General features: G+C 39.8%; 55 protein-coding genes. 31 read left to right on the forward strand and 24 right to left on the reverse strand.

The genetic code is table 11. From position 1 onward, the window contains the following. The first annotated feature begins 238 nt into the window (after positions 1–238). The 5 genes from ACQRBH_RS08650 (at position 239) to ACQRBH_RS08670 (ending at position 5,590) form a co-directional block, all read left to right on the forward strand. Positions 239–775 carry a DUF5697 family protein gene (locus ACQRBH_RS08650; RefSeq protein WP_347375436.1) on the forward strand — a complete coding sequence of 179 codons (537 nt, stop codon included), beginning with the start codon at positions 239–241 and terminating at the stop codon, positions 773–775. Then, a complete protein-coding gene (locus ACQRBH_RS08655) occupies positions 772–1,443 on the forward strand; it encodes a DUF6100 family protein (RefSeq protein WP_427761378.1) in 672 nt (223 codons plus the stop codon). Before ACQRBH_RS08650 ends, ACQRBH_RS08655 begins: the two co-directional genes overlap by 4 nt. Before the next feature lie 139 nt (positions 1,444–1,582). Next, a complete protein-coding gene (locus ACQRBH_RS08660; RefSeq protein WP_427761379.1) occupies positions 1,583–2,689 on the forward strand; it encodes a hypothetical protein in 1,107 nt (368 codons plus the stop codon). Next, positions 2,679–4,646 (forward strand): VirD4-like conjugal transfer protein, CD1115 family, encoded by a 1,968-nt coding sequence (locus ACQRBH_RS08665; RefSeq protein ID WP_427761380.1) that lies wholly within the window; start codon positions 2,679–2,681, stop codon positions 4,644–4,646. The genes ACQRBH_RS08660 and ACQRBH_RS08665 overlap by 11 nt, the downstream gene beginning before the upstream one ends. A 17-nt stretch (positions 4,647–4,663) precedes the next feature. Continuing rightward, positions 4,664–5,590 carry a S1 RNA-binding domain-containing protein gene (locus ACQRBH_RS08670; protein ID WP_235251025.1) on the forward strand — a complete coding sequence of 309 codons (927 nt, stop codon included), beginning with the start codon at positions 4,664–4,666 and terminating at the stop codon, positions 5,588–5,590. A 59-nt stretch (positions 5,591–5,649) separates the two neighbouring features. Here the strand turns inward: ACQRBH_RS08670 and ACQRBH_RS08675 are convergent, their stop codons facing one another. From ACQRBH_RS08675 to ACQRBH_RS08720, 10 genes are all read right to left on the reverse strand, one after another. Beyond that, positions 5,650–8,565: an SIR2 family protein gene (locus tag ACQRBH_RS08675; protein ID WP_427761381.1), complete on the reverse strand. Its 2,916-nt coding sequence runs from the start codon at positions 8,563–8,565 to the stop codon at positions 5,650–5,652. Between the two features lie 368 nt (positions 8,566–8,933). Continuing rightward, positions 8,934–11,795 (reverse strand): FtsX-like permease family protein, encoded by a 2,862-nt coding sequence (locus tag ACQRBH_RS08680; RefSeq protein ID WP_427761382.1) that lies wholly within the window; start codon positions 11,793–11,795, stop codon positions 8,934–8,936. Then, positions 11,785–12,519 (reverse strand): ABC transporter ATP-binding protein, encoded by a 735-nt coding sequence (locus ACQRBH_RS08685; RefSeq protein WP_235250880.1) that lies wholly within the window; start codon positions 12,517–12,519, stop codon positions 11,785–11,787. Before ACQRBH_RS08685 ends, ACQRBH_RS08680 begins: the two co-directional genes overlap by 11 nt. A gap of 75 nt (positions 12,520–12,594) precedes the next feature. Beyond that, on the reverse strand, positions 12,595–13,512 hold the full coding sequence (locus ACQRBH_RS08690) for a HAMP domain-containing sensor histidine kinase (RefSeq protein ID WP_347375431.1): 918 nt from the start codon (positions 13,510–13,512) through the stop codon (positions 12,595–12,597). A gap of 1 nt (position 13,513) precedes the next feature. Beyond that, complete coding sequence (locus ACQRBH_RS08695) at positions 13,514–14,179, reverse strand: response regulator transcription factor (protein ID WP_235250878.1); 666 nt, start codon at positions 14,177–14,179, stop codon at positions 13,514–13,516. Between the two features lie 120 nt (positions 14,180–14,299). After that, positions 14,300–15,226 (reverse strand): DNA ligase, encoded by a 927-nt coding sequence (locus ACQRBH_RS08700; RefSeq protein WP_235250876.1) that lies wholly within the window; start codon positions 15,224–15,226, stop codon positions 14,300–14,302. Continuing rightward, positions 15,226–16,026, reverse strand: a complete 801-nt coding sequence (locus ACQRBH_RS08705; protein ID WP_347375430.1) for a Ku protein — start codon at positions 16,024–16,026, stop codon at positions 15,226–15,228. The genes ACQRBH_RS08700 and ACQRBH_RS08705 overlap by 1 nt, the downstream gene beginning before the upstream one ends. A 49-nt stretch (positions 16,027–16,075) precedes the next feature. Then, a complete protein-coding gene (locus ACQRBH_RS08710) occupies positions 16,076–16,870 on the reverse strand; it encodes a hypothetical protein (RefSeq protein ID WP_347375429.1) in 795 nt (264 codons plus the stop codon). Continuing rightward, entirely contained in the window at positions 16,867–17,595 is a 729-nt protein-coding gene (locus tag ACQRBH_RS08715; protein WP_235250091.1) for a hypothetical protein, read from the reverse strand. Before ACQRBH_RS08715 ends, ACQRBH_RS08710 begins: the two co-directional genes overlap by 4 nt. Positions 17,596–17,750: 155 nt before the next feature. Continuing rightward, positions 17,751–18,071, reverse strand: coding sequence for a helix-turn-helix domain-containing protein (locus tag ACQRBH_RS08720; RefSeq protein WP_235250093.1), 321 nt, complete (start codon positions 18,069–18,071; stop codon positions 17,751–17,753). A gap of 476 nt (positions 18,072–18,547) precedes the next feature. Between ACQRBH_RS08720 and ACQRBH_RS08725 the strand changes: the two genes are divergently transcribed. The 13 genes from ACQRBH_RS08725 (at position 18,548) to ACQRBH_RS08785 (ending at position 32,670) form a co-directional block, all read left to right on the forward strand. Next, positions 18,548–18,928, forward strand: coding sequence for a fimbrial protein (locus ACQRBH_RS08725; protein ID WP_330578517.1), 381 nt, complete (start codon positions 18,548–18,550; stop codon positions 18,926–18,928). A 21-nt stretch (positions 18,929–18,949) separates the two neighbouring features. Next, on the forward strand, positions 18,950–19,660 hold the full coding sequence (locus ACQRBH_RS08730) for a hypothetical protein (RefSeq protein ID WP_235250095.1): 711 nt from the start codon (positions 18,950–18,952) through the stop codon (positions 19,658–19,660). A gap of 15 nt (positions 19,661–19,675) precedes the next feature. Further along, positions 19,676–20,596 carry a hypothetical protein gene (locus tag ACQRBH_RS08735; protein WP_427761383.1) on the forward strand — a complete coding sequence of 307 codons (921 nt, stop codon included), beginning with the start codon at positions 19,676–19,678 and terminating at the stop codon, positions 20,594–20,596. Beyond that, complete coding sequence (locus ACQRBH_RS08740; protein WP_427761384.1) at positions 20,597–22,381, forward strand: lysozyme family protein; 1,785 nt, start codon at positions 20,597–20,599, stop codon at positions 22,379–22,381. Positions 22,382–22,391: 10 nt separating this feature from the next. Continuing rightward, a complete protein-coding gene (locus ACQRBH_RS08745; RefSeq protein ID WP_427761385.1) occupies positions 22,392–22,991 on the forward strand; it encodes a DUF5038 domain-containing protein in 600 nt (199 codons plus the stop codon). Beyond that, complete coding sequence (locus ACQRBH_RS08750) at positions 22,988–26,266, forward strand: ATP-binding protein (RefSeq protein WP_427761386.1); 3,279 nt, start codon at positions 22,988–22,990, stop codon at positions 26,264–26,266. The genes ACQRBH_RS08745 and ACQRBH_RS08750 overlap by 4 nt, the downstream gene beginning before the upstream one ends. A 57-nt stretch (positions 26,267–26,323) precedes the next feature. Further along, positions 26,324–29,599 (forward strand): VaFE repeat-containing surface-anchored protein, encoded by a 3,276-nt coding sequence (locus ACQRBH_RS08755; RefSeq protein WP_427761387.1) that lies wholly within the window; start codon positions 26,324–26,326, stop codon positions 29,597–29,599. Between the two features lie 55 nt (positions 29,600–29,654). Further along, positions 29,655–30,017 carry a hypothetical protein gene (locus tag ACQRBH_RS08760; protein WP_427761388.1) on the forward strand — a complete coding sequence of 121 codons (363 nt, stop codon included), beginning with the start codon at positions 29,655–29,657 and terminating at the stop codon, positions 30,015–30,017. A 57-nt stretch (positions 30,018–30,074) separates the two neighbouring features. Further along, on the forward strand, positions 30,075–30,347 hold the full coding sequence (locus ACQRBH_RS08765; RefSeq protein ID WP_427761389.1) for a hypothetical protein: 273 nt from the start codon (positions 30,075–30,077) through the stop codon (positions 30,345–30,347). A 163-nt stretch (positions 30,348–30,510) separates the two neighbouring features. Further along, the gene (locus ACQRBH_RS08770) at positions 30,511–30,924 is read left to right on the forward strand and encodes a zinc-finger-containing protein (protein ID WP_330641367.1); all 414 of its coding nucleotides are present in this window, start codon (positions 30,511–30,513) and stop codon (positions 30,922–30,924) included. 14 nt (positions 30,925–30,938) lie between these two features. Beyond that, on the forward strand, positions 30,939–31,520 hold the full coding sequence (locus tag ACQRBH_RS08775) for a sigma-70 family RNA polymerase sigma factor (RefSeq protein ID WP_427761390.1): 582 nt from the start codon (positions 30,939–30,941) through the stop codon (positions 31,518–31,520). Between the two features lie 18 nt (positions 31,521–31,538). Beyond that, entirely contained in the window at positions 31,539–32,225 is a 687-nt protein-coding gene (locus ACQRBH_RS08780) for a cell division protein (RefSeq protein WP_427761391.1), read from the forward strand. 10 nt (positions 32,226–32,235) lie between these two features. Continuing rightward, positions 32,236–32,670, forward strand: coding sequence for a hypothetical protein (locus ACQRBH_RS08785; protein WP_427761392.1), 435 nt, complete (start codon positions 32,236–32,238; stop codon positions 32,668–32,670). A gap of 112 nt (positions 32,671–32,782) precedes the next feature. On the opposite strand, the gene ACQRBH_RS08790 is transcribed toward ACQRBH_RS08785, so the two are convergent. The 4 genes from ACQRBH_RS08790 to ACQRBH_RS08805 are packed head-to-tail and all read right to left on the reverse strand — an operon-like array spanning position 32,783 to position 37,734. Beyond that, positions 32,783–33,364 (reverse strand): HNH endonuclease, encoded by a 582-nt coding sequence (locus tag ACQRBH_RS08790; RefSeq protein WP_427761393.1) that lies wholly within the window; start codon positions 33,362–33,364, stop codon positions 32,783–32,785. Positions 33,365–33,378: 14 nt separating this feature from the next. After that, the gene (locus ACQRBH_RS08795; RefSeq protein WP_427761394.1) at positions 33,379–33,987 is read right to left on the reverse strand and encodes a hypothetical protein; all 609 of its coding nucleotides are present in this window, start codon (positions 33,985–33,987) and stop codon (positions 33,379–33,381) included. Further along, positions 33,980–36,298, reverse strand: coding sequence for a sensor histidine kinase (locus ACQRBH_RS08800; RefSeq protein ID WP_427761395.1), 2,319 nt, complete (start codon positions 36,296–36,298; stop codon positions 33,980–33,982). The genes ACQRBH_RS08795 and ACQRBH_RS08800 overlap by 8 nt, the downstream gene beginning before the upstream one ends. Positions 36,299–36,315: 17 nt before the next feature. Next, entirely contained in the window at positions 36,316–37,734 is a 1,419-nt protein-coding gene (locus ACQRBH_RS08805; protein ID WP_427761396.1) for an Eco57I restriction-modification methylase domain-containing protein, read from the reverse strand. Positions 37,735–38,314: 580 nt separating this feature from the next. Here ACQRBH_RS08805 and ACQRBH_RS08810 point away from each other — a divergent pair. The 9 genes from ACQRBH_RS08810 to ACQRBH_RS08850 all read left to right on the forward strand — a co-directional run bounded on the left by ACQRBH_RS08810 (position 38,315) and on the right by ACQRBH_RS08850 (position 46,225). Continuing rightward, on the forward strand, positions 38,315–39,022 hold the full coding sequence (locus ACQRBH_RS08810; RefSeq protein WP_235251153.1) for a single-stranded DNA-binding protein: 708 nt from the start codon (positions 38,315–38,317) through the stop codon (positions 39,020–39,022). 86 nt (positions 39,023–39,108) lie between these two features. After that, on the forward strand, positions 39,109–39,885 hold the full coding sequence (locus ACQRBH_RS08815; protein ID WP_427761397.1) for a hypothetical protein: 777 nt from the start codon (positions 39,109–39,111) through the stop codon (positions 39,883–39,885). A gap of 17 nt (positions 39,886–39,902) precedes the next feature. Further along, positions 39,903–41,717, forward strand: a complete 1,815-nt coding sequence (locus tag ACQRBH_RS08820; protein ID WP_427761398.1) for an AAA family ATPase — start codon at positions 39,903–39,905, stop codon at positions 41,715–41,717. Between the two features lie 13 nt (positions 41,718–41,730). Continuing rightward, positions 41,731–41,994 (forward strand): helix-turn-helix domain-containing protein, encoded by a 264-nt coding sequence (locus ACQRBH_RS08825; RefSeq protein ID WP_235251101.1) that lies wholly within the window; start codon positions 41,731–41,733, stop codon positions 41,992–41,994. Between the two features lie 20 nt (positions 41,995–42,014). Further along, the gene (locus ACQRBH_RS08830) at positions 42,015–44,126 is read left to right on the forward strand and encodes a vWA domain-containing protein (protein WP_427761399.1); all 2,112 of its coding nucleotides are present in this window, start codon (positions 42,015–42,017) and stop codon (positions 44,124–44,126) included. A 16-nt stretch (positions 44,127–44,142) separates the two neighbouring features. Continuing rightward, positions 44,143–44,847 (forward strand): hypothetical protein, encoded by a 705-nt coding sequence (locus ACQRBH_RS08835; protein WP_427761400.1) that lies wholly within the window; start codon positions 44,143–44,145, stop codon positions 44,845–44,847. A gap of 60 nt (positions 44,848–44,907) precedes the next feature. Then, positions 44,908–45,420 carry an AbrB/MazE/SpoVT family DNA-binding domain-containing protein gene (locus ACQRBH_RS08840; protein ID WP_427761401.1) on the forward strand — a complete coding sequence of 171 codons (513 nt, stop codon included), beginning with the start codon at positions 44,908–44,910 and terminating at the stop codon, positions 45,418–45,420. Positions 45,421–45,437: 17 nt separating this feature from the next. Then, complete coding sequence (locus ACQRBH_RS08845) at positions 45,438–45,689, forward strand: hypothetical protein (protein ID WP_427761402.1); 252 nt, start codon at positions 45,438–45,440, stop codon at positions 45,687–45,689. Beyond that, positions 45,680–46,225, forward strand: coding sequence for a hypothetical protein (locus ACQRBH_RS08850; protein WP_427761403.1), 546 nt, complete (start codon positions 45,680–45,682; stop codon positions 46,223–46,225). The genes ACQRBH_RS08845 and ACQRBH_RS08850 overlap by 10 nt, the downstream gene beginning before the upstream one ends. A 211-nt stretch (positions 46,226–46,436) precedes the next feature. Here the strand turns inward: ACQRBH_RS08850 and ACQRBH_RS08855 are convergent, their stop codons facing one another. Beyond that, on the reverse strand, positions 46,437–47,786 hold the full coding sequence (locus tag ACQRBH_RS08855) for an AAA family ATPase (protein WP_427761404.1): 1,350 nt from the start codon (positions 47,784–47,786) through the stop codon (positions 46,437–46,439). Between the two features lie 373 nt (positions 47,787–48,159). On the opposite strand from ACQRBH_RS08855, the gene ACQRBH_RS08860 reads away from it, so the two are divergent. From ACQRBH_RS08860 to ACQRBH_RS08870, 3 genes are all read left to right on the forward strand, one after another. Next, positions 48,160–49,035, forward strand: coding sequence for an MBL fold metallo-hydrolase (locus ACQRBH_RS08860; protein WP_288161772.1), 876 nt, complete (start codon positions 48,160–48,162; stop codon positions 49,033–49,035). Between the two features lie 2 nt (positions 49,036–49,037). Continuing rightward, positions 49,038–49,481 carry a hypothetical protein gene (locus ACQRBH_RS08865; protein ID WP_427761405.1) on the forward strand — a complete coding sequence of 148 codons (444 nt, stop codon included), beginning with the start codon at positions 49,038–49,040 and terminating at the stop codon, positions 49,479–49,481. Between the two features lie 218 nt (positions 49,482–49,699). Beyond that, a complete protein-coding gene (locus tag ACQRBH_RS08870; protein WP_427761406.1) occupies positions 49,700–50,206 on the forward strand; it encodes a hypothetical protein in 507 nt (168 codons plus the stop codon). Between the two features lie 64 nt (positions 50,207–50,270). Here the strand turns inward: ACQRBH_RS08870 and ACQRBH_RS08875 are convergent, their stop codons facing one another. The 3 genes from ACQRBH_RS08875 to ACQRBH_RS08885 are packed head-to-tail and all read right to left on the reverse strand — an operon-like array spanning position 50,271 to position 52,432. Next, complete coding sequence (locus ACQRBH_RS08875) at positions 50,271–50,819, reverse strand: GNAT family N-acetyltransferase (protein ID WP_427761407.1); 549 nt, start codon at positions 50,817–50,819, stop codon at positions 50,271–50,273. Positions 50,820–50,835: 16 nt separating this feature from the next. Further along, positions 50,836–51,150 (reverse strand): hypothetical protein, encoded by a 315-nt coding sequence (locus ACQRBH_RS08880; protein WP_427761408.1) that lies wholly within the window; start codon positions 51,148–51,150, stop codon positions 50,836–50,838. 13 nt (positions 51,151–51,163) lie between these two features. Continuing rightward, entirely contained in the window at positions 51,164–52,432 is a 1,269-nt protein-coding gene (locus ACQRBH_RS08885; RefSeq protein WP_427761435.1) for a DNA polymerase Y family protein, read from the reverse strand. 429 nt (positions 52,433–52,861) lie between these two features. Here ACQRBH_RS08885 and ACQRBH_RS08890 point away from each other — a divergent pair, with 429 nt between their 5' ends. Next, a complete protein-coding gene (locus ACQRBH_RS08890) occupies positions 52,862–53,761 on the forward strand; it encodes a DUF5688 family protein (RefSeq protein WP_427761409.1) in 900 nt (299 codons plus the stop codon). A gap of 55 nt (positions 53,762–53,816) precedes the next feature. Here ACQRBH_RS08890 and ACQRBH_RS08895 read toward each other — a convergent pair whose 3' ends face one another. From ACQRBH_RS08895 to ACQRBH_RS08920, 6 genes are all read right to left on the reverse strand, one after another. Continuing rightward, positions 53,817–54,404, reverse strand: a complete 588-nt coding sequence (locus ACQRBH_RS08895) for an SOS response-associated peptidase (protein ID WP_427761410.1) — start codon at positions 54,402–54,404, stop codon at positions 53,817–53,819. Then, positions 54,404–55,816 (reverse strand): ATP-binding protein, encoded by a 1,413-nt coding sequence (locus tag ACQRBH_RS08900; RefSeq protein WP_427761411.1) that lies wholly within the window; start codon positions 55,814–55,816, stop codon positions 54,404–54,406. Before ACQRBH_RS08900 ends, ACQRBH_RS08895 begins: the two co-directional genes overlap by 1 nt. Positions 55,817–55,968: 152 nt before the next feature. After that, on the reverse strand, positions 55,969–56,412 hold the full coding sequence (locus tag ACQRBH_RS08905; protein WP_427761412.1) for a hypothetical protein: 444 nt from the start codon (positions 56,410–56,412) through the stop codon (positions 55,969–55,971). After that, positions 56,399–56,722, reverse strand: a complete 324-nt coding sequence (locus ACQRBH_RS08910; protein WP_427761413.1) for a hypothetical protein — start codon at positions 56,720–56,722, stop codon at positions 56,399–56,401. Before ACQRBH_RS08910 ends, ACQRBH_RS08905 begins: the two co-directional genes overlap by 14 nt. A 12-nt stretch (positions 56,723–56,734) precedes the next feature. Next, positions 56,735–56,956 carry a DUF5348 domain-containing protein gene (locus ACQRBH_RS08915; protein ID WP_154322120.1) on the reverse strand — a complete coding sequence of 74 codons (222 nt, stop codon included), beginning with the start codon at positions 56,954–56,956 and terminating at the stop codon, positions 56,735–56,737. 49 nt (positions 56,957–57,005) lie between these two features. Further along, positions 57,006–57,665: a recombinase family protein gene (locus tag ACQRBH_RS08920; protein ID WP_427761414.1), complete on the reverse strand. Its 660-nt coding sequence runs from the start codon at positions 57,663–57,665 to the stop codon at positions 57,006–57,008. Positions 57,666–57,671: the final 6 nt, after the last annotated feature.

Here is a 57,671-nt window from a genome sequence, read left to right on the forward strand (position 1 = left end):
CAATATCCCTGTCACATAATTGGCACACTTCTGCGATTGTAACGCAAATTTACCCATGCTAAAATGAGTATTGCTTATAGTTTTCTTATTCATCAGCACCCTGACCGGTGCTTTTTTTGTACCCAAAACCGTACTGACAGCAAGCCACTATCTGTACGTACACCATACGCACAGAATCCTATACGCAGGCTGTACGTATAGATATACGTACAATTACAAATACGAAGGGAGACCATATATGAAAACACGAGAACAGATATATAAAGGCGAAGGGGCAGCCCTTCTTCGGATTCTCACTACATATCACGCTTTGCATTATGAACAGGTGCTGCAGCTTTTTGATAAAAACAGGAATTCTATCAAATCTCTCATCACCAGTTTGACCAAACAGGGGCGGATTTACCATGATAAAGAACAGCATTTACTATGTGACACTGAAGAGTCTGCTAATTCACCAGATATGGGAACTATTGCTGCCTTCTGGGTTCTTCTGGATTTTAAAAAGGCACTCATCTACCATACCAGCGGTGATTTTCCCGTTAAATTACATTTCTTTTCCCATGACGAAACCTATGAAATCATTTATGTTGCTAATGGGCAGGAAGCGTTGATGAACCATGTATTTGAAAGTATTCCTCCAAGGGAAGCATTACGAATCATCATCATTGAATCGGAAAAACAAGCGGGAAAACTTACGATTGATGGTGTGGTTGCCTACTGCATGGTCACTCCTGACGGCTCTGTCAGCTACTACCAAAAGAAAGAGGTTTCATGAACACAAATACAAGAATCATATTTCAGAGATTACAGGGTGTGGAAAGCGAGATAGAAAAGCTCAGAAACACCCTTTTTGCTTTGAAAACTACAGACATTGAAAAATATGGTGCAAATTATGAAGCACTAAGCACCGATGCTGCCTTACGATCAGAACGTATCACCTGCCAGCTCAGGAATCTGGTCTATATCACTGATTTCTCTGGCAAGAACAGTTATCTAGAACTTGCTGCAGATGCACAGGGAATCACCATTTCACAGGAACAGGAGATTTTGTCTATTACCCTTCCAGGACTTCTCCCCAAAAGAAAAGTCCGCACTAATATGGCATTTCTTCATGAGCCCTTGAATTATGCTCTGCAGGAATATGTAAAAAGCCACGACTTGGCTCTGTATAAAGACTGTGTGGTCTGCTTCAGCCAGATTTATGATCGTACTCTTTCCAGCCAAAGAGTACGTGACTATGACAATCTGGAATTCAAGCAGATTCTGGATACGATAGCAACTTACGTTTTACTGGACGATACCGGATTGTACTGTGATTCCTATCATACAACAAAATTTGGTAATGCAGATTCAACAGTTGTCTACATCATGGAGAAGTCTGCCTTTCCGGATTGGGTGAAATCACATAAAGAACTATTGGAAACCATATCGGAAATTTCCTGATTTTCTTACCCTTATTTCCGACATAGGTAAAAAGAGGATTGAAGCATTATATTTCCATGCTTTTTCTACCAACTGACAAAAGCCATTTTACCCAAGTACAGGCTAACATCGGTAAAAAATGAATTGAGGTGATACTTATTTGCTAAGACCAGACACTCAGAAATTCAGGCTGCTGGAACTTATCGGAATCTGTGGGGAATTTCCTGCGGATCAACTGAATCGTCTTTTTACAAGTCCTTCTTATGCTGAAAAAATCATCACCGAACTGAAGGCTGAAAAGCTCATCCGTACTCACTATAAGGATAAACTCAGAGGATACCGACTGACCAAACGTTCCAAGGAACTGCTCCTCGCCTACTATCCTGACCGCTTCCACTGCTATCTAAGTGGAAATACTGAGACTAATGTTATCCGAAGCGAACCGTCACGCCGCATCCGTCTTCATCAGAAGGCACAAACATACCTGACGTTGCTCCATGCCGGAATCCCATTTTATCCGGATGTAAAACCACATATTTTTTCTGAGGAACGCGAAGCTGCTTCCATCCATATGCGAAGCCTTCCTTTATTTTATTCTTCCAGAGAGATTAAAGAACTTGGGGCGGCAACAACAAAAATCAAAAATTCGCGGAGTATGGGAATCCTGATGGCACCCCATTGCATCTACGTCATCTACAATACCGGAAGTGGAGTCCTCAAGTGGGAGTATAAAACTGAAGTGCGCCTCAATGCTTTCCTGCAACATTATCTGCAGGGATATCCTTACTCCGGACATCCGAAAATTCGTGCAATTATGCTTGGTGACAATATGGAAACTGCTTTCAAACTGCTGACCAGCACTGGTGGCTACAAGCGAAGCCTCTTTATGCTGGACACATCGTTTGAACATTTCCATTATCTTCCCAACGATCTTCAGGGGGAAACATTGATGCAGCTATTAGCATACCCGGCAATGACAAAACAGCTTAACGAATTATTACTATCGGATATGAACGCTCGTCAGGAAGAAATACCACTGGAGCATGATGCAGTAACCAAAGATGGAAACCCTGCACTTCTTGCTTATGATTTTGACATGCAGCGAATCAATCGATTCAATACCGGACTGAATGTTTACGGCCTAAACGGAAACCTGATCTGTTTTGATTTCCAGATACCAGTTCTCAAAGAATACCTCACAGCAGACATTCAATTCTCCAGTATTGACCTTAACAAATTCAGAAGGGGGTTTTTACATGAACCGTAAATGGTGGAAGCTCATCTATCTGCTTCCAATCTGCCTCTGCACACTCTATGCTGGCGGCTATGTGGCACAATTTATTTATAACTACCAAACCTGGAGTGCTGCCGGAAACTTTGCTGGCAATGGTACTTACCCACAGGCAGCATCCCTACATCCAAACGCCTGCCTTATGGCATTGACACGATTTCCATATAACCTGTATGGGATTTTTTTATGCCTACTTGCCTTTGGTCTTCTAACCTTCTTAGTGATGCGGATGGGATATGACAGAAATGGCGAAATTTTCGATAAGGAGCGAAATCTAAACTACTCTACCAAGGGTACCTATGGAACTTCCGGATTCATGACTCCGGATGAGATGCACAAAGTCCTGGAACTAACTGATCATGTGAAGAAAAATAAGGGAACAATTCTTGGCAAGCTAAATGGAAAAGCGGTTTGCCTTCCTTATGAAACACGCATGAACCGAAATGTTGCAGTTTATGGTGCCAGTGGTTCCATGAAATCCAGGGCTTATGCAAGAAATATGATTTTTCAATGCGTTTCCCGTGGAGAAAGCCTGATCATAACCGATCCTAAATCAGAATTATATGAAAGTATGGCAAGATATCTGGAGAATGAAGGATATACCGTGCGGTGTTTCAATCTGGTCAATCCAGAAAACTCAGATGCCTGGAATTGTCTGATGGAAATAGACGGTCAGGAAACTATGGCCCAGGTATTTTCGGATGTCATCATTCAAAATACCGGTTCTGCCAAAGGAGATCATTTCTGGGACAATGCGGAATTAAACCTTTTAAAAGCCCTGGTTCTTTACGTGGAACAGGGATTCCCTCCAGAGTCCAAGAATATCGGTCAGGTTTATAAATTACTGACGTTGAGTTCCGAAAAGGAACTAAATAGTCTTTTTGACCTGTTACCCGTATCCCATCCGGCAAAAGTCCCTTACTGCATCTATAAGCAGGCAAGTGATACGGTAAGATCCGGCGTGATCATCGGTCTGGGTGCCAGGCTGCAGGTTTTTCAAAATAAACTGATCCGACAGATCACATCTTATGATGAGATCGACCTGACACTTCCGGGAAAAGAAAAATGTGCATATTTCTGCATCACTTCCGATCAGGACAGTGCCTTTGACTTCCTGTCATCCCTGTTCATGACTTTCGTATTCATCAAACTGGTACGATTTGCAGATAAGCATGGTAAAAATGGGCGTTTGCCGGTCCCAGTTCATATCCTGGCAGACGAGCTTGCCAATACAGGTGCCATTCTGGAACTGAACAAAAAGATCAGCGTCTGCCGATCAAGGGGACTAAGCATTTCCTGTATCTTTCAGAACCTGCCCCAGATGCAGAACCGTTATCCATATAACCAGTGGCAGGAAATCATCGGGAATTGTGATACCCAATTATTTTTAGGGTGTACAGATGAGGTCACTGCAGAATTCATCAGTGCCAGATCCGGAGATGTAACGGTAGGGGTTAGTTCTGAAGCCAAACAGCTCAATACTTGGCGGGTATCCGACTATTCTCCAGAATACAGAAAAACCCAATCCATTGGAAAACGCAAACTTTTAACTCCGGATGAAATTCTCCGTCTTCCACTGGATACCGCTTTGGTCATTCTACGCGGGCAAAAAGTTTTGAAAGTAGAAAAATATGATTATACCCTTCATCCAGATGCCAAAAAGCTTGTCACAAAGAAAGCATCGGAACATATTCCAAAATGGCGAGAAAATGGACAGACAAAAGAATATGACTACCTCCCAAAGCCACAAGCAAAATCCCAGAAACGGCGTACATATACACCATCAAAAAAGACAAAAGAACCGGTCCTCCCAATTCAGGACCCCGTCTATCAGGAACCAGATTATGATGACCTTCCAAAAGATTTGTTAAAAGATGACTGGAAAAATTCGTCTGAAATGGTTCCTTTAGATAAAAATTCCATCATGTCATAAACGAAAGGAGAACATTTATGTCAAACGAAATGATTACCAACACTACTGTATTAACTCTTGATTCCGATACCGTATTGGAAACTGCCCAGTCAAAGGCGGATCTGATCTGGCATGAAATCCAGAACGCATACCGTACCAGGAAGATCCTGACTGGTATGCTCGGCGGAATTGAAAAAACGGAAACCGGCAGTCTAATCGCAATTATTTACTACAAAGATTTCCGGACTGTCATTCCAGTCACAGAAATGATGATCAATCTGGTACAGGATGATGCCCATGATTATGGGGAACTGTCCCTACGCCAGAATAAGATTCTCAACAATATGCTCGGCTGTGAGATTGATTTTATTGTAAAAGGACTGGATGCAAAGACGCGCAGCATTGTAGCAAGCCGTAAAGAAGCCATGCTGAAGAAACGACAGATTTTCTATCTGGAGAAAGATGCAAACGGCACCCCAAAGGTACACGAAGACCGTGTCGTGCAAGCAAGAGTCGTTGCAGTCGCTGAAAAAGTGGTACGTGCTGAAATATTTGGAGTGGAAACATCCATCTTGGCCCGTGACCTTTCTTTCGACTGGCTCGGCGACGCCAGGGAACGCTTTCATGTCGGTGACCATATCCTGGTACGTATACTGGAAGTAAATACAGAAGATCCGGAACATGTCACCGTCCGGGCAGATGTAAAAAGTGTGGAAGGCAATACCAGTAAGGAAAACATGAAGAAATGTAAAGTCCAAGGGAAATATGCCGGCACTGTAGAAGACATTCACAAAGGTACCGTATTTGTCCGGCTCTCTATTGGAGTCAACGCCATTGCCCACTCCTGCTATGACAGTCGTACCGTTGGAAAGAAGGACAACGTCTCTTTTGTCGTAACTCATATAGATGAAGAACGGAATGTGGCAGTAGGAATCATTACCCGGATTATTAAACAGAATCTTTAAATAAAGCAGGGAGTCGGCACTTGGTCCGCTCCCTGTCAAAATTAATTGGGTTCTTCATTTTATGCAAAACCTCTTAGCTCATCATCATTCAATAACAAACCATATACTATTTTTTGCTGATCCCTTGTTTCTACACCCATGTCAAAAAGATTTTTCAAATTCTCTGAAAGCAACTCATCTTTATGAGATATAAAATAATCTTTATATAATGGGGAGTAAATAAGATTTTGCCACATATAATTGCTAGTATCTATGTGTGAATAATCATAATCATTAGGATTTAGCATAAACTGTAAATACTCCGAATAATGTTCATACGGTTTCAATAAAGTCAAATCAACATTAAAACCAATTAGTTTTAAAATAATACATTCTTCAATAGACGTCGTAAGCCAATCAGGATAAGTACGCATTCCCGGCTTTTCTTTACGCCTTTTATCCTCATTTTTTATAGTATCAATAAATCTATTGATTACTGTATCACTATAAGGAAGTATTTTTTCTATAAGCAAATCAAAGAGAAATTCAGTACGAATTAACTCAAGATTGCTATTTAAAAAACCTTTATATTTCTCTATCGGTAAAATATGTCGAAATAAAACAATTCTTCTTATTTTTTTGCTTTTATCTTCTATTAATTCAATATTTGTAATAAGACGATTTTTTGTTTCATCTTTAGCATATAAAGAAAGATTCTTTATCACTCTTGAAAGCATCGTGCTATGTCTTTCTTCGATTACCGGATAAACCTCTTCCAAAAGTATAGTATCAAGTAAATTCCCTTTTATCTCATTTGCATATTCAACCTTCATAGTATTCACAAGATAATTTAAGCCTTCAAACAAATCTGAGGCTATTCCTGGACTGTCCTTTACTACTTCTGTGAACATATTTGTAAATATATTCATAAGCACTTTCTTACTATTGTTATCCAGTTCTACCAAACATACAATAATATGAAAATTATACAGATACTCTATCCATTTTCTATGTTTAAATCTTACAAAACTGGCACACAAATTTTTATACTTTTGAATAATATCAATTTCATTTTCAATTTCTAAAAACTGGACTGAATACTTCTCTAGTAGTGCTTTTAATGATTTTGGTGTTATATATTTTATGAACATATCAAAATCAATTTCGTTAATCGGATAATGCCTACGGTCTGTTGGAATAAACACAGTATCTGGTTCAACAGCAGCAATTGGAGAATATGAACACATTATTGCTTTTAAATAATAAATTAAATAATTTTTAGGTTCTGCAAAATAGTCGAATGGCAAGAAATTCTTTTTAAAGAAAAAATAATAATCGTAAGCATATGCCTGGATATCCCATATATATGTATAACTATGTCCAGAATACCAAGTATTACTGTTATACTTATATCTTTCTTCTTGTTTTTCGACTAATTCACTCATTTTTAACATATTTTTTGCAGATGACTCAAAAAGCTTTTTTAGATAATTTATTGCACTATGGTATTTTATAGGAACAGTATTAAATAGTTGTTCCAATTCCTTAGTTTTGGAATCTTGTCTATTAAATAGTGTTATTGTGGCCACACGAACACGCATTTTATGAAGGAGGATTGCAATATAATCATCTGATGCAATGGTAAAAGCCTCCATCTCAATGATTTTTTCAAGTTCAGCATCACAATTGCCCACCAAATGATAATAGTATATTTTTTCATCTGTGTCTGAACATGCTTGTACTTGTTTTAATAGTTCTACGTAATCATTATTAAGATATAACTGAAAATTGGTATCCTCTTCTGTTATTAAAGGAATACTTTGGCTTAAGTCATCTTCAAACAAGTGGATTGCAGTTACTCCAGCTCTTTGGAACGTATCTATTATTCCCTGTACATTATTAACAATAAGCGCAGCAATTTGCTCATACCATTCCTTATCATAAAATACTAGTTCCGTACTCATAAAAGTAGTATGACCTAAAGGTTGAACTTGAATTAAATCTTCAAAAGAAACCTTTCTATATGATTCTAGCACATGGTACTTTTCAATCAATATCTCAGATAGTGGGATATATTGTTGAAATATTTTCGAATCCGTTATACATCTTAGAAACGAAAAGAGCTTTTGGCCTGTTGGATTTGTAAGTGATACAGGTATAGACACTTTTTCCATTAAATTATCTGGCAATGAAGACAAATCAACCACAAAAATACTTTTATCTTCAAGTCGCACTCTCTCATATTCAGATGGTGCTTCTGAACTTACCAAGAAATTAGAAGGTCTTTCAGCCACACCATAAAATTTTCTAAAATAATTAATCCAACCAATAATTAAATTCAAATTATAATCGTTTAAAGAATACCCTAAAAACACAAATGTATGATTAACAAGAAGCGAACGTATAAAAGTACTGATCAATGTGTGTTTCTGCTCATAGTCAAGGTAATCACTTTCTTTCAAAACTATTGAGTTTGGTACCTTTAAATCTCCATGCATTTTTATAATATAACGCTCATTTGATTTTGACAGCAAATCGCTATCCTGAGATACAACAGTATAAAGCTGTGCATTCAAATTCGCAGAATCTTCTAAAAGTGAATCATAATTTGTTGTTATAATATGATGAGGTAAAAGATTAAAAATTTCATCATCTATTGAGTTTGACATCTTGCCAGAGCTCAGCGTATTTTGAATCAAATTATAATACTCGGTATTATTATCTGATGTGTCTTTCTGATAATAATATTCCGGAATCCGAAGGAACTCATCCTGCGTAAATGCATAACGTTCTTCACAATCCGTTTCTGGACAAATTTCTTTTCTTTTTTTGCAAAAATCACATCTATCATAACCAATTTTGTCTGCAATTATTTTTATCAATTCCCACCAAGTGGGAACATTTGAGTTTTTAGAAACTCCTGCTCCCACAAAAACAATTAGCTGATTGTTTTCTTGTGCTTTCTTTATTGTTTTAATTGATTCTATCCAATCCATTATCTGTTTCTCCAAAACTATTAAATTATTTATCTTACCTACATATTATTCATCTGAAAAATTCAACCCGCTCAATTGAATTTTTATTTCAAGTATATCATTTTTCTGCTTATGTTATCAAACAATCACTCTCCTTTTTTCCCTTCTTCCAGTTGTATTCTTCCGATTAGGAATAAAACCCTAATATCTTGAAATCTACAAGACTTAAACCGACTCATTGGTCCATATTTGTTGCGGCTTTGACCTACTTAGATAACCGACATAATAAGAAATAGCATCCACGATAACCCTAGGAAAGTTTGATGGATGCTATGCCTTAACATAGAAATAAATTAAATTTTACTGAGTGCATCAGATCTTGCATCTGATTACCTTTCTGAGTTCATTATACACTGGGGTCTTGGAGTTTTCAAATCCCTTTTAATATATAACATCTTTGGTATCATCGCGCAGATTCCAATCAGGCATCCTATCCCTACAATTAACCACCCCACTGGATAGGTGAAGACAAAATACGAAAGCTTATCTTCCATATAAAAACGAATCAAGTACAAAATCCCGTTTCCCACAGTCAACATCAAAGCCACAACGGCTAAACAATAATACAATCCTTCCACTGTCAATAACTTTCGTTTCTGCCTTTTGGTCATCCCTATACTTTCCAAAATTTCCAGTTCTTTTTTTCTCGATATAATCTCCGTAACCATAACATTAAAATAATTCGCCACTCCCGCAAATAACAACACGACACTTATACTTCCAAGGATTAAACGATTCCCCCGAATATAATTTGCTGCTTCTGCAAGCAAATCTGACTTACTGATACAAAAGATTCCTGCCTCCCCGGTCTCACCATCCACTTTGTTGCCGGTCATCTCCTCACGCTTACGATTCTCTTGAGATAAAATATTCTGAATCTCAGTTTTAATCTGCGGTTCCTTCTTTTGATCCACATTAAGTTCCATATAAAGGGTCTTTTTCTCCGTAGGCAGCTTCGCAAATCCTTTTTCACTGATAAGATAATAAATCAGTCCTTCTGAACCGTGCCAGGTCTGGCGTATATTCGGAAAACCTTCTGCTCGATTATCCAGATAGCCACATAGCGTATACGTTTCTGACTGAATTTCAGAAAACATTTCTGTTGTCTCCATAGCGTCCCATTCCTCTGAACTCAACTGATTCCATAAAATCCATGCTTCTTTTGACAACATCTTAGTAAAAAAAATCGGTTCTCCTATACTTTCCTTTGCCAATTCCTCCTGCTTGGGCGATAATTGATGGTCATGAAGAATCATCACTCCAGTACCATTCTTCAGGTCTTCCATATCTATCGATAAATGATTGTCCTGTACATACTGACTCAGACTGGTGATTTCTTCCTCACTCAATATCTGAATTACATCCGCATCCACTCCTTCAACCATCGAATAATCATAACTGTAGCCGACTCCTTCTTTCACCTGTTCCTCAACATTAAAATAATTACTTACCAATGGACGAATTCCTTTTTGAGAAATAGTAGAAATCATATAGGCTCCTTCCATAACATATGACTTTTCTTCATCCACTCCTTCAAGGCTTAATAATTGCTCCCTGACATCCGAAGAAATAGGTGAAAACTCATCATATGCATTTCCATATAACAGACAGAAATTATCGCCTTCTGTCTCCATCGGATCTTCCCCTAAATCTCTCGACTTATATTCATTTCCATATCCTTCCTCTTGCCCCCAATCACTGAATTCCCCAGCGATCAGAAAATCCGGTCGCTTCTCTATCACATGAACATAATCACTGCCTCTTGAGATAACAACAACTCCTAAGCAAGCTTCCATACCTAAAAACAAAGAAAATATTGTCAATAAGAAACGAATCCTGTATCTGGTCACATTCTGCCATGCCATATACCATAATTCTCCATTTACAGTTCTATTTCTTTTTTTGCATCTTATCAGGGTCTGTTCTTTTCCGAATCCTCCCCACTTTTTCTTCCTACTTGTCCTATTCTTGATCAGCCCGGTATAATGTATACTTCCCATGCAGGACAAATTTACCAAATGATGTATGACGCCTGCCGCTGCTCCCATCGTAAGTGTTATCGTAAATACCACTGCAGCCACCAGAAATTCTGACCGGAATACCCTGAACTCTTTTGCACCTCCAAACCCACTTAAATACTGATTTCCCAATATTTTCGGTATCACGATCACCAGAATGAATACCGATGCAAATGCTCCCACTAGTACCCCTGGAATCATAATTCTCCGTATCTGCCCAAAATATATTTTCCGTATTTGTTTTCTTGTCGTCCCAATCGTGTTCAACAGACCCATTTGGCGAATATCCTCTGTCATAGAAATCTGCATCACATTATAAACAAGGAAAAACATACCACTCAGTATCACCAGCGCACCAAGAGCCGCCATGCCATAACTCCCTGTCAGACGATTTACCGCATCATAGGTATAAGTGTTGGATACAGTAATTTTCAGTTCAGATGTCTTTCCTGCCACATCTTGATATAGCCGTTCCTCTGTCTCCCTCCAGTCCATATTGTCAGACTGGCAAATCAATAAATCTGCTTTTTCCTGAATACTATATCCCCAATCTTTCAGTTTCGCTTCTGAAATATAACCAATGGCCGAACCAGATGTGTCATCCACATAATCAGAATACCATCCACTAAGGCAGAATTCTTCCTGCTCTGTTCGAAACAGTCCGATTGTTACTGTAAGACGAACCTTCATTCCTTTCTCTGGATCATCGATTCCCATGCTTTTTAATGCTCTTACCGAAAGCATAATCTCCTGCTTTTCCTTCGGATACTGTCCGTAAATATCTGTGTAAGCAGGTTGCATCATCTTCTCCCAGGCCACATCATCCAACACCTGGATTCTGCAGACAGGCTGCTCTTCAAAAGCTGCAGTACCTACGGACACACAACGCCCCACCTGTTTCACATAGCTAAGAGAACACACCTTCTCATACTGAGACTCATCGGCATCTTCGATACAGGCAGATGCTGTCGTTCCCGCCGCCCTTACTGCTTTCATATATTCTGCCTGCACCTTACCAAAAGATATTCCAAATACCATCGTCAACGTAATAATGCATAAAACAATTGCTCCCATGAGAATCCGGTTTCTGCCCTTATTAAATCTGCCAAACTCTTTGGAAAGCATTCGAATCACCTGTCTGTTATTGTTCGGAGTAAAGCCATTACCTGTCATAACTTACCTCCTGCTCACAGACTGCATTACTTTTATCCATGATACTTTCGTTTTGACTACCCTTACAGATTCTTCCATCTTCTATCCTGATTATACGATCTGCCATCTGTGCTACTTCTTCCTGATGTGTCACAATAATCACAGTTTGATGAAATTTTTCTGCACAGATTTTTAGAAGTCCCATTACTTCCATGCTGGTAACAGAATCCAAACTGCCGGTGGGTTCATCTGCCAGCAGGATAGCAGGCTTTGCCAAAAGTGCTCTGGCAATTGCCACCCTCTGCTGCTGACCGCCTGATAACGTCTGTGGTAATCGGTCTAATTGCTCACGTATTCCCAAAAGTGCAGTCACCTCATCCAGCAGCTCCTGATCTATCTCTGCTCCGTCCAGCCGCAGCGGAAGTATAATATTCTCACATACACTAAGAACTTGAACTAAGTTATACTGTTGGAAAATGAAACCGATATTCCGTCTGCGAAATACAGTTCTCTCTTCATCCTCCATGTCTTTCAGGCTGTTTCCCCGAATCCATACCCCGCCTTCTGTCGGTATGTCCAGTCCCCCAAGCAGATTCAAAAGAGTTGTCTTTCCGCTTCCCGATGTTCCGATAATTGCTAGAAATTCTCCCTCCTTCACAGAAAGACTTACTCCGTCTAATGCATGAACTTCATATGTATCAGTAATATAATATTTTTTCAGGCCAACGGCTTTCACAATTTCCATAAACACGTATCTCCTATCTTGTATTTGGCAATTCTCCCCACACTGCCAAGTATACCGGACAAATCTAACAAACTTCTAACAAATAGGCGGAAGATTCATTTCCATCATTAATCCCGGTTGCATTCTTTTTACCACCAAAAACCCTCCATGTCTATTCACGATTTCCCTTGTCAGATATAAGCCAATCCCAAATCCCTCCTGGACTGTGACACGTTTTCCGCGATAGAATCTCTTAAAAATATGATTTTCCTCTCCCGATTCAATACCGATTCCATAATCTCTTACCTGAATCTTTAAAAACATCTCATTCTCCGATATCGAAACTTCAACCTTACCTCCTATTTCACTATACTTCACTGCATTATCCAAAATATTATAAATTGCCTCCCCCAACCAATTAGCATCATGCTTACAAACCGCTGTCTTAGGAAATGTAATCTCAAATTGAATCTCCTTCGCTTCTGCCCAGCTTTGTATCTGTCCAAGAGAGTTTCGGATTGTTTTCAGAATATCCTCTTCCTTTTTCTTAATCTGAATGATGTGATGCTCCAATCGGGACATCTTGATAAAACTCTCTACAAGGAAATATAATTTTGCTTCACTATTTTCAATCGCTGACAAATATCTTAAAGATTCTTCATCCGTCAGATTCTCACTCATAAATCCAATATATGTTTCTATATTCGCTAGAGGTGTACGCATCTGATGGGCAATCTCCGAAATCAACTTCTGAATTTCATCACGGCTTTTCTCCGCCGCATCTCTTCTTCCCTGCATTGACTCCTGCATTCTCACTAACTGATGCTCAATCTTTGCATACAAAGTTTCTTCTCCTGAAGCTGCTGCTTTGATCTCCTGCCCTTTCAAAATATCTTCTGTTAATTTTGTAATCTTCCTTAATTCTTCTTCTCTTTGTCTCCTCTGCATACAATACATAACGGTAATTCCAAGCAGAATCCCTGCAAAAACCGCTATTATGACTTGAAAACACATACTATTTATCTCCTATTCGGTACCCAAGCCCAAACACATTTTTTATATATGTCGGCATTTTTGCATCGGGTTCTATCTTTTTTCTCAGCCGGTTAATGGTAACACTGACTGCATTATCTACCACAAACTGCCCATCCAGTCCCCAAATCTGCTCCAGAATATTTTCTTTTGTCAATACCTGCCCCTGGTTCAGCATCAGATACTCCAACAACTGATACTCTTTTACCGTCAGCGTAATCTCTTGTTCATTTATAAAGACTTGTTTTCCTAAAAGGTCCAGGGTAATCTCCCCACATGACAGAATCTGATTTTTACTATTTCGCTTCAGCACCGCTTCGATTCTCTTCAATAACACTTTCATAGAAAAGGGCTTTACTACATAATCGTCTGCGCCTTCGTCAAATGCGGCTAACATATCCCTTTCCTCGTCCCGGGCTGTTAGAAAGATAACTGGGATTTTCCATTTTTTTCTAAGCTTCTGATATAAACTAATTCCATCTTCTTCCGGAAGTCCGATGTCCATCAGAAGAAGAGACACACCATCTCCAAACAGAGTAAGAGCTTCTTTCCCATTAAATACACATATGGTATGATAACCTGCATTCTGCAAGGCAGTATCCAACGCCTGATTCAATAATATATCATCTTCAATAATTCCTATTGTCATGTTGTTTCTCCTACGTTTTTCACTCATTATACCATAAATCCAGGCGTCAAAAAAAATTTTTAAATTATACTCCTCACGAAAAGAACACCAAATCTTGTCCTATGAGGAGCTTTTGTAACTTCAATTTTCAATCTGTACTTCCTCTGGAAACACGTCATCCCGAAATCCTTTGAATACCGGCTGTCTCAGAGAATTCATAGTATTCGGCATATACTCTACAACACAGACTCTATTGGTTTTTACCCAAATTGCCGCTTCATTGCCCGTTGGCAACATCCGGAATGGATTGATTCCTGTTATCTCCAGCATTGAAACCACATCTTTCGTAACTCCAGCGGTCACATGGCCTTTATATATCAGTATATCTCCCCGATATTTAGCTAGAATCAGGCTAAATGTGTGCTGCGCTTTTTGAATATACCCGGTTACTACAAATTCCTCATCCGCCATCCTTTTAAACTTGATCCAGTCTTTTGTCCTTTTCCCCATAAGATAGAGACTATCCTTCTTCTTTGCGACCACACCTTCCAGGAGTTTTTGTTCCGCTGCCTGATACAATGCCCGGCCATTGGTTTCCACAAAACGCGATACTGCAATTCTGGGAGATTCTGTAATCAAATCCTGCAGCACTTCCTTGCGCTCCATCAATGGATTCCATATTAGTTCCTTCCCATCATGATAAATACAGTCAAAAGTCACAAAAGAAGCTGGATATCTGGAAGCCTCCAACTCTATTTTAAACCGATCCGTTAATAGAGTGCGTTTCTGCAGGCGGTAAAAATCTGGCATCCCATTTACTAATACTACGATTTCCCCATCCTGAATACTGGTTCTTTTGATATTTTTGTAAATGGACATCAATTCCGGAAACCGTGAATTCACCTGCATATTCCGTTTATTCCTCAAATCCACCATACCGTCCTTCGCATAGCAGAGACACCGGAATCCATCCATCTTCAGTTCATAAATCCACTCTGGATCGTCAAATGCTTCCCTTTGCTGTGCGATCAACATCGGTTGTGCAGACCGGCTTTCAAATAAATCCATTAAGCTGTCCCCGTCAGCCGCTTCTGACTTTCTTTATCCGAATGCTTCGACAATTCCAGACTTTTCTGCAGTGCTTCCATCAGATCAATCACATTAGATGGACCAGTCGTATCAACTGCCACAATCTCCTGTCCCTGGATTTTCTTCATAATTGCTTCTCTAAGGCGAGCCTGATATTCATCCTGATATTCTTCTGCCACAAACGGTTTGGTCATATTTTCAATCAACATTTTCGCCATGTTCAGTTCATTTTCATCCAACTTCATCTTAGGAATCGTTTTCGGTATTGCAGCAATCTCATCATAATAGAATAACGTTTTCACAATAATTCCATCCTTAGTCGGATATAATACCAGAAGCTTTTCATTCGTTCCAATCACTGTTTTCGCAATGGCTACTTTTTTCTGGGAAAGTAATGACTGACGAAGCAGCTCATAGGCTTTTTCCGCCCCGGTATCTGGGACTGCGTAGTAATCCTTTTCATAGTAAATCATATTGACCTCAGACATCTTAGCGAACTGAAGAATATGGATTGTCTTATCCTTTTTGGTCTTAATCTTCTCTAGGTCTTCATCCGTCATGACTACATATTTATCTTTCTCATACTCATAACCTTTGATAATATCAGTTGGCGTCACTTCTTTCCCACAATGGGAACAATACTTTTTATATTTAATCCGAGCCTTACTTTCCTTATCAAGCTGATTGAAATGGATATCATTATCCACCGTAGCCTTATACATTCCTATCGGAATCAAAACAAGACCCATTGAAATACTGCCTTTATGCGCAACTGCCATCTTCTCACCTCAAAATCTTTTTGAGTTAGTATCTGCTTTCAGGCAGTTTCTATGCAAATTTAACTTTTTTGCAAATGATAATTCGTTCTTTCACTTTATTTGCAAGTGATATTTTATTTGTAAGCTCACTTGCCATAAAACACTCTGCTATAAATTCATCTATGTTTTCAAATCCATCTTTATATTTCTCAAACAGTTTCAATATTTCTGAATCCTCAGAAACATCATATGTACTTGCTATTGCATGTCCCAATTCATGAATTACTATTCGCTTTAAAAACATTGACTCTTCTAACATTCTAATTAATACTACATCAAAGTAATCTGAGCTGAACTTCTTGGTATAAATCTCGTGTTTTTCCAATAAATCAATATCATGCTGCATTTGGACCCTATTCATTTCAGGCACAGGCAGCCCCACCGTTTTCGCACGCTTTTTTAGCTTTTGATAATCATCAACTAAATTATTGAATCTATCAGCACATTCCTCTACTTTTTGGATCGTTATACTATCTTCTAATTTCATATCGTGTATTCTTATGTGATTGAATCCTATAAGTTTATCCTCATCACAATACTGAGCAATTTCGTTTCTATCTTTGTATAATTCTCCCTGGTCATTATGAGTGTAATTATATTCACTAAACGTTTCTTCATAATCCCATGAAAAATAATCACAAATTTTACTTATACCAACTGCAGGATATTCTTTTAAATACTTTTCTGTAAGCTTCCTTATAAATTCAACTTGTTCACTATTCATACCTAAATTATTATAAAAGCAAAATTGAATTTTCGTTTCATGTATATCATCTACTAATGTATCTTTATACCATGTTATCATTCCAAAATCCTCTTTTTCCCATTCTCTTCCAAAACCGGAGCATAAACTGCCGTAACCTTCAGTTCCTCTTCCTTGCTGTCATCAATCTCCACATAATAATCTCCCACATAATATGAACTATAATTGCCCTGCAGAGAATACAGCTCCAGCGTATTAAAATCCACAAGGCACAAATCTCTTGGTTCCCACGATTCATCCTCTGGTCCGTAAGTCTCCATCACTTCCATCAATTTATCCAGGCAGTCCTGGCAAAGATGTTTCCGGATAAATTTCATATCCAGTGTACTATTCTCACCGTAACTTACGGTTACCTTTGAAATTCCCCTATCAGAATTCGGGCTTGCATGAAAAAAGCATCCTCCCTCTCCGGTTCCAGTATATGTCGTATTAATGTGTCCTTGTGGGCCTGTCAAATTACCTGCATCATCATGATTCCGTATCTTCATATCCAATACATACCATTTATTCACACAGATGATCCCAAGATCGTCATATTTACGAAACAGCCCCATCAGACTGCGGTTATCATTCCCACACAAGTAACAATGATCCAGATCCTTAAGTTTACTCTTTACTGGTTTCGGTGTCTTTCGATCCCACGGCACATATTCTTCCTGGAGCTCAGTCTCACTGCTTTGCCTATGACCTTCTACTTCTTTTCCAATTCCAATGCCTGCCATCAGACTTACTACGCATACTGTGATAATTATTCCAATTTTCTTCATACTGCCTCCACGCTTTAGAATTAGTCAATTAACTCTATCAGCGTTAGTATAGCAGATATGAAAATGTATTTCATCATATAACACATGAATTATAAATATTCACGCACTATATTACATCTTTAAAATTTTTAAAAGGTCCACGCCCATACGCAAAACTATTTTCCCGCTTCTTCAATCATCACTTCCAACACACGAAGAATCTTGTTTCGCTCCTTTGCCGGCAAATGTTTCATCTTTTCTTCCAATTGCGTACATCTCGTTTTTGTTCCTACTTCCAGCACATCCATCAGGATTTCATCTGCTGATACATTCAATGCATTAATAATTCTTACAAAAGTATCCAACCTTGGTGTCTTCACATCCCGCTCTATGGCACTTAAATAATTACAGCTCAAATCAACCATCTCTGCCAGCTGTTCCTGCTTCAGTCCGGCAGCTTCCCTGCTTTTTTGAATCCTTTTCCCTATCCCTTGCATATTATCTTCTCCTAATCACACTAATTCTTACAGCGTTACAATCGTACTTTTAGTATATTTGCCAAGGATTCTTCCATACAGTATCTGATAGAGTTTCACTAACTCTAGTGGTGTTGAATTAATGCACTTTTGATGTCATGGCACAGTTATGGCTCTTTCACGACCTAAACTGGCACGGTTCTGCGATGTACAGGTAAATATAAACATGCTAAAATTGATATTGTCAAAATTATATGCAGGAATTGCGCAGCGGTACCGGAGTCATTGCCTCTCCCTTTTGGTACTGGCTGCGTTTTTTCTTGCAGGAGGTGAATTAGATTTACAATTTTATACTGTATTTGCATCAGGCAGCCTGTATTGACCGGGCTGCTTTTTTGCTGCCGGATAAACTGGCATGAGGCACTAAGAAACTATAAGCATCGGGGCAGGGTGGATATTCCATACTGCCCTTTTCATATGAAGGAGGTTTAACTTACGTGAGAAAACATACAGTCAAAGAAAACCCGCCGAATGAAAAGCGTCGTCCTGACTACATGCGGATTATTTACACAGCATCCCTGCTGCTCACGCTTCTGGCATGCAATATTCAGCCGGTCTTGGCAGCTAACATGTGGGACAAAGCAAATGAAATCATGAAAGATGTCTACAACCAGATCATCCTGATTTCTACCATAGCTGCTGTTGTAACGGCATCTGTGGCTCTTTTAATGATGAACTTTTCCAAATCGGGAAAAACCGTGGACGAATCCCGTGCATGGCTCAAACGTATCGTCATCACCTGGGCAATCTTAAACGGTCTTGGCTTCATCATGGCTTACATCACACCGTTCTTTGCCGGAGGTAAATGGAATGGCTAAGCCAGGAAAGGAGGTGCCTAAATGGGAATCTTAGATGGAATCGTGGAATGGATTGCAGAGCAGGTCATGAACATTCTGGATCTTATTACCACTTCAGTCTTAGGTGCTCTGGGTTGCTCCATGGATACCTTTTTAAGATATTTCCCCGCAGCCGAGAGCATGTATCAGGTATTTCTGGCCCTGGCCATAGGTCTGATCCTACTGAACTGGGTCTGGCAGTTATTTAAAAATTACTTTGCTGGTGCCGGAATTGAGGCAGAAGATCCACTGAAATTATCCATGCGCTCTTTCATCTTCCTGTTCCTTACTTTCTATGCAAAAGATATCGTAGATCTTTTACTTGACATTGCAGGAACACCATATAGCTGGATTCTGACAGAAGATCTGCCTCCGCTAAAATTCGCAGACTTTAACTCCGTTATCACTGTTATCCTCGGTGTCTGTGCCAATGGAGCTGTTGCGATTACTGCACTGATCCTGGTACTGATTCTGGCATGGAATTACATCAAACTACTGTTTGAAGCGGCAGAACGTTACATTCTTCTCGGCGTTCTTGTTTATACAGCCCCAGTCGCTTTCGCAATGGGCTCTTCTCAGGCAACCGGTAATATTTTCAAGAGTTGGTGTCGGATGCTTGGTGGACAATTTTTCCTACTGCTGATGAATGCTTGGTGTCTGCGCCTGTTTACATCTATGGTTGGTACTTTTCTGGCCAATCCATTATCTATCTAACAAAAGGAGGAACACATGAAACATAAGAAAAAAATTATATTATTGCTGACACTTACTGCCTGCATGGTCTTATTCTGTTCCTTCCCGGTCTTCGCGGCAGAACTTACGGAAGCAGAAGTGGAACAGGCAGTGGCAAACCAGGGAAAGGAAGCAGTTACCGGTAATATATTCATCTGGTTTCTCTGCGCAATCGCATTTTTAAAAGTCAGCCAAAAGATCGATTCCTTCATGGCAAGCCTTGGCATCAATGTAGGAAACACTGGCGGAAACATGATGGCAGAGCTTTTAATCGCCGGAAGAAGCCTGGCAAGTTCCATGCATTTACATGGCGGTGGTGGCGGATACCGGGCACCTGTTTCTCCAGGTGCAGCTGCTGTAGGTGGAAGCTTCCTGTCAGGCGGACTGGCCGGAGCTGTCGGAAGGCAGGTGGAACGTAGCGCAGTCAATACTGCAACTGGCTACACAGAACATTCCAGCATCGGCAGTGTCATGTATCATTCTTCTTTAAATAAAGGTGGAGACTTTGCCAACAATGTGATCAGCCGCATTGCACAGGGTAACTACAATCAGGTCGGTTCCATTAAAGGAGCAGATGCAGAAAAGGCTTATATTTCTTATATGGGCATGAAAGTAGATTCCACACACCCTTTACCCAATTATTCCAATATGGAAATCGGAGGCGGACGGATCACCGGAACGGAATCTACCGAATCAGGTTCCAGAGCGTTTGCTCTCTATCATGCAGACCAATATATGGCACCCTCACAGGGTACATATGAAACTGTGCAGTCTGTAGACGGTGCCACATGGTACAAGCAGTATGCACAAGATACCGTAACTAAAACCCCTTATGATGCAGGCGGTGGAAAAGTTGCCTACCATGAATCCATCGACCAGAAACTGCCCCCGACTCCTCCAAGAAAGGATCGCATTTAATTGGCAGATCACCAGACCGGTCTGAATGAAGCAGTTCAGGTAGGCAGAGCTGCAGCTTCTATTTCAGGTGCTGTAAAAGGTGCCACAGCCGGTCCCTTTGGAGCCGTTATTGGTGCTGCAATCCAGAATCGGGAAACCTTAAAAAAGGCGGTGGCTGGAATTGTTTCTCTACTTTTAATTCCAGTATTATTCATAGTCATGCTTCCGGGACTTGTCTTCGGAAATCTCTCCGAAAATACCGGAGCACTTACCAGTAACAGCAGGATCAATGAAAATATACGTGCTGCCAATGAAGCCATTGTAGAAGTCTTACAGGAACGTCACGACGAGGTACTTGCTGATGTGAATGCCGCGGCTTCTCGTGTACCGGAAAGTGATGCCGTATCCATTACGGATCCCTATGCTTACTATATCTCTGTAAATGCCAATCAGCTCATTGCCCAGTTCTGTGCAAGTAAAGACAACTATCGGGATATCAACGTTACGGAACTGAAGCGGGTCATCCGGGCGAATAAGGATGGACTTTTTACTTATGACGTATCAACAGAGACAGTTACCATGGAAGTTACGGTGGATGCCGGTGCAGAAGGGGAAGCCGGTGAAGGAACGGATTCACAGACTCAGACGGTTACCTTTACCCGGCATAACTTTGTAATCAACTATGCCGGTGATTCTTATTTTGCAGACCATGTCTTTCATCTGAACGACAAACAGAAAAAAGTGGCAGACGCTTATGCAGAAAATCTGACCCTCTTTTTTGGTTCCTCTGCTTCCGGAGTTGCAACTGCCAATGTATCCGATGAGGTGCTTCGCTACCGGGCAACCGTAGAACGGATTGCTGCAAAATACGGAATGACTCCCTATGTGGAACTAATCCTTGCTGTGATGATGCAGGAATCCGGAGGACGTGGTCTTGATGTCATGCAGGCGGCAGAAGGTGGATTTAATAAGAAATATCCCCATGTGCCTAACGGTATTACGGACCCAGAGTACAGCATCGAATGCGGAATTCAGGAACTCAAATATGCCCTGGATAAAGCCGGATGCACCGGTCCAACAGATCTTGACCGGATCAAGCTTGCTTTGCAGGGATACAATTACGGTTCCGGTTATATTGACTGGGCCATGGAACGGGACGGTGGTTATACCAAAGCAAACGCCATCGCTTATTCTGATATGATGTGTGCCCGCCCTAACTGGCCTTATTCCAGATATGGCGATAAAGAATACGTAGACCATGTACTCCGGTACTACATCATTACTTCTACAGGCGGCACCTATCCTGCAAATGGAATGCAGATACCTCATTACCTGCAGACAGATTACGGAAATATTCCATATGGCGGAGGTTCCATTGCAACCAGCGGATGTGGCCCGACCAGCTTTGCCATGGTCGCAAGTTATTTAACGGGCAAAACCATCACTCCGGTAGATGCAGTTTCCTGGTGCGGAAATTCTTACTACAAACCAGGTGTCGGCACTTACTGGTCCTACTTTGCAGCGGCAGCCAGTCATTTTGGATGCGGATCGGTCACCCAGACCAACGATCCCAATAACGTCCTAAAAGCACTGTCAGAAGGCCATCCTGTCATCAGTTCCCAAAGTGCAGGCTTATTTACCAGAGGCGGACATTTCATTGTCCTTCGTGGTGTAACGGCTTCCGGAAAGGTACTGGTTAACGATCCGAATGACAGTGCATCCAAAAACTATATCAACCGGGAATTTGATATGATGTCAGAAATTCATGCAACAGCAAGTGCATATTGGATCTTTGACAAGAAATAAAGGAGATCTTATGAGCAGAAAAAAATTGATTCTTTCCATCCTGCTGATGATCGGCATGATCGTAGCAGGCATTGTACTGCCTGCCTTATGGAAAGCAGAAAAACAGAAAAACCATACGGCTGACAAAAAACAGCCCGCAAAAGAAATCCAAACAGAAGAAGAGGATACTGCCTCACTTCCCACATTGAAATACGTTGCCTTTGAAGAATTACAGGCATTTTTTGCAGACACACAGATCAATGAACTAAAGCAACAATTTTCTCTGTATCTCAAAGAAACTGGGAAAACAGACATTACCTCTGTGACCTTTCTTCCAGAACAGACCACCTATCCGGAAGGAAACGACATCATGCTTACTTTTGCTTTCTCTGATAATACTACCCTTCCAGTTACCTGCAGCACCAGTACCGGTGCTTTTTTATTTGGGGAAGAAAAACTGCAAGTCAGTGAAAACATAATTACCTATGAACGTAAGACGGATCAAAAACTTCCAGCTGTTACTACAGAAGAAATAGAATCCCTGCAGGAAGGCGGTTTTGCTGATACCCCAAACGATATCGAAGCAACAGAAACGGAAAAGAGAACTAATGCAAAGGAGGTGCAGCCGTGAACAACTCTGAAGAACACCAAATTGCCTTAATCCCCCGTAATTTTATTGAGCGGGGTACATTCATGGGAGGAATGTTCAAGATCCGAAATGCTATCGAAGGAGCCATTCTTGCCATCGGGATTGCAATACCTGTTGTGCATCTTCCCCTGTCCCTGACCATACGGATCATCATTTTATGTATGACATCTCTTCCAGCAGCCATGGTCGCCCTGATCGGCATCGGAGGGGAAAGTCTGACGGCTTTTCTGATGAATGCTATCCGTTTTTTGTTTAACCGTAGAATCCTATACCGGCTGGATACCAAACCGGAGCCAAAAGGAAAACAGCGTAAAAATCCTCGTCAAAAAGAACCAAAGACGAAAAAGAACCGGGAGAAAAAAGAGAAGCCATCACCTCAACCAATGGAGACAGCTACACATGATGAGGAGGTTCCCTGTAATATGCCATCTTCTTCAGAGGAAGAGATTCCACCCGATTCAAAAGTTTCTCCCACACCAGCCTCTAAAAAAAAAGAGCGTCGGCTCTATGATATATCTACAAAACGCGGCATCAAGAAGCAGGCCAGGGAAGATATCCGAATTCTGAAATTTGAAAAGAAACAAAGGAAAAAGGAACAGGCGAAAGCTCTCAAGGTTGCGAAACGTGAAAAGAAACAGCGTTTAAAAACCGAAAAACAACGGCATAAAGAAAAACTGCATCAGGATAAGCTTGCACAAAAGGAGGCAAAACGTTTGGAGAAAGCTGCGAAAAAAGAGGCACGCTCCAATAAGAAACAACCTGATCCTTCACCTTCCGTTTCCTCGAAAAAGAAAAAGCGAAAGGACATGACACTGGAGGATTATCTTCCGATTGATAAAATTGCCAACGGGATCATTTATACCACTGACCACCGATATGTAAAGATTCTGGAGATTGAACCTATCAACTTCCTTTTGCGAAGTGCAAGGGAACAGCAAGGCATCATTTACAGCTTTATCTCCTACTTAAAAATCAGCCCGGTCAAATTGCAGATTAAGATGATCTCCAAAAAGGCAGATATCAATAAACATCTGGAACAGGCAGCACTGGAACTGTCCCTTGAGACTAATCCTCACTGTCGGGAACTACAGAAGGATTACATCCAGTTCGTAAAGAAATTAAGTTCCAGAGAGGCCGTTTCAAGACGGTTCTTTCTAATCTTTGAGTATGAACCATTCAATGTAAACCGGAAAGTCGAAGAAAAAGAAATCCTTGCTGCACTGGAGACAGCCTCCCAGACAGCTAAGACATTTTTATATCAATGCGGAAATCAGGTGGTTACCCATGATAATGAAGATGAATTTACAACCGATGTCCTATACACATTATTAAACCGGACCCTTTGTACAGAAAAGCCTCTTCAGGATCGGATTGCAGATGTCCTTGCACGCTATATGAAGGAAGGTCGCCAGGAAGAACTGGATCATATCCGGATCAACGAGTTCATTGCACCGGAGTCCGTAGATTTCCGACACTCCAATTATGTGCGGATCAACGGAATTTATCATGCATACCTGTTGGTTCCAAGCGACGGCTATAAACAGAAAGTCGCACCCGGCTGGCTGTCCTTACTGATCAACGCCGGGGAAGGCATAGACATTGATTTTTATCTGCATAAACAGCCAAAGGATAAGATCCAGCAGCGGCTTGGACAACAGATCCGTATCAACCGGTCAAAGATCAAGGATGCATCCGATACAAACGCAGACTTTGATGATCTGGATTCTGCGATCCGCTCCGGATACTTTCTGAAGGCTGGTCTGGCAAATAACGAAGACTTTTACTATATCAATCTCCTGATCACGATTACTGCTTCTGATCTTGAGGAACTGCAGTGGCGTATTCAGGAGATGAAGAAACTGTTGATTTCACAGGATATGGATCTGCACTCCTGCTACTTCTTACAGGAACAGGGTTTCCTATCCTCCCTGCCGCTTGCAAACCTGGATAAAAAACTCTATGAACTGTCAAAACGAAATGTCCTGACTACGGGAGCTGCAAGCTGCTACCCGTTCACCAGCTACTCCATCTGTGACGACAATGGCATCTTATTCGGAGTAAATAAGCATAATAATTCACTGGTCATCGCAGATATTTTTGATTCCAAACAGTATAAAAATTCCAACATCTGTATTCTAGGATGTTCTGGTGCTGGCAAAACCTTCACCATGCAGACTATGGCACTTCGGATGCGGCGGAAGGGAATCCAGGTCTTCATCATTGCTCCTCTGAAGGGGCATGAATTTTACCGGGCCTGTAAAAACGTGGGTGGAGAATTCATCCAGATCTCTCCTGCCAGCCAAAATTGTATTAACGTCATGGAGATCCGCAAAGTTGATAATTCTGTCAATGAACTGCTGGATGGACCAACACTGGATGCTTCCGCTCTGGCTTCCAAAATCCAGAGGCTCCATATCTTCTTCTCTCTCCTGATTCCTGACATGAATCATGAGGAGAAACAGCTTCTGGATGAGGCACTCATTAAAACCTATGCCAGAAAAGGGATTACGCATAAAAACGAATCCCTGATTGACCCGGATCATCCAGACCAGTATAAGGAAATGCCGATCCTTGAGGATGTCTATAATATCCTGATGGAAAGTCCGGATACCAAACGTCTGGCACATATCCTGAACCGCCTGGTCCACGGCTCTGCTTCTTCTTTCAATCAGAAGACCAACGTAGACCTAACCAATAAATATACTGTTTTGGATATCTCAGAGCTGACAGGCTCCAGTGATCTCTTAACAGTAGGTATGTTCGTTGCCTTGGATTACGTCTGGGATAAAGCGAAAGAAAACCGGACAGAGGAAAAAGCGATCTTTGTAGATGAGGTATGGCAGCTCATCGGTGCTTCCAGTAACCGTCTGGCTGCAGAATTTGTTCTGGAGATTGCCAAAATCATCCGTGCCTACTCAGGAGCCGGCATTTTTGCCACACAAGATTTAAATGATTTCTTTGCTCTGGATGATGGTAAATATGGAAAAGGTATCATCAACAACTGTAAGACCAAGATCATCCTGAACATGGAAGACGAAGAGGCACAGCGGGTAAAAAATATCCTGCATCTGTCAGAAACCGAAGTCATGAACATCACACATTTTCAAAGGGGGAATGGCCTGATCTCAACAAACAACAATAATATTACGGTGGAATTCAAAGCATCCACACTGGAAAAGGAGCTGATTACCACCGACCGGCAGGAGCTTCTGGAAATCATTGAACGCCAGAAACACAAAGAAGCAAAAGCCGGTTAACACCCGGGGCAGCGAAATCGCTGCCTTTTTCATATCTTCAAAGTAAGGAGGAGACTTATGTTAGAAAGAACAAATCAATTCATCCACCGGCTGCTCGCATTTTTGCTTGCAGTACTGGTTACTGTCGGGACCGTATTTTCCGGCGGCATGACTGTTCATGCGGCAGACGGTACCGTCAGTTTTCACGCAGGAGCGAACATTCCGTATGGAGATTATTTTACTTCACGCATGACATTTGATGGGAACAATACCGCTTACTGTGTGGAACCACTCAAGAAAACCCCTGCTTCCGGCAGTTATTCCTATGACCTTCTGGCAAAGGATTCCCCGCTTCGGAAAGCACTGTATTACCTAAATGGCGGTTATGGCTATGAAAAAACTGTAAAAGACAAATATTTCAGCGGCTGGTCTGATGACAATTCCTATGTAATCGGACATCTTGTCGTCGCCTATATTTATGCAGGGTATTCTTCAGATACCGGAGCCTTCCATGGTGCACCCCAGAGTTTCATTGACAAAGCAAAAGAAGTTGCACAAGCAATCAAAAGCCTTCCTGCTCCCCCGGAAAACTTTCGAGCCTTTATCATTCCAGGAAGCGGAAGCCAGACTGTTGTTGGAAGCTGGTATCAGGTTCCCTACGGTTATCTGGAAATCCGTAAATCTTCAGCCAACGCCTCTGTTTCCGATGGGAACAGTAACTATAGCTTACAGGGTGCCGAATATGGCATCTACAAAGGAGACGAACTGGTACAGACATTGACAACAGATAAAAACGGCTATGCAAAATCCGGAGAACTGGAGGAAGGTAATTACACGATAAAAGAAACCAAAGCTTCCAAAGGATTCATCCTGGATACCAAAGCCCATAACGTCACTGTCAAATCCGAAGCAACCACGCCTGTAAATGTGACGGAAATCCCACAGAGCAATCCGATGGATCTGCTCCTTCAGAAACTGGACAAGGAATCACAGGAAGCACAGCCACAAGGATCTGCATCTCTTGCGGATGCACAGTTTACTGTTAAATTCTATACCGAACAGTCCGATCAGGATCCTTCCGCAAATGGAGCCAAACCGGCACGTACCTGGATATTTAAGACCTATGCAGAAGGAAAATCTCATTTTTCCAAAGATTATCTGGTATCTGGAGATGCGTTCTATACACAGACGGATGGAAAAACCATTTGTCTCCCGCTCGGTACAGTGACTGTTCAGGAAACAAAAGCTCCTACGGGATATTTTGCCAATGATACTGTATTCGTACAGAAGATCACAGCCGATGGTTCCAAGGAAACCGTAAAGTGCTACAATGCTTCATCTGTCGATGAACAGATCTACCGTAGCGATCTGGAACTGGTAAAGGTATCCGATGGAGAACAAAAACGTCTTTCTGATATTCCATTTACCATCACCTCTGTTACAACCGGAGAAAGCCATACCATCGTGACGGACAAAAATGGATATGCCAGTACAGCTTCCAAATGGAACAAACACACCCAGAACACCAACCGTGGAGAAACATCGGAAGATGGAGTCTGGTTCGGATCTTCCACGCCGGATGATTCCAAAGGTGCCCTTATCTATGATCAATATGTCATTGAGGAACAGAGATGTGAATCCAATAAAGGCATGAATCTTTTAAAATTCGAAGTGACTGTATATAAAGATTCCGTTACCATTGACCTGGGAACCCTGACCGATGACCTGATTGAAATCGGCACAACAGCTCTGGATAAAGAAACAGGTACCCATATGAGCAAACCGGAAAAAGAAGTCACTCTTGTAGATACTGTCGAATATTCTGGACTAAAGAAAGGTCAGTCCTATAAGCTGGTTGGAACACTAATGGACGCCGAGACCGGTGAAGCAATTCAGATTGACGGCAAACCTGTAACTTCTGAAAAGACATTCACAGCGAAAAAATCCTCTGGTACCGTAGAAGTTTCTTTTACCTTTGATGCTTCCTCACTTTCTGGAAAAACAACTGTTGTATTCGAGGAACTGTATCAGGAAGATAAACAGCTGGCTGTCCATGCGGACCTTTCTGATGAAGACCAGCAGATTTCTTTCCCTGAGATCGGCACGCAGGCAACAGACTCTGAAACCGGTGAGCATATGGCAAATGCTGATGAGAAAGTGAAACTCATTGACACGATCCAGTATAAAGGGCTGGTTCCAAACCTTAAGTATACTGCAACGGGTACACTCATGGATGCGAAAACTGGAGAACCTGTTTTAATTAATGACAAACGGGTAACTGCAAAAACAACATTCACACCGGAAACCAGTTCAGGCACCGTAGATGTAGTCTTCGAATTTGACGGCAGTTCACTGGCCGGTAAGACAACCGTTGTTTTTGAATCTGTAACACAGGATAAAAAAGAAATTGCTGTTCATGCAGATCTCGAAGATGAAGGTCAGCAGATCTTTTTCCCGGAAATTGCAACTCAGGCGAACTGCCCGGATACCAATACCCAGATGGCAGTTCCAAAGAAAGAACTGACCATTACGGATACCGTTTCCTACCATCTCATTCCAAATAAAGAGTACAAGTTAACCGGAACTTTGATGGATAAGAAATCTGGTAAGCCTCTGCAAATCGATGGAAAAGAAATTACATCTGAACTGACCTTTACTCCAGAAGATGCGGAAGGCACTGTAGAGCTTTCTTTCACACTGGATGCCACTGCTCTCGCAGGCAAAACGATAGTAGCCTTTGAGTCTGTATCTTATCAGGACAAAGAAGTTGCTTTCCATACCCAGATTGATGATGATCCACAGACCATCTATTTCCCGGAGATTAAGACTACCGCTAAAGATGGAAAAGACGGCGACCAGGAAGTCCTTGCAGAAAAAGAAACCTCTATTATTGATACCGTTTCTTACAAGGATCTGGTAACTGGCCTTACCTACCGGGTCGTAGGTACTTTGATGGACAAGGAAACCGGTAAGGAAGTACTGATTGCCGGAAAACCTGTAACATCTGAAGCAACTTTCAAACCGGAAAACTCTGAAGGCACTGTAGAAGTAACCTTTACCTTTGATGCTACTTCTCTTTCCGGACATGATGTAGTTGTTTTTGAAAAGCTCTATGTATCTACCGGTGCTAAAGACAACAAAAATGAAGTGGAACTGACAAATCACGAAGATATAAATGATAACGGCCAGACAGTGAAAATTACCGATGTACCAAAAGATACTCCGGATATCTCCACACCAGTCAAGACCGGCGATGATACCCCACTTCTTCTTTACGCAGGTATTGCTGCAGGTGCCCTTCTGCTCGCAGGTATTGCTACAGTAATCTATTTCCGGAAAAAGAAACAAAAATAATCTTTAATTTCAGTGCAGGCGGTCCATAGAGACTGCCTGCTTTTTGGTGATGAATATGGAAACAACCTATATCCAGACAGATATCAAACATGTTCGTAGATTTTTAGATGCCTGTGATGGAAACTGGCATCACTGCATCCATGTGACCTGCCCTTCCTGTAATACTTCCGATATATGCAGGGAACCCGGATTCCTATTTCATCCGGATGCCACAGCAGAACCGCTGATTCTTCCTCTTTCCGATGCCCGGATTTTATTTTCCTGTTATCCGGAACCGGAAGAATGCATAAGCAACATATCTGTATCTGCTTTTTTATCCTTATATCGCTCTTACCTGGATATCAAAACAGCAGTCAAGTCCGACTGTCCCTGTATGGAACTCCTAAAAATGCAGGAAGAGAAAAACTATGACTGGTAAGTTGCGTTTTTGCTTGTTTCTGCGTACAGAATGAATAAAGACAAGGAGGTGTGCAACATGCTTACTCTGATCATCCAAACGATTGACAAGGGCTTTACTACCCTGATTTTTATCCCTATGATTTATATCCTGTACTGCAGATTTACTTCTTTACACAAAAAGAAAAGGCAGGCACTTACCATCTACCGGATCTGCTTGATACTAATTGCACTGTTCCTGCTCCGATACTTTTGTAATAAGTTTATCTTCACGGCAGTTAATTACCAACATTTTACAGACAGTGGCCTTTTTCCATTAATCAAAACCATTTTCTATCCAGAACATTCATAAAAAATGGCAGAAAGTGGTAAAATGGGAACATTTGGGTACCTGTTTCCGTCCCTGATATATGGGAATTCATCACACTTTTACTTACAATATACGTATAGAAAACGTAATAAACTTACTAATAAAGGATAAATGTACGTATAAAAAACGTAATGCGAGGTGAATCATGATGAAGAAACAAATCATACGCTGCCCTTACTGTGGCAGCCCGGCCATTTTAAGAGATACATCTTATGTCCATGGAAAAAATGCATGGGAAGGCAAACTTTATGTATGCAGCCGCTATCCGGTCTGCAATTCCTACGTCAGCGTCCATCCCGGCACCACTCGCCCTAAAGGCACTCTGGCAAATAAATCTCTTCGTGAGAAACGGATCCGTGCACACCGAATCTTTGATCAGATCTGGAAACAGGGAATTATGTCCAAGAAAGATGCCTACCGGTGGATATCAGACAAATTTTGCCTCGACACCACACAGGCACATATCGGTAATTTCAGTGAGTACATGTGCGAACGACTTATAGAAGAATCAGAGAAAGTCCTTCGCTACAACCATGTACCACTGTGCCTTGCAGGGTAGGGAGGGTGGATGACATGAAAAATAATCCTATCCCCTACAGCCAACTCGTTGAAGAAAATATGGATCTGGTGCCACAAATGGTAAATGTCCTGACACGGAATTACTCGAATCTTTCCCAAGAAGAATATGAGGAGCTGACACAAACCAGTTACCTGGCACTGTGCAATGCAGCTTCTAAATACGATGGACACCGTCCCTTCCGACCATATGCCAGAGCTGCTGTCCGTAATGCGATCTACGGATACTGGCGTACCGTTTACCAATATAATAAACGATTCTGTTCCTTAGATGCATTGCTGGAATCCGAGGACGGTCACTCTTATGAAGGTGAGTTTCACCAAAATCGTACTTCCCTTTCCACGGAGCAGGAAGCGATTCAAAACTTGTCCACTGCATACTTGAAGGAACTGGAAGCAGCAAGCAGCAATATGATACAAAAAGGAATTGCCACTCTCCGTCTGCAGCAAGACGGTTACACCGATCGGGAGCTTGCAAAACTATATCAGGTTCCTTCCAACAGGGTAAGGGCATGGCAGAGCAAGGCGAGAAAATGGCTGAAAGAAAATGAGATATTATACGAGCTATTAGCATCATAACAAGAAGGAGGCAGTTCTATGCTGACACTTTATACCGCCATCGGCACCTTAAAATTTGTCAAAAATACAAATGGAAAATCCACTCCTATGGTTCTTAATAATCATCAGGAATTCGGACTATGCGATCACGAACTGATTCTCTGGAGCTGCCTTGCCTTCCAGATTCTGCAGATACACGAACTGGAATCTGCTTACAATGTGCGGCTTAAAAACAGCGGCAGACCGGACGGACTAGCATTTTCTTATTATCTGAACCGGCTGCTTTTGCGCGGCCTGATTGCAAAAGGAGAAGGGGTGACCGGCGTAGATGCACTTTATCAGCTTTTAGGAAAACTTCACATCCTTCCGGTTCACGAAACTTTCTCCACCCGGCTATTTACCTGTATCCAGCTCTATGTAGAAGGGCAAATCAAGCCCGGAGATTTTGGAAAATATCTGCGGAAAGAAAAAAACACGCCCATTGAGGAAACCGTCTTAAAGCTTACAAAAGCCATTCCGCTAACCACTGCAGAACTGGTGACCTGTGTAGATCAAAAGAAAGTACCAAAGCGGGAGGATGAGGTCCTCACACAACTCTATGATGGGACAGAACATACCTACCAGACACTGACTGACCAGGCACAAATTCTGCATATCCAGTATCCGGTCCTGCAGGCTGTAGGCAATCTGTATCTTAATAAACAAATTTCATTCCAACGATTCTGAAAGGAGCACTATGCCAAAACCATTATTTTCCAAGCTGGTTGCCCAAGCGGCAATCGGCTTTTTTTGTGTACTATTCGGATGCATCATCGGGCTGCAGACAAAAGATAAAATCCTTCTCATTATGAGCCTCGCGATCGGTGCATGCTGCCTGATTCGATGCATCAGCCTGCATCATCTCATCCATTCCGGTTCCTACCTCATAGTGGAAGGATACTGTAGCAAACGAGATGTTTCACCCTTGAAGAAAACACAGCAAATTCATCTTATCGGAGCCGATGACCGAGAATATCAGTTCACGACAGATAAAAGTGTAAAACTGCTTCAGGGGCACTATTACCGAATATATTTTCGTACTTCTCCATCAACCGATGAGCAAATCATCGGACACACTGGCAGCTTATTAGGTTTCGAAGAAATCTCATCGTTTTCTTCCCTAAAAGATTAATTCTGTTATCATACGGTTAACAACGCAAAAAAGATGCCGTGACAAGTTTTTTCTCTGTTTACGGCATCTTCTATACACAATATTCTACTACTTTCATCTAGTATAACTTAAACTATTCTTTGCTTTGAAATAATATACCTTGCAACACTTCTAACAATTCATCCATCTCTATGTAATCTTGTATTTCATCTGGCATGAGTACTTTCATCTTTTCTCGGAGCTTTTCTTTCTTCTCTATCAATTGCATAAGCTGCCAAACCTCTTTCATAGGTCTTAAATGAAACTGAAATGCCTCCTCTGCCATATATTTCCCCGTTTTTGTTTTTCCGCAGATCATACCATCTGGTTTTCTTTCTATATGTTCATCATATTCATCTGTTGCCGGATCAATAAAACCTCTCTCTTCAATGAATTGAATTTTTGCATCTTCAGATGGCCATTTAGAAGACTTTTTTCGATTACATACATAACACGAATATACCAAATTGCTATAATCATTTTCTCGAAACTTAGCATATTTTTTTGGTACAAAATGGTCTATTTCAAATGCATTTTTGGTCACTCTTTCCGTCTTACCACAATATCCACACATACATTTAAAATCTTCCCGCAACTCTGGTAGATATTCATGGTAATCCGATCGCTGTTCTAATCCCGAGCGTCGTTTTATAACTTTGTCTCCATGTATTCTCAATACTACACCTCATATTACTTTTTTAATAAATCATCTAATTTACCCAATACCGAATCTATCTGTTCGCTCAAACTTGATTTTAACATCTCCGCTGGAATTTCATCTACTTCTCCATAGGATTTCAAAATACGAAACACATCCATTAATTCTTCTTCATCTTCTATTGACAAGACATTTTCTTGTTTTTTCTTTATCATGCTCTCGTATTTTTCCTTATATTTTTTTATGGTGTTGTCGTATACCTCTGTCATCTGCTTTAATTGATCACAAAAGCCACTAAATTCTTCTTCATTCTTATCCATCACATTTCGATCACATATGGCATTTTTTACGACCAATTTTTCATCCACAGAGTCTTCTGGATAGCTTGTAAGTATCAAATATGGCAGCCCTTGTAACGCATCTTCAAGATAAAACGCCAATTGTGTCCCATTATAATCGTATTTTGATGATAACTGATAATCAATCAATAAACATTTTATTTGATTTTTCACAACCCATGCCTTAATATCTTCCATACTTCCTTCCGGAGCAATTAAAAGTTCAATATTTTCTCTTTTCAGACGCTTAATGTAATCATCTAAAAGCTCATCTGTATCATCTATAATACCGATTCTATACATCTCTCATTTCTCCTGTCTTCTTTAGAAACAATGTGATAAAGTATCCTGTTTCCGTTATTATATTTTTCGACAAATCAATTTTTCCTTCATAGTCTTTTACCGTATTATTTACAATCCATAGACCCATACCCGTTCCAATTCTTTGACCAGTAGAATCTCTCTTATCTGTTTCGAATACATCCAATGTTTTTTCAGGATTTTTTTTATACATTGGTGCCAATCCAGCACCAGTATCGGAATAATCAATTCGAATATATTCTTTTTCTTCCTTAACTTCTATATAGATATTCCTTTCTTTTGTCCGTATTTTATCAAAAGAGGCAGTACTGTTCGTTATTAAATTAGAAATAATTGTATCTATTTCATATGGGAAACAACGCAAATAAATTTCCTTTTGATGATCTCCCTTAAAAATTACTTCTATATGTTTTGAATGTAACGTTTTATTCCATGAATCAACTGCCTCTAAAATAACGGGAACAATATCTGTTTTTTTCCTTCTCCGTTTATCTTTTTTCACAGCCTCAATCGTCACTTGAAACCAAGAATTGAAATCCTCACGTATCTCATTTGCCTGATTAATATAATTACAAGCCTCTTCCATATCTTGATCTTTTTCAATTGCCTCTTTTGCCATTACAATTTTCATACTGAGTCTATGAGATAAAGTCTTAAACTCATGAATATATGTGTTTGTTACTATTCCTGTCGTTGCCAGTACTCGAAGCATTTTATTTTCATTCTCTAATTCTTCGATTTGTTCATCTTTTGCATCTAATGCAATCTTTGCATCTTCAGGATCTACCGACTTATTACTGAATTGTTCTTTATTTGATTTGCTTTCCGTATGCTTTGTGCCATCAGTGTCTTTTTTCTTTTTCTCCTTTTTTTGCTGCTCTGCTTTTCGATTAATATCATCTTGAATTTGCTTTACAGGATGATCTTTCTCATAATCAGCCGCCAATATACGACAAACATACTGACGATCTTTTTCGAGAATACACAAAATGCCTTTCAAAAATTCCTGTAATAATCGAAATTCTGGTGTTTCCACAATTCCTTCTCTATTTGATTGATCTGGTAGTGCCACGTTAACCCTAGATATAAAGATTGATCCAAGCATCTGATCAGCATTAACTCTCCAAAGCCCATCACTTGCAACACCAGCAGGAGATCCTGTTTTCCGCCTTGCTAACTGCAGCCAATCATATGCTGATGTTTTAGGATCTCCATACGGACGAACACGAAAATTATCTCTATAAAGCTTTATGCCTCCAAAAGTATCCCTTACATCAATTCTCCCTGTAATATCTTTTTGATAAAATCGTTCTTGATCTCTTTTATTTTGAGTTCTTTTTGCAAAATATAAGACCCCGCTAAATGTACCTAATCCATTTTTTAATTTTTCAGACGCACCTGGAACAATCTGACTAAATGTATATTCTTTTTCTATCGGTGTGTTATGAAAATATTCCTTTTCCTCAAATAATCCCACTTTCTTTAATATAGTATCCTCATCATTGCCAAAACTATACTCGTTGCGCCAAAGTTTCACATTAACAGCTTGACAATCTGATACTGAAAACTCTATCTTATAATCGTAAGAAAAAGACTCTAAATCACTAAATACTTCTGCGTCTTCCTCTGTATCTGTATTGCCAAAACAATATATTTTGTAAACAGAAGACAATTCATATGGAATTAACGACGCTAAATTTTCACGTATTGTATGCAACAACTCATCATTCCAACTATCTCTAAGATTTGTAAGCTTAAATATCGTACCATTTTGTTTCCATTCTTTTTTTATAAGATTTACAACCCGATAATTGCTACACCCTTCTAAAAACTGTTCAAAAGACAATGTTGTTTCGTCTAATTCCGCACCAATTTCTGTGATATTCTTTCCAGACGAAAATGAGGTCCAATCAACTGTCCATAATAACTTTTTATGATTTTCCTCTGTACCAGTAAGCATTTGACATTTATCGGCTATTCGATCCAAAGCAAATCGACCAATTCCTTTTTCTCCTGTCTGTATACGTCCTCTCTTCGAAATAAATGTATTCTTTTTCGACGATCGCCCAATAGTCATCCAGTGTTCCTGAATAATCGATGTTGTCATTCCACACCCATTATCGGCCAGATATAATACATTCTCTTTTTCGTCAAAATACAATACACAACAGGATGCATCTGCATCATATGTATTCTTTACTAATTCAATTACCGCACCCTCTAATTTAGAAACATTTTCACGTCCAATCAATCGTGCAGTATATGCATCTACATTAAAAGGAATTTTTACCATATCTACTCCTCCTTGTATTATCCCCTCTCTATCATATAATCTTTGATATCATCTACCGAAATTCTGTAAGAGGTTGGGGTTGTAGGCGTCCCACATATCTTTACATAGTCATAAAATGCCTGGCTTTCAAGAATTTTTTTTGCATCTTGTAATTTTAGTACACCGTTTTCTTTACACTTTATAAAATATCCCGCATATGGAATTGCATATTCTCCTGCCTCATATACATGAATTTTCCGAGTAATTACCATAGGGATAATCAATTTTTCTCCCCATACCTTTGTAATAGCCTGACTTCGCCCATATTGGAACCAAAGTGCATTTTTATCAGCTTTTCTATCATTCAGCTTCTTTATAAATTGTTGTAAATAAGCAGTTGCACCTGGAAACTTTTTTCTAAATTCTTCTATTGTATAATCATTTCTTTTACCATTAACTATTCGATAAGGAAAAATAATTTTATCCTTCTTATTCTTTTTATTTAAACTCTTTGTACTTGCTGCATCTTTCACCAGTACTTCTTCAATTTTATGGTTCCCTACAACATAATAATGATCCCTATACTCATACTCTTTCAATACAAATGCTTCATTTAATAGTGTAGCCACACTATTTCTCACCTCAAAATATTCACCAAATTTTGTTCCGTTAATATTCTGATTTCCTAGTATAATCCATTTATTACCAAGTCTATTCTTTGGTATCTCTAACACACGTTTTTCGGCTACTAAATAATATGTAAAACAAGCTTGTCTTTTCGACTTCTCACATACCATAATGACTGATGAAGTCAAAGCCTCTGGGAATATTTTAATTGTCCTATAATCATAAATTTTTGTTGTATATGGCAGTATAAATTTTCTTAATTCTCCAGCAAACTTATTTGTCATAATACTATATGGAACCAAGTAAACCATCTTCCCATTTGGAGTCAATGCTTTTATACTTGCCTCAATAAATGCGTAGCAATAATCACTTCTTCCATGCTTACATGTCTTAAAATTTTTCTTTACCAAGTCTCTTTGTTCATCATCCATATCATGATATGTAATATATGGAGGATTTCCAATTACATAATCATATGTATTCGTAATGGACTCCTGCAAAAAGTCTTTACTTTTAATATTCCAACGTATTCCTTTTAATCCATATGAATGAACCAGTTTGTTCAACCGCTTTTTACATTTCGTTATACAATCTTTATCTATTTCATATGCAACAATATCTCTGCTTAATCCTAATTTGATATCATCAAGAGAACGCTTTTCTTTTTTGGCATTTTCAATGTATCGAGTTACAACTTCTAGTAAAATATTCCCCTCTCCACATGAATTCTCCAAAACTCTTTTACCATAAAGATCCTCGGAATAATCAATATAATCCAACATTTGTCGCACATATACCTGTGGAGTTGGAATTTGACAGTTACTCGCCATAATTTTTAGCTTCCTTAATCATAATTTCTATTACAACTTCTCTTTTCCTTAAAATTAAAACCAAAAGTTAAGAACAGTATATCACATGCTCATCGCAATTCAAACAATATGTTTTTGCATTCAAAATTCCTTTTCACTTTAGATGCAATATAATTATACATACTTTTTCTCAGCTTATTATTCAAAGAATTCCAATACATCAACCATCAAAGAATTCTCCTTCTATAACCAATCTTTATGTTTTATTTTACTATATTTTTTCACTTTTTCATAGTTCAATATTCTATATCTGCTTCTCGCAATTCATCTATATATAGCATTGTTCACATTGACATTATCTAAATATAGTGCTACTATAATACTGTACTTGAATTTTTGTGTTATCCTCCACAGGGAGTCTGGACCATTCTTCCAGAGCACACGTAAGTTTATGTTGGAAATTAGAGTCATTAGGATAGCCGTATTATGCGGTCACTTAATGGCTCTTTTTTTATTTATGGGAAATCTGAGACACAGGTTTCCTATTCTTTTATTCATTTTTATTATTTTAAAGCCCAAAGAGGCAGAAAGGAGAATTTTTATGTCAGCAATTATTCATGTTATGGGAAGGGTAACAAAGGATCCCGCCATGCAGCAAGGAAAGAACAACGGATCTGAGTATATCAGTCTGGATCTTGCTTCCTCTCAGAGGAGCCAGAACACACAAAATGGTCAGAATGGATACGAGTCCATGTTCTATCAATGCTATTTTAACAAGTTCCTGGCAGAGCGTCTGATCAAAGCCGGTGTAAAATCCGGAACCTGTATCTATGTCTATGGAGATCTGGAAATCCATCCATTTCTCTATCAGCAGGGACAGAAGGCTGGGCAGCCAGGAGTTGGAGCCAAAATTAATGTCAAGGACTGGCAGTTTTGTCTTTCCAACAAACCGGAAAATGAGAATAACGGAAATTCTGGAAATCATCAAAATGGCAATAGCATGCCTAATAACAACAACGGAGGTGCGGCTACCCCAGGAAGTGGCAGTTATCAAAATCGCGCTGCTCAGGGAGGCGGCTACATGAATGGTGCTGGAAATCAAAATGCAGGTATACCAAACACCGCAGGCGCCAGAACACAGGGCAACTCTTATGCAGTTCCACCTTCTGGACCGATTGGAAACAACATGTACCAGCAGAGCTATTATCCACAACAGAACATGGCATATGGACAGCAAGGTGGATTTACCGGAGACGGTTTTCAGGGAATCCCAGAAGGCATGGCTGACCAGCTTCCGTTTAACGGATAACTCAAAAGAAATAACAGGTTGAGGAATTGCTTACCCATCGGGCATGGCGGTTCCTCTTTTTTTGTTTACAGGAAAGGAATCATACAATGAAAGTACGAAGGAAAAAAAGTAAAAGTTTAAAAATATTAAAATCTGTTGTTCTCGTTTTGTTTCTGTCATTACTGTTTGTACCGGATAATATAAACCGCTCAGTGATTGCGGGCATTGCACTTGCAGGTATTTTAGGAAGTCTCCTCTTCCTGATTGTCCCGCATCTTCCCCGCATCCCATCTCCGGCACTCAAACGAAAGTCAGCATATTCCTCTGGGAATCCAGACAGTATCACCGATATGGAAACTCTGCTCTGGAGACAGATCAGTTACCAGATTACAGGGAAACTGAAGTCCGCTTATCCGGATGCCACATGGGAATTTACTAAAGAACCAAATGTAGACAGTCTTCTGAATGGAAATGCCCTGCGTATTCGTACCTTCCATACGAAAGAATATAATTTTGCTGAAGTCCGGCTGGACCGGTATGGAGAACTGGTACTTTCTATGATGACGATAGAATCATTAAAGCCAAAGGCAGAACCAACAGGCACTGATTCCATCGGTCAGGTGGATCCCCAGTCTTGGTATACCCTAATTGGCAAGCCATTACTCTCCAATCTGATTGGCGATCTGCAGGCAAGAGGACATCAACAATTATTTATCAGCGAAAATGGAGAAATATTTATCAAAAATGGAGATTCCATGGAAATCAAAGGTACTTTCGAGCATTTTCCGCCCCAAAACTACTGGGCAGCTCTCACAGATATTTTTATTCGTGATGAGCTGAATGCAAAAGAAAACGAAGGCACCCTGGAATTATCCTGGATGTAAAAAGGAGGAGAACTACTATGCCAAATGGAAACCTGATCAGTAACTGGTCTTTCAAGCGAAAACTCCCAGAACCTTTTGAAGATTATACGGATGATCCCATCAGGAAGGATGTCTATTCCAAATACTGCACACAGCCTCAAAAACGTTCGACACTTCATGCGTCCACGCTCCGGGCTATTCTTGCATACATGGAACTGGAAACTCCACCCGGCGGAACCGCTTCTGAAGAACTTGGGGCAATTGGAAGCCAAGGAAATAATTATACAATAGCAGAATATCCAAGCAAGACCGGAGATCTGCATGTAGTGATCTATAATCGGACAAACGGAAAATTCATTGCAGGTATTTATCCCAAACCAATAGATTCCGAAACAACAGCCGACCAATATCTTTTGAAGGAAGATAAGAACAGCGGAGCTGCACTTTTGTTTGCACTTCTCCCTACCATTATGCAGGATGATGAGTTTAACGAATATTACCAGGAGTTGAAAAAGCACCGTGACAATGGTTATACGGATATGGAAGAAGCCGTGAAAACTGCAGCCGTCCTTTGTGATAATATCTATCGCAGATTACGATACGGAACTTCTCTTTCTACCGGCGGGATTCCCAATGATACTCCTGCCAATGGTGCTATTCCAAAGCTAAAACCATTCGCAGTACAGCAGGGTACTTACGCTCCTACAAATACGCTCTTTGGTACTTTTCAAGTGCTGATTCCCGGTTCCACCACAAAAAGGAACACGGAATCCATTGCCAAAGAAGACTTTATCAGTAAATACGTCTTATCTGAATCACGGATACTCACTCCCCAGGAAGAACTTACTGTTCCAACGCTGGAACCATGGTATATCATACCGCCAGAGATCAAGCGGATCTGTGAACATGCAAAATTGACAACGAATACTGTTTCACCTATGAGGAATTTTCTTCTGCGGGGTCCTGCAGGAACCGGAAAAACAGAAGGTGCCAAGGCGATTGCTGCTGGCTTACATCTGCCCTACCGGTGCATTACCTGCTCTGCCAATACAGAGATCTTTGATCTGCTCGGTCAGATCCTTCCGGATGTGGATGGAAAATTATCCAGTCTTCAGAATGAATATCCATCTTTCCAGGATATCATGCTAGACCCGGCAACCGCTTATCAGAAGCTGACCGGCATTTATGATGAAGAGGTGACGGAGGATGTGGTATACAAACAGCTCATCGACACAATCATTGATGAGATGCATGAGAATTATAAGAACCAATCTTCCCATCAGAAGTTCAAATATGTGGACACCCCTCTTGTGGAAGCAATACGTCACGGCTATTTGGTCGAAATTCAGGAGCCGACAGTCATTGCAAACCCCGGTGTTTTGGTAGGACTTAATTCCCTTCTTGACAGGTGCAACAGTGTTTTTTTGCCAAACGGGGAAGTGATCAAACGTCATCCGGATACGACCATCGTTGTTACAACCAACAATGATTATGCTGGCTGTAAACAGATGAACCAGTCTGTCATTTCCAGAATGAATCTTGTGATCGATCTTGAGGAGCCGGATGAAGAAACACTGGTACAGCGTGTTCTTGGGATTACCGGATGCACAGATAAAAAAACGGTTCGCACTATGGCACAGATTATCAAGGCAGTTTCTGAATATTGCAGTGAGAATCTAATCACAGACGGATGCTGCGGTGTACGTGAACTGATTTCCTGGGTGCAGTCCTATATGGTCTGTGGTGATGTCCGGGAAGCGGCACATTACACGATCCTCTCTTCGGTATCTGCAGATGCAGAAAGCCGTTCGGAAGTGGAAACCGGCTGTCTGGATTCTATTCTTGCAGCATAGGAGGGTTGGTACATTGACACAGAGAAAACCTTATAACAATTTAAAAATTACAGAAGAAGATATGCTGGATATTTTCTCCGCAAATATCCATTATCTGCGGAAACTACCACGCTGGAATCTTTCCCAGAAAACCCTGGCAAGGATTCTGCATATTCCAACAAAATCTTACCGTAAGTATGAATTAGGAGGAGGCTTTCCACCCGTATTTGTGGTCTACCATCTGGCAGTCTATTTCGGATACACCATGGAAGAGCTTTTGACTGAAAAATTATTTTAAAAAGAAAGGATGAATAAGAATTGAATAGCAACCAGAAAAAATTAAAACAGATGATACGTGATCAGGAACTTACAATTAGTGACGAGGAACTGTTCACTTCATCTGCTTACCAAAAATACCTGACCTCTATGGCGAAAGCGGCTACCGGCCGCTATCGTCAGGGGCTTCAGACTCTGATGGAATGGGATGCCCAGGCAGATGCAGGCATTGCACATACGGATAACTATAAAATCCATATCAATGCTGCCAATGAAATCACCCAGAGTTTTCCTTCCCGGTATCTCCGTTCCGAAAGCCTTGTCGGATTCAATGGGCATGAGACTGCCCACCTGCTGTTCTCAGATTTTACAGCCTTGGGACTATATCTTGGCAGCATGGAAAAAGGAGCTTTCTACCCATCCAATCCTTCCTTTACGGAATTATCCTATCAGACAAATTGTGAAGAAATACTGGAGGCTATGGATAGCAAGGATAAGGCGACCTGCCTGACTCTGGCATCCTGTGCCTCTCATATCAATAATATTCTGGAAGACATCTATATAGAGGCACGAATGTGCACTTCTCATCCGGGCACTTTCCGCCGGGGCATTGAACTGAATAACCTGCGGATGTGTGAACAGATGCCTTCAATCCAGAGTCAGATTGAAAAGAAGTATTCTGATTTTGCAATTATGGCAAATCTTCTGCTTCAATACTGCAGGGCGGGAACCATCAATAACCTGTCCGGTTATAAAGGTCCTTATCTGGATTATCTGGAAGACTGCATGCCATATGTAGATGATGCCATTTATTCAGATGAAGCAAAGGACCGTTTTCACGCTTCTAATCATATTGTGGCTATTCTATGGGAATACATCAAGCCTCTGATTGAAGAGACAAAAGAAAGAATGGAGCAGCATTCTGCATCGGATGCAAGCCAGATGCTAGAGGAACTTCTGGGTAAGCAGATCCATGGTGCCACCCCATTGCCTTCCGGCAAAGGCGGTACTATGCCAAAGCAGGCAGAAGAAGGGAAAAAAGAACAGAAAGCAAATCCCTTACCGTGTACTCCTCCTGCCATGCGTCAGGAAAGTACGCAGGCTGCCCAGGATGTTGTAGCCGAAGAAGGAAACCGGATCGCACTTGCGAAAACGAATACCATCCTTGACCAAAATAATCCAGGAATTACTTATAATCACCAGTACCTTGGCACCGGTTATGAAAAGTCTGCCAACGACCTGTTCCGGATCCTGAGTGGCATCGCTACTGAGAAAGCAGAAACACAATATCAACAGGAAATGACCGAAGAACTACAGAAGGCAGCAAACGATATCCATTATGGGAATGCTCATACCGGAGTTCATGTTACGATCAACCGAATGACATATGTACCGGATTCTTTAAAACAGTCATATCAGGCTGTAGCACCAATGCTTATCCGGGCATCCAAACGCCTGCAGAAGTCTATCGCACCGCTTTTAAAAGAAGAAAGTGAGGGCGGTAAATTAAAGAACCTGCAATTTGGAAAACGTCTGGATACACGTGCAATGCACCACGAAGATGGAACCTTTTTCACCAGGACCAGGCTTCCTTCTGAAGAGCAGAAACTTGCAGTAGGACTTTTGGTAGACGAGAGTGGATCAATGAGCTGGGGAGATCGGATAACACATGCGAAAAAGACGGCCATTGTACTTTATGATTTCTGCCAGAGCCTTCAGGTGCCCATTACTATATATGGCCATTCAACTGGTGGCAGCGGCGTAGAACTTTATTCCTATGCAGAATTTGATTCGATCGACACATCAGACCGCTACCGGCTCATGGATATGTCAGCAAGAGGCGGAAATCGTGATGGTGCTGCTCTCCGCTTTGTGGCAGAGCATCTGGCAAAACGTCCGGAAAAGCAGAAACTTCTGATCATCATTTCTGACGGACAGCCTGCAGATACCGGCTATTACGGCACTGAAGCAGAAGCCGACCTGCGTGGCATTAAAAAGGAGTATTCCAAAAAAGGGATCAAGCTCTTTGCTGCAGCGATCGGAGATGATAAGGAAAATATCAAGCGGATCTATCAGGATGGCTTTCTGGATATTACAAAGCTGGAAGACTTACCAAAAAACATGACGCTGTTAGTGAAACAATACCTGAAGTAGAAAGAAGGGAAAAGCTATGAATCAGAATCAACCATCACGGATCTCCGAGCAGATCTATAAACTACAAACGGATCGAAAACTCATTGCTGTTTATGACAGGCTTAGGTATGTACCACTGACCAGTTATGCTCAGATACATGCCAAAGGCGAGTATCAGGAAAACGGTCATAATGTCAACTCCCTGATTGGGATCACTATCCAGGATTATTCTAATGGCACGGGAAACAAAAATATCATCGTCCAATTCAATCTGGCACCGGAACAGATCCAGTTTTTCTTAACCAGGATCACCGCAGGCTTTCAAGAATATGAATGGTCGCTGAGCAAAATATACGGAAACCCTGATGCACAAGGCTACTCCATTGCACAGCAATTTTCTATTTCCCGGCATGTAAATGACCAGAACGGGCGGATAATGAAAATCCCCTGGCGGATTCAGATCGTAAATGGCAAAGGCATCAAGGTCAAAAATCAAAATGGCGGATCTTATATGAAATCCGGGAGTTTTATTTTAGAAAAGAACGCCTTTATCCAGCTAACGGATATGGACCTGTATACGTTACTAAAACGCACGGATTCTTACATTACCAACTGGGAATCCTGTATGGCACCTTCCCTTATTTCAAATGGAAAGCGTGCTTATGCAGAACAACAGTCTCAAAGAATCCAACAAAACGGACAATATCAAAGCCCGGCACAGGCATCGCCTTATGCCGCATAAAGTTTATGGAATGGAAGTGGCATTTGCTGCTTCTTTTCTTTTAGAAAGAAAGGTGAACATATGAAATACTCAGATATCTGCACCATAGATTCGCAGGGACGTATCGTTATTCCTGCGAAATTGCGCAGACTTTTAAAATTAGAGAATGGGAATCCTCTGGAAGTTGAATTATCCAATCAGGAAATCCGGATCCGAAAATGCAGGGAACCTCATCAGGATACCATAAAGCTCCAGAGTATTCTTTCCATTCTTTCTAGTTCAATCAAACACGGAGCCTTTATCTGTACAGACCAGTATGTCATTGCAGCAACAGGGATATATCTTCCAGAAGGCACTTCCCTTCCGGAAAAACTGGATCCTTATATCGCCGCCGGAAATGAGGCGGTTTTGGATATCAGTCAGCCTCTTTATATGCTTTCCCATCATAGGGAACCCGTAGCGGCACTGTTTCCAATCCGCAATGACAAGGAACTGTCTCTTACTCTGGCAGTTTTATCCAAAACTCCACTTACTGAGATGGAAATGGGATGTGCAAGGTTAGTGGCAAAAACATTAGAGAAAGAATTTTGTTAAAAAGGAGTGTGAAGACCATGAAGAAAACAAATATCAGACCGATAAGAAACATCGATAAAAAGGCAATTACCGTGACTGGAACCTTATTCCTTCCGCTTCGAATCGGGGAACGTGCATGGATTTCTACTCAGACACATACTTTCATGACGACTGCTGTGGAACGTATTCTGGAAGTTTCCAGAAACAGCATTGTTTTCGAAACCCGTAACACCCGATATAACCTGAAATATGAAAACGTACCGAATGAAACTGAGGTGATGTGTGCTTGACTACTTATGAACTGGGAAGCAGCCTGGAAAAGCTGCTTTCCAAACTAAAGCAGAACCGTGAGAATGTACCTTTGGATATCCTGAAGACCTATTATAAAGTTCCTTACGAGGAATTAATAGCACAGGTAAATCAGACAGCCACTGCCTTTGTCAAATCAATTGTAGCCGGTCAGTTACTGATCAATCCTGACGTGTCAATGGACGAGCAGGCAGATGTAGTTAACCAGACAATTCAGGATTCAGGAATGATCAAGCAGATCAGCCACTGTATGTCACAGACCTATGATGTCACTCTTATACATCTGATGGCTTTAGGACTGCGGGAAAAAGTAGAGGCAGCCTTATATCCCTATATTGCCAGGAAAAACTGTCTGGTGGCAGATCTTGACAATATCGAAAAGGAACCAATTATTTACAATACACTCACGAAACAAGTATATGAAAATGACCACTGGATAGACCGGGAGTTAGACCTAAAAGGTAAGCTCCTGGTCTACCCCAAAACAGAAGAAAAAAAATCCAAAGATAATTTCTAATATTTATCATTCTATGATATTTTTTTCATCCCATTAAACCTACAACAACAAACGCAGAAGGTAATATGTTTTACCATTCTGCGTTTTATAAATATCAATAATTTTTACAGCAAGTTAAATTATTTTATAATACCCATTTTTTACAATTCTATATTTTTCATAGTCCAAATGAAGTACATATGTATTACTCAAGGCAATAATTTCAAAATAATTAATATAGGCGAGCAAATTCTTCTAAATTAATATTGTTATTTTTCAAATCCGGCAAAGCATCTTCATACAAAACATTTGTAAAATATCGCTTTCTATAATTATAATTTGGATGTAATCTTTCTTCAATCTCTGTGACGCACTTAACAGACTTCTTAAATGTTTTATCATTCATAATAAAATATAATGCATCTGGATTTACTTCCGCATAATCCATGAGTAAAGTATTGTGAGTTGTAAGAATTAATTGACCTTTTATTTGATGTCCAATAGATGCCAACAATTTCGTCGCCAATAAATCATGGACTCCAATTCCATATTCATCTATAATAACACAACCACCCGAAACAGCTGAAACTAAATATGGTAATAAATCAATAATCTCCTGTGTACCATTTGATTCAAGTTGAAAATCAATATCATATTCATAATTTTCAATTCGCTTTCTTAAAAACAAATCATACCGGATTTCATTTTTTTTGCTAGATTTTTTATAAAAAGCCTTTACTACATCATTAAACATTGATTTAAAGAATTGATTAAGAAGATTTTCTACCTCGTCCAATTTATCCTTATTTTTCTTTTCTATAACCCCACTCACTAGGTGTCCTAATATTTCATTTTCTGCATCTAATGCCAAACTTTGACCATCAGAAGCTCTCGGTATTCTAAAATTTATCTTTTCAAACGCTGTCATAAGATTCATTAAATTTATTGAAATATTTGAATTAATATATGTATCAGACTTATCCCCCATTTCAAAATAAAGAATAGATAATAACGTATGCTTTCCCCAATACATCTCTACCTGACTTTTTATTAATTCATAAAATTCCTTAGATTCGAATATTTTTTCATTAATGTAAATATCATCATCCTCTATACTAAAATAACAGCCTCTATTTTTATTCAATTTATATTCTAGTCGCTCCTTCACTACGCTAAAAGAGTCCATTTCAACATAATAGCTACCACTCCCACCACCTATATTAAATTCATACTCTAATGACATGTTTTCATCAGAGTTAATCATCTTATACTCATCAATAATACTTTCAATTCCATTAACGGATAATTTTGATTTTAATATTCTAAGCATTACATCTGGTTTTAAAGGGAAATCTTCAGGAGGCGTAAACTTTTCATCTAGCAAATCTTTAAGCATACCTTTGACCTGCATAGTTTGCATAGTACGTTCTAATGCCAAAAATGCTTGGGAAATAGTCGTCTTTCCACTTCCATTTTCCCCATAAATTATTGCCAATGGCTTATACTCACCCTTCTTAGATTGTAAATTAATCTCTACATTTTTAAATGATTTAAAATTTTTTAACTTAATGTTAGTAAACATATCTCTTCTTTCCCTTCTACATTATACAATGTAACATTTTCTCCTAAAATAGTCAAGATATTATGGTATATTTTTTCGTATTTTGTAATGTTTTGTAACATTTTTTCATTTTTTCCATTGACATTATCTGGAAGCGAAGATATAATAGAATCACAATTAGCACTCGAATTATCGAACTGCTAAAACTCCAATAATCAAAGAAACCAGTAGCTGCAACTACTGGTCCCACAAAAAAATAATGAAATACAATATTTTTCTATACCATAGCATAGAATTTATCGAAATTCAACGGGAACGTTCATTCGATTTTCTTTGATTGTTGTTTATATAGATGTAACTCATAAACACACTTTCAAAAAAAAGGAGGAGTTTCATGAAAGAAATTCTTATTCTAAGTTCCAAAAATTACGATAACTCAGAAACAACCAACTATGGAGACTGTATTCTAATCAATACTGGCAGTGAACTTATCATTTATGATTGTGGTCATGAAAAACATGCCGATGCAGTCATTGATTATATGTCTCAAAACGGCTTCGACAAAGCTAAACTTATTTTGTCTCATAATGACTCAGACCATTTTGACGGTATTTTAAAACTTTTAGAAGAAGACAAGATTTCTGTCATTCGTACAACTTTACTACTAAAATATAAAGACAAGATTCTAAAAAAAATTGACGATGGACGTAAGAGTCGGGATTCTGTTGCTGAACAGATTTTGAATTTGTACGACAATATTGCTCAACTCTCTGGAGCACCTTTAGAAGATATTTATGAGCATCCCGAAGACTTATGCAGTGAAGTCAGTATTGTTGGTCCCGATTTCGATTATATGATTGAAACAGTTGCCAAACGCCTGGATGGACGAGAAGGCGATACAGTAGATGGTGAAACTGCAGTAAATGCAACTAGTATTCAAGCAAAAGTTAAAATCGGTGTACATAGCTTATTACTCTGTGGTGACTGTTCATTTCCAGCAATAGAGGATATTGTACGTAACTACGATGCTGTGCAATTACCACATCACGGCAAAAGCAAACAAGCCGAAAAAATATTTGAGAAAAAATCAGATCAGACATTTTCTGTCTATATTGTATCTGATAACACCGGTAATACAAAAGGTGGCTCTGATAACTTAATCACAACCGGTCACAGAGTCTACAACACTAAAACTTTCGGTAATATTACCATTAACAATTCAACGTTTTCCTCTTCTACTGTAAAAACAGGAAGAGTTTTGGGTATTTAATTATGCGACTTGTGTTACAAAATTGCCTGAGTAATGAGTTAATCGCTCGACAAAAATATTTTTATGCAACATTCCATTTATGGCTTATAACTAACGTTCACAATGATGATTATATTCAATTAGTGAGCATTCCAACAAATTGTTTAGACATTCTATTTATCGTAGGTCATAATATGTTTGTAAAAAAATATTTAAAATATCACAAATTAGAGGAAGAGAAGATCGTTGCCATCACCTGTGATGGCACGGTTCACTTCTCTTCTATTAAGCTCCCTGGAAAAACACTATATATTCCTTTCCAGAATGAACAAAACTATGCAGATTTAATCAAAGGAAATCTCTATGGATTTGATTTTGACCTCACCGAATCAGAGATTCTTCTTTACAATACAAACAAATTGGATAACCTTTCTCATCGCCTGGAAACCAGTTTTCTCAAATTATAGGAGGTGTTAACATCAAAGAACTGTTTACCAACTTTGGTTCATACAATTTAAGAGCTCGTATTAGTGTAGGTATAATTTTTTTGGCTCCTTGGCTTCTTGAATTATATCTTATAGTTCCTGAAATACATGATCTATCATCAACAATAATTGTAGCTGTCATCATTTATGGTATATGCAATTTAATCATTGTTTATTGTCGTATTCCAGGAGTTAAAGCAATGAAAAGATGTTTTCCCCAATTACTACCGGCGCAAGAATTTTTACTCCCATCCAGCCGCCAGATTGACATAGTTACTAAAGAAAGATATTACAAATTTTTTTCTGAACATATAGATGGTTTTAAAACTTCTAATGATGATAAAGAAATGCTCCCTTATGTTTCAACAGCCGTAACTTGGTTAATATCAAAAACAAGAGATTCTACAAAATTTCCTTTGATAGCTGAAGAAAATGCAAATTTCGGTTTCACATACAATTTACTTGGATTGAAACCTTTTGGAATAGCTATATCTTGTATAGGTGTCATTTTTAACAGCATATTAATGTATTTGTATTTCGCACATTCTGTTTTTGTTGACTTAAAAATATTACTGTCTGGATTGGTAATTCATTTACTTTTCTTATTTCTTTGGATATTTATTATAACCAAATCTCTGGTAATTTCGGCTGGTAAAAAATATGCACGTGCTTTATTATCAGCCTGTGATTCTGGTAATATTGACTAATGAAATAGCTGGTGTTAAAAAATACTATAGAATGACACCGAGCCGCCCATCTGGACGGCTCTTTTTATTTGTACCTGATATAGTAATCCTCAAAAGAAATATTACATTCATCTTTCGCTGTAACAAACTGATATGTTTTAATCAACTTCTGCCTTTCTACGGCATCCTTTTGAATTTTCATGAGCAACGATGAAACCTGAAAATCATCATAAGCATGTTCAATTAGGATACTCATAAGTTCGTTTAACACTTTCTGTCTTTCGTACTCAGATTTTAAATCGATTCTCAAAATCCCCATACGTTTTCCATCTGCTGCATATTTTAAAGAAGGACAGATTTCTATTGTTCCAATCAAATAATCAGTTGCCTTTTCAAAAATGCTCCAGCGTACAAAGTCCTGTACTTCATACCGCTCCAGCCAGAATTCTACACATTCTTTGAATTTTTCCAAATCTGTATAATAAAAATCATCCCCACAGCAATCTCCATTAAAAAATCTTGCCGCATCTGGATCCGAATAGCATGGAAACAACGCCTCTGCATCTTCTCGCTTCAGTTTTCTTATAATAAAATGCTCTGTTTCATACACAGGGCAATCTAAAAATGGATTCATCTTTTGTACCTTCTTTCTATTCCGGGAATATCATATCCCACGTATTATTGTCTGGATGATAACACAGGATAAAGTTCTGCATCCTGTTATTCACAACTGCTCTGCAGTCATATCGATACATCAGAATACCAGCATAATGCTTCTTATCAGATTTTAGCACTTCAATATCTTTCAGTAAATGCCTGGCTCCCTCAGTATCCTCATATTTTATCATTCTGGGGATCATTTTACCGGTGCTGGTAAACCAGCAGTCTGCCGCAACCTTATGTGGCACTCCCCGAATTGCTTGCTCCTGAAGTTTTTCCTCTCCCATACCGATTGCAAATCCCATCAAATGACACCTCCTATTCTACGGTTACTTTCTTATAATCAACTGTACGTTTTTCCCGGCTGATACCACCTGACATGTGATCGATCCTGCTCCCTACAAAGACTGCACGTTTTAAGGAATCCCTGCCATAACGCATCCGAATCTTATCTACAGTTGCATCCATATGCTCCAGCTTTTCATAATCCGTTGTATCAAACATATCAAGCTGCCGCATATCCATATGATCCTTAATCCTGCTGGTATGAATGCCCAGATGCCGGATTGCTTTCCCATTCCAAAGAGAATCAAAGAGCTGACATGCACAACGATGGATTTCTATCGTAATGTTGGTTGCATTATTCAATGTCATCTGATGGCTTGCATACTGAAGATCAAATGTTTTGATTCCGACGGCGATTACCTCTGCACGGACGCCTGCCGCCCGCAGTCTGGTTCCAACTGTCTCTGCCAAAGCAAGGAGAACCAGCTTGGCTGTAGATACATCTGTAACATCAAAAGTAATGGTGGTGCTGTTTCCATATCCTTTATTTGCCGGAGCTTCTGACTGAACCACAGAAACATCCATCCCGTTCGCAAATGCCCAAATCACCTCTCCATGCTTTTTCAAATGACTTTTCAGCATAATCGGATCAGACTGTGCCAGCTCACCAATCGTATGGATTCCCATATGAAACAATTTCTTTGCAGTAGCTCGCCCAACGAAGAACAGATCCGTTACTGGAAGCGACCACATTTTCATTTCAATCTCATGCTTCCATAAGGTATGAACCCGGTCAGGCTTTTGAAAATCACTTGCCATTTTCGCCAGCAGTTTATTCTCCGATACCCCTACATTCACCGTAAACCCTAATTCTTCCCTGATTTGATTCCAAATGCGGTTGGCTGCAGTGACCGGTTCTCCCCATAAACTTTCGGTACCGGTCATATCAACAAATGCCTCATCCACGCTGTATTGCTCAACATCCGGAGAGTACCGCCGAAGGATCTCCATAAAAGCAGCGGAACATCTTTCATACAAACAATAATTCGGAGGAACCAATTTAAGCTGCGGACACTTTTGAAGTGCCTCCACAATACTCTCGCCGGTTTTGATATTATATTTCTTTGCCGGGATTGATTTCGCCAGGATAATTCCATGCCTCATGGCCATATCTCCACCGACAGCTGCTACTTCATCCCGCAGATCTACTTTTCCGCCTAAATGGTAGAGGCGGTAAACAGCCTCCCAGGAAAGGAAGGCTGAATTCACATCAATATGAAAAATCACTTTATTCAAACTTATGTTCGCCTCCTTTTAGATTATTATATCGAACTGGTGTTCTTTTTACAAGAGTGAAAATATGGAATCTACACATCATCTGATATTTTCTACTATCATTGATATAATAAAAGTCCTGTATACACAATATATAGTTTTTGATTATTTGACATCTTCTATATATAGTGTTAAAATAATACTGTAATCATTATTTGTGTCATCCGTAATGGATATTCACACGCAGTTTAGGTTTGTATATAAGTCAGGAGGATTACTCTGCCATCACAGTGCAGAGCCTTCTGGCTTTTTTATTTTGCAGGAATCTGCAGCATGTTAGAGAATGAACGCATTTGTGTCCATTCTCTTTTTTTGCCTAAATGCAGGAAGGAGGGAAGGACAAACGAATTATTCACAAAAATGATTGCCCAATAATTTACCAGAAGGGAGATTTTTATGAATTACAACGAATTTCAAGAAACATTACTCAAAGAACTGGAAAGCAGGCTTGATTCCCATATCAGCCTGAATCCTATCACAACGACTAAGAACAATAACACCTTGAAGCATGGAATTGAATTTTCCAATGATACATCCAATATAAGCCCTGTTTTGTATCTGGACGAATGGTATGAATTCTACCTAGCCGGAAAATCTATTTCTCATATTGCAGAAGATATTGTTGAGCTGTATCACCAGGCTGCAGATGTTTCCTTTACGAACACAGAAATGCTGCTCGATTATGAAAAACTTCAGGAAAAGATTCTCTACAAATTAGTCAATTTCAAGGCAAATCAATCCCTGCTAAAAGACATACCGCATATTCCATATTTGGATCTGGCAATTGTCTTCTATGTACTTTTGGACTGTAAGGATAGTAGAATGGCAACGGTTCTGATTCGAAATGAACATCTGAAGACCTGGGGAAAAGATCTAAATACCATCTTCTCAGATGCAAGAAAAAACACTCCTCGTGTCTTTCCGGCTGAACTCACACCTATGTCTGATTTTTTGCAAAATGCTTTTCCTAACTCAAATGAGTTTATAGATCCAGACAGAGATTGTGTCATGAAATCAGAATTGTTCATACTCTCTAATACTATAAGACAACACGGTGCTATCTGTACATTGTATGATGATATCATGAATCAAATCGGGAAAACATTACAGGATGATTTTTTTGTCATTCCCAGCAGCGTACATGAAGTTCTGTTATTAAAAGCTTCTGATACTGACTGCATGGAATTAAACGAAATCATTCGGGAAGTCAATGAAACAACGGTCATCCCAGAAGAAATTCTTTCAGATCATGCATACTTTTATTCTCGGGATCGTAAGGAACTCCTGTGTGCTTAACCAAAAATGCCATAAAATAACACCGAGCCGCCTGATTAAATTCAGACGGCTCCTTTTACGTTAAAAATAAACTCTGTTGTTCATAGTCCTGCCTTCGTACCAGCTGTGGTGGCGTCTTATGCAGTGCAAATTCCAAAAACGTATCTTCATATACCCAATCTTCCAATTCGGATCTTTCCAGAATCAACGGCATCCGATGATGTACGGGACTGACCGATTCATTTGCCTGGGTAGTTAAGATAATGAAATGATCTTCATCTTGAAAACGATTGTAAAATCCTGCCATGAATAAGACCGGCTGATTTTCTCTCAGGAAAGTAACTTTATTCTTATCCGGATCCCATTCATAAAACTGCTTTGCTGGAATGATACAGCGTCTGTGCATCACACTATCCCGGAACGACTTTCTTTCCAGAGCAGTTTCTGCTCTTGCATTGATCAGCAGCCCTTTTTTCTGATATTGCGGAAAGCCCCATGACATTTCTTCTGCCAAAAGATGTGGTTTCCTTCCGGTAATCACAGTTGCAGACTGAGAGGGATAAATATCACCCCTGCGCTCTCTTCTCAGTTTCTCATCCACCTCCCGGACCACTTTTTCTATTTCTCTGGCTGTATCATCATCCACATAATATCGTCCACACATTACTTTTCTTCCTTTTTTTCAACTGTTACATATTTTTGATTTCTACTTGATGGACGATCCGGAATTGTCATTTGAAGTTCTCCTGCTTCACATAACGGCTTCAAGTATCTTTTCGCAAAGCTTTTGACATCCTTATATCCCATGTATACTGTAATTTCTTTTTTACTTCTCGGTACTTTACAATATTCTAAAATCCTGTTCTGCAGACTATCTTGGGTGTTATCCTGGTGTTTATCCTGGGTGCTATCCTGGGGGCTATCTTGAGTGCTTGTATTTCTTCTATAGAAAATCACCGCAAATCCATATGCCTGCTGTCCAAATTCCACTCTACATCCTGCCGCTTTGCAAGCAGTATAAATACGCTTCAATCCTGTTGCAAAACTTTCCATATCTTTTGAGTAATATAACGTTCTTGTAATCAGTGGATTTCTTCTGACTGGTCTTTCATTTCCTTCAATAAATTTCTCTGGTGAAACTCCAGTCGGAAATGCACCTGGATTATAAATCTCAATTCGATCTTTAAATATTGCCACCTCATTACTCTGCCCAGAATCAAATATTTTATGTCCAAAAGAATTAATAATTGCCTCACGAATCGCATCCAATGGTATTTCAGGAATTTCCTTTCTTGACAATCCACTTCCGATTTCAACACGCCAATCCATTGCATCAATGATATACTGCTCTGCCTTTTTTGAAAGTTCCATAATGGAACCTGTAAACCTGCGGATATCCGTAAATGTCAACCTCTCATTTGTTGCAAATTTTGCCATCTGAAGTTCATTAATACCACAATTACAAAATAATGCTGCTCCTGCATTTAATAAGTGATCACCCTGAATCAGTTCTAATTTATTCAATACTGTTTTTACATCTGTCTCCTCAAAACTGATTCTTCCTGCATCTTTTGCTTTTTGCAGATAAGTATCAAAAGCATTTTTATCTATATCCTGAAGAGTATATTCAGAAACCTGTCTTTCCCACGAATATTTTACATTATCCCGTTTGCGTATCATTTCATCATAAATATCCTGTTCCATAATCAGATCTTCATCTGCAACTCGGATACGTGGAATACTATACGCAAGATATGGCTGACGATTTCCCTCAAAATCAACTTGAATACATTCCCTTTCTCCGATGCGAACAGCCTTAATCTCCGGATAAATAGCAGGCGTAATGTGATTTCCAATTGCCTGGCTTACCTTTCTCAGCGACTCATCCGTTATTACCTGTCCAATTACAGTACCATCATTTTTCACGCCAAAGTACAGAACACCTTTTTTATGCTTGTTGAGAATTGCAGCTATAGATATCATTGCTTCTTTCATCTCGCCAGTACTTTTCTTGTATTCTATTGTCTCAGTTTCCGGACCGATATTTACCAGACTCATTTTTCTTATCACCTTCATATTATTATATCCTCTATTTTATCCGATTTATATTTCATTATCAATCTTATTTTAACGCCATAAACCATCACAATAAATCGTCTGCTCTCATACCACACATTCAAAAAGGCCACCCATTACAGGGCAGCCAAATTATAATGATTCTACAATATTTACATTATTTTCTTTCCCACAGTTCTCTTGTAACTCACAATGTAAAGTAATTTCATGTTAGGATCACTGAACTGTCTTTTAATCTTAGTCATATAATACTGATAATCCCTGCTAAAAAATCTGCCTTGACGCTCCACTAATTGTTCTGCAATCCTCCCTGTTTCTTCTGAAATCAACGGGTAATCCTCATATTTACCAGTCTTCAATGATTTTTTATGAATCTTTCTAACAACTATCTCGGAGGGTTTCAGATCATAAATATCACGCATTCTTAATCCAGTTTCTGCAGCAATCCGCAGAAAAAAGATGCTTTCTAAATCATTTTTCTCATACAGTTTTTGTAAAGCCACTGTATACTGTTCCTGGACCTCTTGAACCGCTAGCGGTATTCGCTTATTCATTGGCCTGTTTCCACATGATTTTCTGTTATTATTGTAGTACATTCACATTTTCCTCCAGTCGTTTCAACGGTTTCAAAAGAGACTCTGCATTACTGATAAACGGTTCCTTTGTTCGTTCCGTTATATAGATTTCCCATAATTTTTTATGTATCTCTCTTACAGTAATTCCATTGCACTGATTCTCTAACATCTTCAGAAATGGAAAAAGCATCGTTTTTTGAATATCCTTTCCTTCAAGTACATGATGTTCTTCCTGTCCGTACACCTCATATAGACATTCCAATATAATATTCATATCTGTCACAAACTTTATCATTGGTTTTTCATACTTCCTTTTCTGCACGGCTGCCATCTGAAACTCCTTTCACATGCGGACTGTTAATCCATCAAGCCTTTTCAGCGGCAGTCCCACCAGATACCAGTCTTCATCCATTTCAATCCGGACCGGCACCCAGACATCATTAATTTTCACTTCAAAACACTCTCCACAATGCAGACCGCCATAATATGATTCCATTCCAAATCGGATATCATAACGTCCACTTTCCTTGTCATAAAAAAGATTACCTTCTCGTTTTTCGCTCATTCTATTATTCCTCCTGAAAAATTATCTTTTATACTTAGTAATAGTGACGTTAATCTGGTGATTGCAAAATCTCAGGATGTTTTTCTAAATATTTTTTTCGGTAGCGATAAAACGTCGTGTGGGATAATCCCAATTCTTTCCGAAGCTCTGTCGGTGTAATCTCTCCGGCAATTACTTTTGAAAATGCTGCATCAAACGCATCTTCCCCGATTGCTGCAGGTCTTCCATAATCATCCCATTCCCCACGGAGCTTCTTCATTTCTATGCCTTCTCTCTGGCGCTTTTCTTTTTTCTCAATTTCTGCCTGTGCCATAGAAGCATAAAGTTCCAGCATCATATTATTGATGGTTTCCATCATAAGACAAGCCATGGTGTTATCCATTTTTGATATGTCCATCAATGTAGTCGGCAGTTCCAGAACCATCAGCCGCACGCCCATTCCCTGCAGTCGTCGGATCTGCTCCATGGTATCTTTCTTATTCCTGCCCAATCGATCCAATTCCGTAATAATCAAAATATCTCCTGAACGCAGAACATCTTCTACCAGAACAGTGTATCTTGGTCTGTTGAAATTCTTCCCTGTCTGCTGATCCGTATAGATATTTTTCAACTCCATTTTGTGTTCCTTGCAGTATTGCCGTATCTCCTGAATTCCCCTGTCAAGATGCTGCTCCCTGGTGCTGGTCCTGTGATAACCATATATAGCCATTTTGCG

The sequence above is a fragment of the Bariatricus sp. SGI.161 genome (assembly GCF_050313695.1).
Classification (GTDB): domain Bacteria; phylum Bacillota; class Clostridia; order Lachnospirales; family Lachnospiraceae; genus JAFBIX01.

Bases quoted from the DNA above. Each gene is read 5' to 3' on its own strand.
- ACQRBH_RS08905 (WP_427761412.1), bottom strand. From the start codon at position 56,412: ATGTACTACAATAATAACAGAAAATCATGTGGAAACAGGCCAATGAAT.
- ACQRBH_RS08730 (WP_235250095.1), top strand. From the start codon at position 18,950: ATGGGAATCTTAGATGGAATCGTGGAATGGATTGCAGAGCAGGTCATG.
- ACQRBH_RS08695 (WP_235250878.1), bottom strand. From the start codon at position 14,179: ATGACAATAGGAATTATTGAAGATGATATATTATTGAATCAGGCGTTG.
- ACQRBH_RS08735 (WP_427761383.1), top strand. From the start codon at position 19,676: ATGAAACATAAGAAAAAAATTATATTATTGCTGACACTTACTGCCTGC.
- ACQRBH_RS08920 (WP_427761414.1), bottom strand. From the start codon at position 57,665: ATGGCTATATATGGTTATCACAGGACCAGCACCAGGGAGCAGCATCTT.
- ACQRBH_RS08720 (WP_235250093.1), bottom strand. From the start codon at position 18,071: ATGCAAGGGATAGGGAAAAGGATTCAAAAAAGCAGGGAAGCTGCCGGA.
- ACQRBH_RS08910 (WP_427761413.1), bottom strand. From the start codon at position 56,722: ATGGCAGCCGTGCAGAAAAGGAAGTATGAAAAACCAATGATAAAGTTT.
- ACQRBH_RS08780 (WP_427761391.1), top strand. From the start codon at position 31,539: ATGCTGACACTTTATACCGCCATCGGCACCTTAAAATTTGTCAAAAAT.
- ACQRBH_RS08755 (WP_427761387.1), top strand. From the start codon at position 26,324: ATGTTAGAAAGAACAAATCAATTCATCCACCGGCTGCTCGCATTTTTG.
- ACQRBH_RS08840 (WP_427761401.1), top strand. From the start codon at position 44,908: ATGAAATACTCAGATATCTGCACCATAGATTCGCAGGGACGTATCGTT.
- ACQRBH_RS08835 (WP_427761400.1), top strand. From the start codon at position 44,143: ATGAATCAGAATCAACCATCACGGATCTCCGAGCAGATCTATAAACTA.
- ACQRBH_RS08665 (WP_427761380.1), top strand. From the start codon at position 2,679: ATGAACCGTAAATGGTGGAAGCTCATCTATCTGCTTCCAATCTGCCTC.
- ACQRBH_RS08655 (WP_427761378.1), top strand. From the start codon at position 772: ATGAACACAAATACAAGAATCATATTTCAGAGATTACAGGGTGTGGAA.
- ACQRBH_RS08875 (WP_427761407.1), bottom strand. From the start codon at position 50,819: ATGAATCCATTTTTAGATTGCCCTGTGTATGAAACAGAGCATTTTATT.
- ACQRBH_RS08870 (WP_427761406.1), top strand. From the start codon at position 49,700: ATGAAAAGATGTTTTCCCCAATTACTACCGGCGCAAGAATTTTTACTC.
- ACQRBH_RS08855 (WP_427761404.1), bottom strand. From the start codon at position 47,786: ATGTTTACTAACATTAAGTTAAAAAATTTTAAATCATTTAAAAATGTA.
- ACQRBH_RS08680 (WP_427761382.1), bottom strand. From the start codon at position 11,795: ATGACAGGTAATGGCTTTACTCCGAACAATAACAGACAGGTGATTCGA.
- ACQRBH_RS08805 (WP_427761396.1), bottom strand. From the start codon at position 37,734: ATGGCGAGTAACTGTCAAATTCCAACTCCACAGGTATATGTGCGACAA.
- ACQRBH_RS08760 (WP_427761388.1), top strand. From the start codon at position 29,655: ATGGAAACAACCTATATCCAGACAGATATCAAACATGTTCGTAGATTT.
- ACQRBH_RS08685 (WP_235250880.1), bottom strand. From the start codon at position 12,519: ATGGAAATTGTGAAAGCCGTTGGCCTGAAAAAATATTATATTACTGAT.
- ACQRBH_RS08795 (WP_427761394.1), bottom strand. From the start codon at position 33,987: ATGTATAGAATCGGTATTATAGATGATACAGATGAGCTTTTAGATGAT.
- ACQRBH_RS08705 (WP_347375430.1), bottom strand. From the start codon at position 16,026: ATGGCAGTTGCGCATAAAGGCAGTATTTCAATGGGTCTTGTTTTGATT.
- ACQRBH_RS08765 (WP_427761389.1), top strand. From the start codon at position 30,075: ATGCTTACTCTGATCATCCAAACGATTGACAAGGGCTTTACTACCCTG.
- ACQRBH_RS08820 (WP_427761398.1), top strand. From the start codon at position 39,903: ATGCCAAATGGAAACCTGATCAGTAACTGGTCTTTCAAGCGAAAACTC.
- ACQRBH_RS08890 (WP_427761409.1), top strand. From the start codon at position 52,862: ATGAATTACAACGAATTTCAAGAAACATTACTCAAAGAACTGGAAAGC.
- ACQRBH_RS08865 (WP_427761405.1), top strand. From the start codon at position 49,038: ATGCGACTTGTGTTACAAAATTGCCTGAGTAATGAGTTAATCGCTCGA.
- ACQRBH_RS08710 (WP_347375429.1), bottom strand. From the start codon at position 16,870: ATGATAACATGGTATAAAGATACATTAGTAGATGATATACATGAAACG.
- ACQRBH_RS08700 (WP_235250876.1), bottom strand. From the start codon at position 15,226: ATGGATTTATTTGAAAGCCGGTCTGCACAACCGATGTTGATCGCACAG.
- ACQRBH_RS08915 (WP_154322120.1), bottom strand. From the start codon at position 56,956: ATGAGCGAAAAACGAGAAGGTAATCTTTTTTATGACAAGGAAAGTGGA.
- ACQRBH_RS08860 (WP_288161772.1), top strand. From the start codon at position 48,160: ATGAAAGAAATTCTTATTCTAAGTTCCAAAAATTACGATAACTCAGAA.
- ACQRBH_RS08880 (WP_427761408.1), bottom strand. From the start codon at position 51,150: ATGGGATTTGCAATCGGTATGGGAGAGGAAAAACTTCAGGAGCAAGCA.
- ACQRBH_RS08810 (WP_235251153.1), top strand. From the start codon at position 38,315: ATGTCAGCAATTATTCATGTTATGGGAAGGGTAACAAAGGATCCCGCC.
- ACQRBH_RS08785 (WP_427761392.1), top strand. From the start codon at position 32,236: ATGCCAAAACCATTATTTTCCAAGCTGGTTGCCCAAGCGGCAATCGGC.
- ACQRBH_RS08650 (WP_347375436.1), top strand. From the start codon at position 239: ATGAAAACACGAGAACAGATATATAAAGGCGAAGGGGCAGCCCTTCTT.
- ACQRBH_RS08800 (WP_427761395.1), bottom strand. From the start codon at position 36,298: ATGGTAAAAATTCCTTTTAATGTAGATGCATATACTGCACGATTGATT.
- ACQRBH_RS08715 (WP_235250091.1), bottom strand. From the start codon at position 17,595: ATGAAGAAAATTGGAATAATTATCACAGTATGCGTAGTAAGTCTGATG.
- ACQRBH_RS08815 (WP_427761397.1), top strand. From the start codon at position 39,109: ATGAAAGTACGAAGGAAAAAAAGTAAAAGTTTAAAAATATTAAAATCT.
- ACQRBH_RS08895 (WP_427761410.1), bottom strand. From the start codon at position 54,404: ATGTGTGGACGATATTATGTGGATGATGATACAGCCAGAGAAATAGAA.
- ACQRBH_RS08670 (WP_235251025.1), top strand. From the start codon at position 4,664: ATGTCAAACGAAATGATTACCAACACTACTGTATTAACTCTTGATTCC.
- ACQRBH_RS08690 (WP_347375431.1), bottom strand. From the start codon at position 13,512: ATGTGTTTTCAAGTCATAATAGCGGTTTTTGCAGGGATTCTGCTTGGA.
- ACQRBH_RS08745 (WP_427761385.1), top strand. From the start codon at position 22,392: ATGAGCAGAAAAAAATTGATTCTTTCCATCCTGCTGATGATCGGCATG.
- ACQRBH_RS08770 (WP_330641367.1), top strand. From the start codon at position 30,511: ATGATGAAGAAACAAATCATACGCTGCCCTTACTGTGGCAGCCCGGCC.
- ACQRBH_RS08900 (WP_427761411.1), bottom strand. From the start codon at position 55,816: ATGAAGGTGATAAGAAAAATGAGTCTGGTAAATATCGGTCCGGAAACT.
- ACQRBH_RS08845 (WP_427761402.1), top strand. From the start codon at position 45,438: ATGAAGAAAACAAATATCAGACCGATAAGAAACATCGATAAAAAGGCA.
- ACQRBH_RS08675 (WP_427761381.1), bottom strand. From the start codon at position 8,565: ATGGATTGGATAGAATCAATTAAAACAATAAAGAAAGCACAAGAAAAC.
- ACQRBH_RS08775 (WP_427761390.1), top strand. From the start codon at position 30,939: ATGAAAAATAATCCTATCCCCTACAGCCAACTCGTTGAAGAAAATATG.